This window comes from Prochlorococcus sp. G5PB11 (genome assembly GCF_059772425.1).
In genome coordinates, this window is record NZ_CM186287.1 from 1,226,305 (window position 1) to 1,283,975 (window position 57,671).

The window sequence follows — 57,671 nt, forward strand, 5'->3', positions numbered from 1 at the left end:
TAAAAAGAGGTTGTAATGTCTCATGCAAATAAAGTGATTGATCATATTTACCTTCAAAGAAACTCTCTATCATTTTCTTCAAATTAAGACCAACAAGGTGACTTGCCACACTAACCACACCTACTGCACCTACTGCAAGCATTGGTAAAACCAAAGCATCATCACCGCTATAAATAGCTAAATTTGATCCGCAATAGTTTCTTAATTGAGTCACTTCGTCTGTTGTTCCACTTGCTGCTTTGAAACTGACTACATTACTGCAATCCATAAGCTTACTTACAATACTAGGCGATATCGAACAACCTGTCCGTCCAGGAATGTTATACAGCATTAAAGGTAACTCCGGTGCAGCGTTGGCGATAGAGCGAAAATGAATTTCTAATCCTTCTTGAGGTGGTTTATTGTAATAAGGAACAACAACTAATGCCCCATCAGCGCCTGAATTGGCTGCTTCTTTGGTAGCTTCAATTGCCTCAGAGGTAGAATTGCTTCCCGTACCAGCCAAAACTTTAGCTTTAGAGCCTAAAGAATTTCTTACTGTTTCAAGCATTTTTTTTTGTTCTTGCCAAGTTAAAGTCGGCGATTCTCCTGTCGTTCCGCATACAACAATGCCATCTGAACCTTGATTTACTAGATAAAGTGCCAAATCAGCAGCTAGACCATAATCAACTTTCCCATTTTTATCAAAGGGGGTAACCATTGCGGTTAACATCCTTCCAAAAGGGGCTGGTGATAGTAAGGCAGACTGACTCATGATTTTGGCAATAAAAGTTCAGCAATTTGTATTGCATTAAGTGCAGCTCCTTTTCGTATCTGGTCTCCACATAACCATAGTTCCAAAGCATTGGGGTTACTAATGTCCTTCCTTATACGACCAACTGATATTGAATCTCTACCCGTTACATCTTCTGGCATTGGAAAACGATTTTTGTCAAAATCCTCAAGAATCTCAACTCCAGGAGCAAATTCCAAAATCTCATAAGCTTCTTTTACTGGGAACGGCTTTTCAAATTCAATATTGACTGCTTCAGAATGCGCCCGTAAAACAGGAACTCTTACACAAGTTGCTGTCAAAGCAAGTTCTGGGACTCCAAGAATCTTTCGAGTTTCATTAACCATTTTCATTTCTTCCTCGCAATAGTTATTTGATTGCAAGGGTGAGTTGTGCAAAAAAAGATTAAATGCCAAGGAATAAGGAAGAACTTTGCTTTTTGGTGTTCCTCCATTTAAAACTTCTTGACTTAATTTTTCCAATTCTTCCATTGCCATTGCACCTGCACCACTGGCCGATTGATAAGTTGAGACAACAATTCTCTTAATAGGAATATGTCTATGCAATGGAGCTAGAACCAATGCCAATAAAATAGTTGTGCAATTAGGATTAGCAATTAAACCTTTGTGCTTACTTGCAGCATTGGGATTGACTTCAGGCACAACCAAAGGGACATTTTCGTCCATTCGAAATGCACTTGAATTATCAATTATCAAGCCTCCATAACTTTTTATTGTATCTTTCCACTTACGGGATACTGAACCACCAGCCGAAGCTAAAACTAAATCTACATTTTGAAAGCTCTCTTGAGTTGTTTCTTGCACTCTTAATGTGTTTCCACAAAAGTTCTGAAGCTCACCAGCAGAGCGATGAGAAGCTAATAAAATTAATTTATGAATTGGGAAAGACCTTTCTTCAAGCAAAGCCAATAATTCCTTACCTACAGCCCCACTCGATCCCAGGATGGCAACTGTAAGAGGTCTATTTGGGAGAAGAGACTGTGGGTTCAAACTTGATAAAGAGAATAAAAAGGTTTAACAAAAAATTTTTTCTTATTGGAAAAATCAACAAATAACAAATTTTTAGATACTTTTTAGGCCACAATAGCTTTGGAAGTGAATTAACGCTTTCTTACGCTAACCAAATTTGAGAATTCCGTTTCAATGAGTGCTGCCAAATTAAAAGTATCAACCAGTTCAAAACCCAATAGCAGAATTGCTGTTGAGGTTGAGGTGCCCGCAGACCGATGCAAAAATAGTTACAACGAAGCTTTAAGTAAACTCAGCAGGTCTATTTCAATCCCAGGGTTTCGCAAAGGTAAAGTTCCAAAAGCAGTAGTCATCCAGCAGCTTGGAGTAAAAAGAATACAAGCCTCTGCTCTAGAATCACTTTTGCAAAAAGTATGGACAGAAGCAATAGATCAAGAAGGTATTGAACCTTTATGTGAGCCAGAGTTGGAAGATGGTTTTGAAACAATTTTAGAAAATTTTAACCCTGAAAAAATTCTTAAATTAAAACTTGAAACTGATATCGCCCCAATACCAACTTTAAAAAAATCTTCAGGTCTAACTGCTGAAGTAGAAACTTTAATCTTTGATCCAAAAAAAGTAGATGAACTGATTGAGCAATCTAGAGTGCAACTTGCAACCAAGGTCCCAATCAGTGGTCGAGCCGCGAAAAAAGGAGATATTGCTCTAGTAAGTTTTAAAGGGAATTTCACAGATGATGGGAGCGAAATTCAAGGAGGAAGCGCGGATTCAATAGAAATAGAACTTGAAGAAGGCCGAATGATTCCTGGGTTCATTGAAGGGGTAATAGGAATGAATATTGATGATGAAAAAACATTAAAGTGTGAATTTCCCAAGGATTATCATCAAGAAGATGCCAAAGGCAGAAAAGCTGAATTCAAAGTCAATCTAGAAGATTTAAAAATCAAAGAATTACCTGAACTAAATGACGATTTTGCCAAGCAAGCGAGTGATAAAGAGAATATGACTGACTTACGCGCAGATCTTGAAAAGAGACTCAAAGAGGATACTGGTAGAAAACAAACAAAAAATCGTCAAGACTCACTGCTTGATGCTTTAGTTAAAGAACTTGAAGTGGAGTTACCAAAAAGTCTTATTGATCAAGAGGTTCGTGTAATTGTTGAACAAACAGCTCAAAATTTCGCTCAACAAGGAATTGATGTCAAATCAATGTTTACTCCAGAACTTGTGAAATCGTTAATGGAGTCTTCAAAAGGGGAAGCAGAAAAAAAACTTCGTCAAAAACTCGCTTTAAATGCTTTAGCCAAGTCGGAAAAAATTGAGGTCTCACAAAAAGAAATCAATACAAAGCTGAAAGAAGTACAAGCTGATATAAAACTATCAAATGAAAAAAATATCGACGAGAAACGTCTTAAAGATGCTATTACTGATGATTTGTTGCAAGAAAAGTTATTTGCTTGGCTTGAGGAGAATAATACTATTTTAGAAAAAGCGCCTGGAAAGGCAAAGGATCAAAGCGAGGAGAAAAGTTCTAAAAAGAAAACAACAAAAACCAATAAAGAAAAGAAAAGTTCTAAAACCCCCAAAACCTAGTTTCTACGCATAGATTAACAGTGTTGACTACTAAAGTTCTAAGTTGATTGAAGCAAGACAAAATCATCCCATTAATAATTTCTGGAATAACTCTTGTCTATTCTCAGGACCAGGGGTTCTACCTACAGTAATTGAACAATCAGGTCAAGGTGATCGGGCATTTGATATTTATTCTCGATTACTGCGTGAAAGAATCATCTTTCTAGGGACCGATGTTAATGATCAAGTTGCTGATGCGTTAGTGGCTCAAATGCTTTTTTTAGAAGCTGATGATCCAGAAAAAGATATTCAATTGTATATAAACTCTCCAGGAGGGTCCGTAACTGCGGGACTAGCCATCTATGACACCATGCAGCAAGTAAGTCCTGATGTCATAACAATTTGTTATGGCCTTGCAGCAAGCATGGGAGCTTTTCTTCTCTCTGGAGGGACTAAAGGTAAAAGACTTGCATTACCCAATTCCAGAATAATGATTCATCAACCTCTTGGTGGAGCTCAAGGTCAAGCTGTTGAAATTGAAATTCAAGCCAAAGAAATTCTCTACTTAAAAGAAACTCTCAATTCACTTTTAGCCGAGCATACTGGGCAAAATATTGAAAAGATTTCAGAAGACACTGATCGAGACCACTTTCTTTCTCCTCAAGAAGCGGTTGAATATGGCCTGATCGACAAAGTGGTTTCAAATCTCAACTCCATATGAATCATTAAGGAAAGCTGACAAGGCATCAATCCTCAATGATCCTATTAACTGAGACTGAATTAAATTAATGATCGGTCCATCCAACCTGTTTTTTTTAGAGCTCGATGGCAAAGTTTGAGGCCCATCTTAAATGCTCCTTTTGTGGCAAAGCCCAAGATCAAGTGAGGAAACTCATTGCTGGTCCAGGAGTTTACATATGCGACGAATGTATCGACTTATGTAACGAAATTTTAGATGAAGAACTGATTGATAGTCCAAATCATCAAAGAAGTGGACATGAACAAAGCCGTAAAGCAAAAGCTGCGACAACAACCACAACCAAGCCTGCTCCAACTTTGGCTTCCATACCAAAGCCAATTGAAATTAAAAAATTTTTAGATGATCAGGTGGTTGGGCAAGAACCAGCAAAAAAAATCCTGTCAGTTGCTGTCTACAATCACTACAAAAGACTTGCATGGAAAGGAGACGGTTCCGGCGAGACTGATCTAACAGCAACGAAATTACAAAAATCCAATATTTTATTAATCGGACCAACTGGATGCGGCAAAACATTACTTGCTCAAACCCTAGCTGAAATGCTTGATGTTCCATTTGCTGTCGCTGATGCAACAACTCTTACTGAGGCTGGATATGTTGGTGAAGATGTAGAGAACATTCTCTTACGACTCTTGCAAAAAGCAGACATGGATGTGGATTTAGCACAAAGAGGAATTATTTATATCGATGAAATTGACAAAATTGCTAGAAAAAGTGAAAACCCTTCGATTACCAGAGATGTCTCGGGAGAGGGCGTCCAGCAAGCCCTGTTAAAAATGCTCGAGGGCACCACCGCTAATGTCCCACCGCAAGGAGGAAGAAAGCATCCCTATGGTGATTCTATTCAAATCGATACAAGCCAAATACTTTTTATCTGTGGCGGAGCATTTGTTGGTTTAGAAGATGTAGTGCAAAAAAGACTTGGAAGAAATTCAATTGGTTTCATACCAAACGAAAGTCGGGCTAGAAGCAAAACCAATCGAGAACGAATTGGTGCAGACTTCATTAATGACCTTGAGCCTGACGATTTAGTGAAATATGGTCTAATTCCCGAATTTATTGGGAGAATGCCTGTCACTGCAATATTGGAACCATTAAATGCTAAAGCTCTTAAATCTATATTGACAGAACCTAGAGATGCCTTAATAAAACAATTTAGAACCTTATTAAGTATGGATAATGTAGAACTTTCATTTGATGAAGAGGCTGTTGAGGCAATTGCTCAAGAAGCTTACAAAAGAAAAACTGGAGCTAGAGCTTTACGAGGAATTGTTGAAGAAATTATGCTAGAACTAATGTATAGTCTTCCATCTCAAACTAAGATCAAAAACTTTAATGTAACAAAAAAAATGGTCGATGAAATGACAGGCGGAAAAGTAGTGCCTCTTTTATCAAACGAAAAAAGAATTGTTAAGGAATCTGCCTAGAGAAATAAGCTTTTCAAATAACTTTATTAAATTTAATTAGAGCAATTAGAAAATTTTTAAAAATAAAGTTAGTCAAATATTTCAGCAATAATTATCAACTTAGAATATGATCAAAAAAACGAATATCAAATTCATATTTATCTGTAAGTACAAATGATAAATATTTATGAACCACTACACCATAAATATAGACCCACAAGCTTTGACGAGCTTGTGGGTCAGGATCCCATCACAGCCACACTAAAACAAGCATTAATCACCAACCGTATAGCCCCTGCCTATATATTTTCTGGACCTAGAGGAACAGGAAAAACATCCAGTGCAAGAATTTTCGCTAAATCTTTGAATTGCTTAAAAAGTGAAAAAGCTACAACCGAGCCATGCGGAAAATGTGACTTATGCAAAGGAATTAATGCTGGGAATGCTTTGGATGTAATTGAAATTGATGCAGCCTCTAATACGGGTGTTGAAAATATTCGTGAACTAATAGAAAGGTCTAGATTTGCTCCTGCAAAAGCTCGCTGGAAAGTCTATGTAATAGATGAATGTCATATGCTTTCAACTGCGGCTTTTAATGCACTTCTAAAAACATTAGAGGAACCTCCTCGACAAGTAGTCTTTATTCTTGCGACAACAGATCCCCAACGCGTTTTACCTACAATTCTTAGTAGATGTATGCGCTTTGATTTTCGAAGAATAGGTCTGGGTGATTTAGAAAGTCATCTAACCAGTATTGCTAAAAAAGAAAAAATAGTAATCAACGAAGAAGCGATCTCATTAATTGCGAAGCATTCCCAAGGGGGATTAAGAGATGCAGAAAGCTTACTTGATCAAGTCAGCTTACTTTCTCCGCCAATAACTCAATCAAATATCATTAATCTTATAGGGGCTGTACCAGAAGAAGAATTGCTAATATTGGCTAAATCGTTAATAAAGAAAGATCCTAATTCTATTTTAAATATTTGCAATCGCCTAATTAATACAGGGAAAGAGCCAATTGCAATTTTACAAGGAATAGCATCTATATTAAGAGACTTAGTTGTCACAAAAGTCACAAATCAACCAACTGATTTATGTGAAATTTCTCAAGAGAATAGAGAAGGTTTAAATGACTTAGCAAAGTCTATTAATCTTGATCAAATACTAAGCCTACAGTCTAAATTAAAAGGCTCAGAAAACCATATTAGAAATAGTAATCAACCTAGATTGTGGTTAGAAATTCATTTACTTGGAATGCTTTCAGAAGAAGATTTCAAAGATTTTCAAAGGATCAAAGAATCCATTAGAGGAGAAACTATCTCAAATAATTCTGATCCTGGAAAAAATACATCAGAGCATATAGCTTCAATTAACAAAAAAGAAAAAATTGAGGAAAACTACCTTCAAAAAGAATCGAAACCCATTAAAGAAATAAATCTTGATCAAATCTGGGAAAAAGTTATAGCTATGCTTGAGCTTCCTTCAACAAAAATGCTACTTTCACAACAAGCTAAATTAATAAATTTTAACTCAGATTCTGCTGAAATAGCAATCTCAGAAAAATGGATAAATATGATTCAAAGTCGTAAAAATCTTATTGAAGATGCTTTTTATAAAGCAACAGGGTCATCAACCAAAGTTCTTTTAATACAACAAAATGATAGTCTTTCTAATAATAAAAAAGAAAAAAAAATTTCACAAAAATTAGAACCAAGCAATCAATTTAAAATTGATAAAAATCTAGATAAAAGTAATTTAAAAGAAGAGAGAGTAGAGTCAAAAAATAATTTAGAGACAAATTCTATTGATCAAAAAGCGAAGCAATTTGCAGATTTTTTTAATGGCGAAATTATCAATCTTGAATGATTAAAATAATTCAATCAAGATCCAATGTGATCGGTTTTTTCCCAAATTAATGTCTTACGAAATAATGACATCTTAATGACTATAAATGGTATGACAATAAACCAATGTGCAAGGTAAATTGTTGCTCCAAGTATATTAATAAAATTAGGAGATGGTAAGTTTGGACCTTCACTATTTTGAGAACATCCTTTCCAATAAGCTATACTAGAAATACCAAATGCAACAATAGATAAAGGCCAATATAGTGGCATTTCAAATAAGATAATTGATACAAGACAATCTATAAATGATACAACTGGTAAGACATATTGTAATAAGAAAAAACAAGATAAATCTATTTTTTTAAAGTTGGATAGTCGTTTGGAGAACAATAAGGGCCAATAATCAAAAAACCTTTGTAAGCCACCTTCAGCCCACCTTTTTCTTTGTCGAAACAAAGCCGACAAGGATTCCACTGCTTCCTCTTGAATAGGTGGATCCCACATGATTACGATTGGTGATCGAGTTAATAAAAACCGGAAACTTAGATCTAAATCATCAGTGATAGTTTGTTCATTAAATCCTCCACATGATTCAAGAACTTTTCTATTGATTAATTGACCATTACCTCTTAACTCCGAAACCCCACCACAAGCAAGTCTGCCTCGTTGAATAACAGCATCCATGGCCATCTCCATTGCTTGATACACAGCAATTTGATTTAACTCACAATTCACGACTGATTTCCTTAACTGCACACCAGACCATCCACCATTCAAAGCAAGGGCTACTGCCCTAAGTAATACATTGCTGTGTAATTGTGCATCAGCATCAAGAATAAATAACCATTCTCCATCAGTTTTAGTCAATACAGAATTCAAGGCACCTGATTTACCGCCACCACTCATTAATGGACGACTTAACACATTAATCCTAGAGAAAGTTGTACGTAATTTTTGTAATAAATAAGGGGTACGATCTTGACTCCCATCATCAATGATCCATAGAGAAAGCTTGTCCTCTGGATATTCAATTGATAAAAGTCTTGAAACTAATCGCTCTATTACATTTTCTTCATCGCGGGCTGCCACCAACACATCAACTTTAGGAAGAGTTTCAAAAAAAGTTTCATTATTGATTAGATACTCTTTTTGTAATTGATAACTTTGCCTACTCTCTCGTAAAACGACCCTTAAACCATAGCCACCCAGCAAGACAGCCAAAGTAATGGACGGGAATAAATTATTGCTAGGCTCTAGCAAATGAGGGAAAATTCCTACCAAAGCGCAGCAAATCAAAAACAATATTGATTTAGTGCGTCGGTTTTCTCCACTGATTTTGGCTAAAGCCATGGAGTAGTCCTTTTATCAACTAATGACTCTAAGAGTCTTTCATCACTAAGGCAAAAATCCATATTTAGTATTTGGATAATAATGAGAAAGAATTTGTTTGGTAGTCCATCCATTTTTTGCTAAATCTATAGCCCCAGACTGAGACATTCCTGCTCCATGGCCAAAACCTCCACCAGAAAAAAGCCATTTACCTTCTTTAATTTCTTTAACAACAAATAACGTGCTTGGTAATTGTCTTAAGACACCACGAATGTCATCAAGTTTAAGAAAGATTTCTGTGCCAGTATGTCCGTCAATTTTTAACGAAGTCACTCGACCACTACTTCCTCGACTGACAACCTTAATTTTTCTTGGGTAAAAAGTGGTTCTAACTTTTTGAGCTTGATTTAGCTGTTTAGCTATTTTAGAGGCGTCTAGCGTTCTCTCCCATCTAAAAAGTGGATGATCAGAACCAAAAGCCTCAGACTTTGAAAACAAAAAAGATCTCAGGTATTTCTCATTTGATAGAGGTAAATTAACCGTCCGCGTCCAATGCTTTGGTCCATCCAAGCGCATTTTCAAGTATGGAACTTGATTAATTGACCATGCTTCCTCGACAGAAGCCATTACCCCTCCATTTGTTGCGTGATAAACAGTATTTATTGGCTTTTGATTCCAAGTAAGAATTTTACCAGTAGTTTTTTTAATGGCTGTTTTAATTTTTTGATCGGCCTTAGATGGATTCTTATAAACCTGACATTGCGTATCGCTACAGAGATTGTATCCATCAACTTTGAATCTATGACTATTAGCGAAGGCCCATGTTCTAGCTAATATTGCCTGCGCTGCAAGTGCTTCTTCAGGAGAGCTGGCGCCTATTTCGTGAGGAACTACTCCATTTAAATATCTCTCGATAGGTACATGTTCAACTAATGTCCAAGTTCCATAAGCATCTGACTGGATTGAAAACGGACCGAAATATATCCCCTTCCCCCAGCGCAACCCATCAGGTGCTTGCAAAGAGATAGGACCCTTGAGGGCAATCTTCCCACTACTTCCATCTAAATAAGGAAAAACAATCTTTGAAACTTTTATTTTCTGATAAGTCGATTTAATAGATCGTGGAATCTTGATCTCACCTGAGACCCAAACTTCCCAATCCAACGGATGAGCAATCACTGATTCAATACCTTTATCTTTTAAATCATTTGCCAGCCTTTCAGCAGACTCGAAACTTGAGAAGGGGCCAATTTTATTTCGAGCAAACACTTGTGGATTTATTAATTGTTTTGCTCCCCAACCAATGTTAATTTCTTTAGCTTTTCGAACTACTCCATTCGCATCTCTCAAAATCAAGTTTCTACCATTACTTAAAAGGTTCAAAACTGGCGAAAAATTGTCATTCATGATTTCCTTTCCCATGTATGGCTTAATCCCAACAAGAAGTACATTTTTTTCTAAACTTATTGAAGGTGTATCTGGTGGCGACTGATGAGTTGCAAAAAACTTAACTTTGCGAGAATTCGCAATAGAGACTTGATAGTAAGGATGAAACCCAATCAAGAGAAAAAAACCTAAAACAAAAAAACGCTTTTTTGCGCGTAAATAGCTTTTAATCACAACAAAAGTCTCCTTCCAGCAAGAATTTAATAATTTTGGGTTGGCTTAAGTGAGCTCAAGGACGTATTCTTATAGACTAACCACGCTTTATCAATGCCAAAGCTCAAGACCCGCAAAGCTGCTGCAAAGCGGTTCAAAGCAACAGGCACTGGCAAGTTCATGAGACGTCGTGCGTTTCACAATCACTTACTCGACCATAAGAGTCCTAAATTAAAAAGGCACCTTAAAACAAAAGCAGTCGTAGACGAACGTGATGCAGACAACGTAAGCCTTATGCTTCCCTATGCTTAAGACTTCTTCGGAACGTTTATTAGTTCAATTTTTTGATTTCTAATTTTTAATTATGGCACGAGTTAAAAGAGGTAATGTTGCTCGAAAACGTAGAAACAAAATCCTTCGTCTAGCCAGAGGTTTTAGAGGAGGGAATGGAACTCTGTTCCGAACTGCAAATCAAAGAGTAATGAAAGCTCTTTGTAACGCTTATAGAGACAGAAGAAGAAGAAAGCGTGATTTCAGAAGACTTTGGATTGCAAGGATCAATGCAGCTGCAAGATTAAATGGGCTAAGTTACAGTAAATTTATGGGTGGATTAAAGAAAGCAGATGTAAGAATCAACAGAAAAATGTTGGCTCAATTAGCAGTAACAGATCCTCAAACATTCACAAATATTGCAGCTAATTCAAAATGATAAATGTGCTTGAGTATTGTTTTTACTTTTTTAAACTCTGTAGAAATGATTAATTAAGATAAAAGAATACAGAAGAAATTCCAAAAATTAAGAATATGCTAATCATAAATAATTACTATAAAATTAACAAACTAGTACTTGAGTTTTAGATTATGATTATTGATCTTCCTCAAACTTATTTAATAGGACTTTGTTTGCTATTAGTAATTATTGCTATTTTAGTAGGGAGGCAACTATTTAAAGTACGAAAGGATGAATTGAAGCTAATAAAATTAGAAAAAGAAGATTCAAATACAAAAGAAGATTCAGCTAAAATGTATGAGTTAGCATCTGTTCAATTAAAGAAAAGATTGTATCCTCAAGCCACATCAACTTTAAAACAAGCCCTAAAGAAACTTGATGGCGAACCAAAAGAAGCTAAAGCACTTATAGAGAATGCATTAGGATTTGCACTTGCAGCTCAAAATGACTTTAAATCAGCAGTAATTCACTACAAAAAAGCATTAACAGCAAAATCTGAATATCCTGTTGCACTAAATAATCTCGGTTTTGCATATCAACGTTTACTAAAAGAAGATGAAGCTTATAAAAATTATCAAGAGGTCTTAAAACTAGATCCAAAAAACAAAACTGCAATCTCTCAAATTAAAAGACTTGAACGTATAATTGGAAAAGATAAAGATCAATTATTGAATAAAAAAGGTTTCTGAGTAAATCTTAACTCTTCATATATTACCCATGCATAAAACAAATCAATTGCTCAAAATAGGAAATAAAGAATTCAACAGTCGATTGCTTATAGGAACTGGTAAGTACTCATCCTTAGAGGTAATGCAAAAAAGCATAGTAAATACAAAATGTGAAATAGTTACTGTCGCAGTCAGAAGAATTCAAGGACTAGAAAATGGACATAAAGGATTAATGGAATCAATAGACTGGCAAAGTATATGGATGCTCCCAAACACTGCAGGATGCACAAATGCTGAAGAAGCTATTCGAGTGGCAAGAATGGGCCGAGAATTAGCAAAGTTATCAGGTCAGGAGAATAATAATTTTGTCAAATTAGAGGTTATTCCTAACAAAAAATATTTATTACCAGACCCGATTGGAACTTTAAAAGCAGCAGAAAAATTAGTTAAAGAAGGATTTACTGTTCTTCCATATATCAATTCTGATCCATTAATTGCCAAGCAACTTGAAGAAATTGGATGTGCAACTGTTATGCCTCTTGGTTCCCCTATTGGATCGGCTCAAGGCATAAAAAATGCAGCAAACATTGCCATGATTATCGAAGAATCTCATATTCCAATTATTGTTGATGCAGGTATTGGAGTTCCAAGTGAAGCAGCTCAAGCATTGGAAATGGGTGCTGATGGGGTTCTAATCAATAGTGCTATTGCTTTAGCAAAAGACCCAGAATTAATGGCTCAAGCCTTCTCAAAGGCAACTGAAGCTGGCAGAGAAGCTTTTTTATCTGGAAGGCTCCAAGAGAGCCAACTTGCTTATCCAAGTTCTCCGTCAGATGGAGTTATTTCAAAAAATTAGAGTAATTCGTTAAAAATTAGTAACGTTATAGGCTAATAAACAAAAAAACATGGCAGTCACTAAGGAAAGTCAAGGCAGGCTTAACGTTTTTGCGGATGAACCAAGAATTGAAATCCTTACAAAAAAAAGCAGTGGCAACAAAGGTTCTTGGCTTTTTACCCTTGCTGGAGTTATCCTTGTAATTGGGCTTATCGCATATTCTTTAACAATCAAGTGAAACCCTTGTAGTAGCTTGAATAAAATGAGCATTTGCTCTTTCTTTAGGAGTTTAGAGTGAAAGTTTTCGTTCTTGGTGGTGACGGCTTCTGCGGATGGCCTTGTGCAGTCAATCTTGCTGACAAGGGTCATGATGTATTCATCGTGGATAATCTCAGTCGTCGCAAAATCGATATAGACCTTGAAGTTGAATCCTTAACTCCAATAACAAGTATTGGTGAAAGGATTAAAGCTTGGTCTGAGATAGGTGGAAGGCCTATTAAATTTATTCATTTAGACCTTGCCTCTGAATATCAAAAGCTTTTAGATCTTTTGATCGAGGAAAAGCCTAATTCAATAATTCATTTTGCTGAACAGCGAGCTGCTCCATATTCCATGAAAAGCAGCGCAACAAAGAGATATACGGTTGATAACAATGTCAATGGTACTCATAATCTCTTGGCGGCAATTGTTGAATCTCAATTAGATATTCACATTGTTCATCTTGGTACAATGGGGGTATATGGCTATGGCTCCCATAGAGGCGCAACCATTCCTGAAGGTTACTTAAAAGTGGAAGTACCCCAACCAGATGGTAGTCGATTTGAAGAGGAGATCTTACATCCAGCCAGTCCTGGAAGCGTTTATCACATGACAAAAACGCTTGATCAATTGCTTTTTCTTTACTACAACAAAAACGATCAGATCAGAATCACTGATTTGCATCAGGGAATTGTATGGGGAACAAATACTGATGTCACAAGCCGTGACCCAAGACTGACTAATCGATTCGACTATGACGGTGATTACGGGACAGTATTAAATCGATTTTTAATGCAGGCTGCCATTGGATATCCATTAACAGTCCATGGTACGGGTGGACAAACAAGAGCTTTTATTCATATTCAAGATTCAGTAAAATGTGTTCAGCTTGCACTGGAGAACCCTCCAGAAAAAGGTGAAAGGGTGAAAATTTTCAACCAAATGACTGAAAGTCACCAAGTTGGGGAATTAGCAAAAAAAGTAGCATCTCTTACTGGAGCGAAAATTGATTATCTTCCAAATCCAAGAAACGAAGCAGTAGAAAATGATTTAATAGTTGATAATCGATGTTTTATTGAGCTGGGATTAGACCCCACCACTCTCGATAATGGACTTTTAGAGGAAGTTGTTAATGTCGCGAAAAAATTCTCTAATAGATGTGATTTAAAACGAATACCTTGTGTATCTGCATGGACATCAACCCAAGCAAAAGCAATCAATAAATCCTAAACCTAATTAAAACAAAATCTTGAACCGACACGCTCAGTGAAAATAGCTTTCTTTACAGAAACTTTCCTACCAAAAGTTGATGGGATAGTAACGCGTCTAACTAAAACAATTCAAAATTTAGTTGAGTCAGGTGATGAGGTTACCATTTTTTGTCCAGAGGGCTGTCCATCCAGCTACATGGGTGCAAAAGTTATAGGTGTTCCCGCGATGCCATTACCCCTCTATCCAGAACTCAAATTAGGGTTGCCTGGTCCAGGTGTTTCAGATGAATTAGACAATTTTAAACCAGACCTCATTCATGTCGTTAATCCTGCTGTGCTTGGATTGGGAGGTATTTGGTTAGCCAAAACAAACAATATTCCACTTGTAGCCAGTTACCATACTCATTTACCTAAGTACTTAGAGCACTATGGAATGGGGATGTTAGAGCCACTTTTATGGGAATTGTTAAAAGCCGCTCATAATCAAGCAACCCTAAATCTGTGTACTTCCACTGCAATGGTGCAAGAGCTCTCAGAAAAAGGAATTCAAAATACTGCTTTATGGCAACGGGGAGTTGATACAGACATTTTTAAACCAGAACTAAGAGACGAACAAATGAGAAAGCGTCTTTTAGGAAACTTTAGTGATGAAGGATCTTTATTGATATACGTCGGTAGACTCTCAGCCGAAAAGCAAATTGAAAGAATAAGACCTGTACTTGAGGCATTGCCAAGCACTCGACTAGCTCTTGTTGGAGACGGTCCACACAGACAACAATTGGAAAAATTTTTCCAGGGAACCTCTACTACATTTGTGGGATATCTAAGTGGGAATGAATTAGCAAGTGCTTATGCATCTGGAGATGCTTTCTTATTTCCTTCAAGTACAGAAACTTTGGGATTAGTTCTTTTAGAAGCAATGGCTGCTGGATGCCCAGTAGTAGGAGCAAATAAAGGTGGAATCCCAGATATCATTTCAGATGGAAAAAATGGATGTTTATACAATCCCGATGGAGATGATGATGGGGCTTTAAGTTTAATTGAGGCTACAAAGAAGTTATTAGGGAACGAGGTAGAACGTACTGCAATGAGAAAAGCAGCTCGTTCAGAAGCGGAACGATGGGGTTGGGCAGGAGCTACAAAACAATTAAGACGTTATTACGAAGGCGTATTAGATCAAAAACAATCAAAATCCAAGCTTGCTGCCTAGTTTTCAAGCAGCATGAGGAGGTGGTGTTGGAGAATCAAATGATTGCAAAGGTAATACCAAAGTTGCCCATGTAGAAAGCTTGGCGGGCCTTTGTTTCTTCGGCTGACGAACCCCAAATGGGACTCGAACTACATTTGTTCCAGCAACTTGTAAAAGTTCTCCTTTATTTAAAACAGACTCAAAGCAATTAGAAAAAGAGGGCAAGGACAAGTCATCCTTTTTATTCTTTTGATCTGGAAGATCAAAAGATGTCTTGTTGTTCATTTGGTCCCCATGTAATTTAAAGCTGCGGCAAAATTAATAAAAAAATTGCAAAACAGCCTAATAAAACCCATAATTTGGTTTTCGCTTGAAATTTAACTAATAAAACAAGTTTTAACCAGTCTTCACAGAGAATTAATATTTTCTAAATCCTCAACAGAAGGACAACTACATATTAAATTCCTGTCTCCATAAGCATTATTTATACGTGAAACTGATGGCCAAAACTTATATTTTTCTTGATCTGGCAATGGGTAAGCTGCTTCTTTACGAGAATACGGTCTATCCCAATCATCAGATGTGACTGTTTTTAAAGTATGGGGAGATTGTTTTAAAGGATTATTAATAGGATCAAGCTTTCCTAATTTTATTTGTTCGATTTCTTCTCTTATTCCTATCATCGCTTCACAAAAACGATCTAGTTCAGTCAAACTTTCACTTTCTGTTGGTTCAACCATCAAAGTTCCAGCAACAGGCCAACTTATGGTTGGAGCATGAAATCCATAATCCATCAATCTCTTAGCAACATCTTCAACTTCGATTCCTAACTGACTCTTTAAAGGTCTCAAATCTAGTATGCATTCATGAGCTACTAAACCATTCGGATCCTTAAACAGGACTGGATAATGAGGATCAAGTCGTTTTGCCAAATAATTAGCAGAGAGAATTGCGATTGAACTTGCTTTGCGTAACCCATCTCTACCCATCATCCGAATGTACATCCAACTGATGGGTAATATTCCGGCACTGCCAAATGGAGCGGCTGAGACTGCTGAAATAGCCTTTTCGCCTCCACACTTAACAATTGAATGTCCAGGGAGATAAGGGACCAAATGACTTGCCACAGCTATGGGACCCACTCCTGGGCCTCCTCCTCCATGAGGAATAGAAAAAGTTTTATGAAGATTTAAATGGCACACATCTATGCCGTAAGATCCAGGCCTGCAAATACCTACTTGAGCATTCAGATTGGCACCATCTAAATAGACTTGACCTCCCTCTTGATGAATGATTTGGCACATTTCACGAATATTTGGTTCAAATACTCCATGAGTTGAAGGATATGTAACCATCAAAGCAGCTAAATTATTTGAATGAATCTTTGCTTTACTTCTTAGATCTTCTAGATCAACATTACCGTAGTCGTCACATTTAACAGAAACAACTTTAAAGCCAGACATGACTGCGCTAGCTGGATTGGTGCCATGTGCACTTGTTGGGATCAAGCAAATATTTCTATGCACCTCTCCAAGAGACTGATGCCATGAACGTATTACAAGCAAACCAGCAAATTCTCCTTGTGAACCTGCATTGGGCTGAAGCGAAACTCCCTGAAAGCCAGTTAAAGCAGCTAGCCAATCTTCAAGATCATTAATTATCTCCTGGAAACCCATTAATTGACCTTGAGGAGCAAAAGGATGAAGAGAAGCGAACTCGTTCCATTCAATGGGTAAAAGTTCAGCCGCTGCATTCAATTTCATTGTGCAACTTCCAAGAGGAATCATTCCTTGAACTAAAGAAAAATCTTTCGACACTAAAAAATGTATATATCTCATTAAATCAGTCTCGCTTTGGTATTTATTAAATACCGGTTGTTGAAGCCAAGGTTTTTCGCGCAGTGGAATATCTATTAAAAGTTCATTTTCATCAATTAATATAGATAAATCATTGATATTTTTACCTTTAGCCTTTGCAAGTATTTGATGTAATTTATAAATTTCTTCATCACAAGTTAATTCATCAAAAGTCACACCAAAGCCTTTGGCATTTATAATATCTGATCCGATAGGAAGCACTCTAAGATTATATCCTTCTTTGGAAGCTAACTGAACAACTTTTGATGCTTCTGGACAGTAAATATCTATACTATCAAACCTGGAATATCTATCTAAAGGATATTCAAGATTACTTATGATAGATTCAAAATATGATCTATGTTTAACAATCTTTTTTGCTATTTGTTCAAGACCATTTGGACCATGATGTACTGCATAAAAAGAAGAAAGAACAGCCAATAGGACTTGAGCAGTACAAATGTTACTAGTTGCTTTATCTCTTCGAATATGTTGCTCTCTAGTTTGAAGGGCAAGCCTCAAAGCTTGATTGCCTTCTAAGTCAACTGACTGGCCAACTATTCTTCCTGGTATTTGCCTTTTATATATTTCTTTTGTTGCAAAAAAAGCTGCATGTGGTCCACCAAATGCAATAGGAACTCCGAATCTTTGCGCACTTCCAACGACAATGTCAGCACCGAACTCTCCCATGGGTTTAATCAAAACTTGAGCCAATGGATCGATTGCAATAGTTGCAATTGCATCGCATTCATGTACCTGATTAATTATTGAAGTTGGATCCCAAATCCGACCATTTTTGCCAGGTAATTGAATAAGTATTCCGAAGACATTATTGTCTATCTCAAAGTTGTTGTTATCAAATACCTCCAATCGAATTCCTAGTGGTTCACAACGAGTTTTTAATACATCAAAAGTTTGAGGCAAAACTTCTTGATCTACTAAAAATTTATTAGCTTTTTTGTTTTTCCTAACAGCCAAACTCAAACTTATTGCCTCAGCTGCTGCAGTTGATTCATCAAGCAAAGAAGCGTTTGATATGGGGAGACCTGTTAATTCACTTATTAAAGTCTGAAAATTAAATAAAGCCTCTAATCTGCCTTGCGATATTTCTGCTTGATATGGTGTATAAGCCGTATACCAATTTGGATTTTCCAGAACATTTCTTTGTACAACTGGAGGTATGACTGTTGAATGATAACCAAGGCCAATTAACGAGCGATATTCAACATTTTTCTTTGCAATTATATTAATTTCTTTTAACGCTTCATTTTGATCACAGCCATCTGGAATAGCAGCACAATTAATCTCTGAATCAAAGATTTCATTAGGGATTACAGAAGATATGAATTCTTCCGAATTTTGAAAACCAAGTTTTTGAAGCATTAAAGCTTCATCTTCAATAGTGGGACCTATATGGCGAGACTTAAAAGTTGGATCCTTTAATTCTGCTTTTGACATGAGCTTGTTCTCAAGCACAAGCAAGTTAAGTTATTGTAAAGAAGGCTAGTGTAGAGAAAAATTTCCCAATTTGTTGTAAGAAAAAATTATTCAGTAAAATTTTACTCACCAATTTTCTTAGCATAACTTTCTGAATCCATAAGCTCTTTTAATTGATCAGGGTTATCAGGACGAATTATTAATAACCACCCCTCGCCATGAGGATCATTCTGAAGTTCCTCTGGACTTGCCAAAACAGAATTGTTTCTATGAACAATTTCCCCACTTATTGGAGCATACATATCTTCAACAGCCTTTACAGATTCAACTGAGCCAAAGCTTTCTCCTTTGGCTATTGCAGTGCCTTCTTCTGGTAGATCAACAAAAACAATATCTCCTAACTGATCTACAGCAAATTCACTGATACCAATTCGAACTAAAGCATCATCAGCAAAAGCATATTCATGACTGTCAGCAAAACGAAAATGATTTGGAAAGGAAAAAGCCATTTGCGTCAAAACGTAAAACGCTTAATCATTCTGGGGCAATTTGATCAATCCTGCCTGAAATAAATTGGATAGTGCATGAATCAAAGCAATTTTGACATGTGAGCGATGAGATCCTCCTTGAATAAAAAGATCAAATGGAGGTTTCATAGGAGCATCAGCAGAAAATTCACTAGTACTACCATCTATAAAAGTTCCTCCAGCCATGACTAAGTTATTTTCATATCCTGGCATTGGGGCAGGTATAGGGTCGAGAAAAGATCCAATAGGTGACTTTTCCTGAAAAGACCTACAAATAATTTTTAATATTTTTGGGTCGCCTATTCTGACTATTTGAATCAAATCAGTTCGAATAGAGACTGGTTTTGGCAACACTTGAAAGCCTAATTCGCTAAATGTAGTTGCAATAATTTCAGCACCAATTAAAGCCTCTGCAACCATTTGAGGTGCGAGAAAAAGTCCTTGTAAAATAGTTCTATTTAAGTCAAAAGTAACACCACCCTCAGATCCAATACCTGGAGCAGTCAAGCGGCAACATGCTTTATCAACCAAATCAGTTTTCCCCGCAATATATCCACCAGTAGGAACAATAGTTCCCCCTAAATTTTTTATTAAAGAACCTGCAATCAAATCTGCCCCTACTGACGTTGGTTCTTTATTTTCAACGAATTCTCCATAGCAATTATCAACAAAGCAAATACAATTAGGTTGCATCTTATGACATAAATAACAAATCTCCTTGATCACTTCAATACTCAAAGATGGACGCCATGTATAACCACAACTACGTTGTATAAAAATTAATTTTCTAGGTTTCTTTAAAGCTTTTTCTAAAGCTAGAAAATCTATATTTCCATCGTTTTTTAAAGATATTTCTTCATAGTTAATACCAAAATCAATCAAAGATCCTTGCCCATTTCCCCTTAATCCAATTACTTCTTCAAGTGATTCATAAGGCCTCCCGGTAACAGATAATAAATCATCTCCTGGTCTTAAAACACCAAACAAAGATGACGTAATAGCATGTGTTCCGCTTACGAACTGAAGTCTTACTGCTGCTTTTTCACAATCTAAAATATCTGCAAAAATTTTATCAATGGTATCTCTCCCTAAATCTCCATGCCCATATCCTGTTATAGAGGCAAAATGTTGTACATTTAAATGAGAATCAGAAAAAGCCTTTAATACTTTTTCTAATTTAAATGTTATACTATCAGTCTTTTCATTAATAGATAAATATAATTTTTTTTCTATATTTTCAATAAAATTTTTAGCAGAATTTTTGAACATATTGTCTTTTGAAATAGCTTAAAAAGTTTTCGGAAGTTAATCTGAAAAAATAATTTCTAATTTTTCTTGATCCTTAAGAAGTAAACCTCTTTGGCGTAGATTTTCCAAAAAGTCATCAGCACCTTGCAAATTATTTGTATTTAACAATTTATTCGTTTCATGTAAATCTAACAATTCACCATCAAGTTCTTCAGCGGTGTAATCTTTTAAACCAGCCATAACTGCTTCAAATCTTTCTCTTCGTTGTTTTTTACTTACTGGATATGCAGACATAACTTGTTGTCTACACATTCTCCAAGATCTACCTTTACACAAATAATCAGCCAAAGCAGCACTAAGCACAGGAGCCTCAGCTTCCTCAATAAACCAATCAAAAGAGGAAGGTAGAGAAGCTAAACCAACAAAAATCTCAAAAAAGTCCCCGGCAGAAAGTGGGTGACCATTATTGCCCTCAACAGCAATAGCCGACTCTTGAAGTGATTTATACAGCTCAGGATGAACGCTTGATATTTGATTTTCTATGTTTTCTAACCCACGAAAAAGTACTTGATTTACTTTACCCAATGCAAAAAATACTTCAGGACTTGGAGATACAAGTTTTCCATTTCTTAAATTTGAAATCTGAGAACTATGAACCCTCCCTAAATCCAAGCATTCAGCCAAAACAGGCAAAACTTTATGAGACCAGCCATTACGCTCATGCCAGACATGCACAAGATGAGCCATCGCCCTTCTACCTGCATTCAATTGCTCCCGGAAACTAGAAGAGGTCACAAATCACATTCAAGATTAACCACAAGACCTGATTAGGATCCTTATCGTATATTATATACACTAAGTAGACGGATCACTAATGGTTTCAAGTTTAATCGAGGCTTCGGCTCCATTAAAAAAACCAGTTGCTGCTGAAAAAGCAATGGCTGCATCCAAAAAACTCCAAGGGCATGTACCTAGAAGAATTCAGAACCAAAGATCCAGGAGGAGATGGGGAACAGTCATATTTATGTTGACAATCCACGTTCTAACAATATTTACTTTACAACCTCAATTTTGGAGCTGGCTAGCATTTTCTGGATTTATTTTCTTGTATTGGGTAACTGCTTGCTTGGGAGTAACCACAGGATATCATCGCCTTCTATCACATCGTTCTTTTCAAGTTCCAAAATGGCTTGAAAGATTTTTTGCAACTTGTGGAGCATTAAGTTGCCAACATGGACCAATTGATTGGGTTGGTCTTCATAGGCATCATCACACTTTTTCCGATACTGAAGCTGATCATCATGACAGCAACAAAGGATTTTGGTGGAGTCATATGGGATGGATGTTTGAAGATGTTCCTGCCATGAAAGCCGTTCCGAGACTTTCTGGAGATTTAATCAAAGATCCTTACTACCGTTTCTTAAATAAAAATTTTTTACTTTTGCAAATACCTTTAGGGGCAACGCTTTATTTAATTGGCCAATCAGCTGGTGTTGGTGGATGGTCAATGGTCCTATGGGGGATTCCTCTAAGACTTGTTTTTGTTTATCACATAACTTGGCTCGTTAACTCAGCCACTCATTGCTGGGGTACTACTGCATATGAGAGTGGAGACAATTCAAAAAACAATAAATGGGTAGCCGCGCTGACATTTGGTGAAGGTTGGCATAATAATCATCATGCTTTTCCTAATTCTGCAAAGCACGGCCTTCAAAGAAAGCAAATAGATCTAACTTGGCAACACATACGGTTTTTGAAAGCAATTGGGTTAGCTAAAAAAATAAGACTACCTATCGCATCGTAATATTATCAACATGATTCAAAGTATTAATTCATTTTCAATCCATGGCTAAGAGAGTTCAAGTTGTTCTGAATGAAGACATAAAAAGTCTTGGCAAAGATGGTGACCTAGTTGAGGTCGCTCCTGGTTTTGCAAGAAACTTTTTATTACCTAACAAGAAAGCTTTACCAGTAACGCCCACTGTTCTTAAACAAGTTGAACATAGAAGAGCAAAACAAGCCGAAAAAGAAGCTGCTAAAAAGCAAGAAGCAATTGATTTTCAAACAGCTCTTACAACAATTGGAAGATTTACTGTGAAAAAACAAGTAGGAGAGGATGGAGTCTTATTTGGAACGGTAACAAATGGTGATGTAGCAGAGGCTGTAAAAGAAGCAACTAAAAAGGAAATAGATCGCAGAGACATATCCGTCCCAGAGATACATGGTGTTGGCAAGTATAAAGTACAAATCAAGCTTCACAACGAAGTGAATGCTGAAATAAACCTTGAAGTTACTAGTTACTAATAGTTGCATCTTTGGCTGAACAGGCCAAAGTAGGTGTCCTTGTCCAACAAGCAATAAATGATAAGCACCCCCTCTTCAAACAACGGGGATTTTTCAAAACAAAATAGAGATTTTGGAGCTTTTAATAATTCCAAGATTGATAAGCCTCGTTTTGAAGCTCAACCTGATCAGATACCACCACAAAATTTGGAAGCAGAAGAATCTGTTCTTGGTGGAATTTTATTGGATCCTGATGCAATAGGACGAATAGCTGATTTGCTACAAGCTGAAGCTTTTTACATATCTGCTCATCGAGAAATATATAGAACCGCACTAATGCTTCATAGCCAAGGAAAGCCAACAGATTTAACAGCGATGAGTGCTTGGCTAGCCGATACAAATGCTTTAGAGAAAGTTGGAGGAAATAATCGATTAGTTGAACTAGTTGAAAGGGTTACATCTACAGCCTCAATCGAACAAGTTGCTAAATTAATTAGCGATAAATTTCTGCGCAGACAACTCATCAAATCTGGGAATGATGTGATCAAATTAGGTTTTGATCAAAGCCTCCCAATGGAAGAGGCCATTGATCAAGCTGAGCAGAAAATCTTTGCTATTAGCCAAGAACAACCATCAAAAGGTTTAACACCTACTGCAGAAATACTGACAAGTACTTTCAATGAAATAGAAAGTAGATCACTTGGCACATCAGTAGCAGGAATACCAGTTAATTTTTACGATCTGGATGCAATGACCCAAGGACTTCAAAGGAGCGATCTAATAATTGTTGCAGGACGACCAGCGATGGGAAAAACTTCAATTGTTTTGAATTTGGCTAAAAACGTAGCTCAACTTCATGATCTACCTGTTTGTGTATTCAGTCTTGAGATGAGTAAAGAGCAACTGACTTACAGACTGCTTTCAAGCGAGGTAGGTATTGAAAGCAGTAGATTAAGAACAGGGCGCTTGCAACAAGATGAATGGCCATTACTTGGTCAAGGTATTAACACCCTTGGTCAATTACCAATATTCATTGACGATAAACCAAATTCAAGTGTTCTTGAAATGAGGTCATTATGTCGTCGCCTAATCGCTGAGCAAGGCAAAGAGCTAGGACTAATTGTGATTGATTATCTACAACTAATGGAAGGCACCTCGCCAGATAATCGAGTTCAAGAAATCTCAAGGATTACTCGAGGTCTTAAAGGCATGGCAAGAGAACTGAAAGTTCCTGTTATCGCTTTATCTCAATTAAGTAGAGGAGTTGAATCAAGAACAAATAAAAGACCAATGCTTAGTGATCTTCGTGAATCAGGTTCTATTGAACAAGATGCGGACTTGGTCCTAATGATTTATAGGGATGAGTATTACAATCCAGAAACTACTGATAAAGGAATTACAGAAGTTATCGTCACAAAACATCGAAATGGGCCTGTTGGAACAGTTAAATTACTTTTTGAACCCCAATTTACTAGATTTAGAAACCTTGCCGCTTAATTTTTCGAAAATTAAATTCCTAAATGCTTAATTGATGGTTACTAAACAATCCTCAAATGAAAGTTTTGATGTAATTGTTGTTGGAGGTGGTCATGCAGGCTGCGAAGCTGCCCTGACTACTTCCAGATTAGGATTGAATACAGCTTTATTTACACTAAATTTAGATCGAATCGCATGGCAACCATGTAATCCTGCCGTAGGGGGACCAGCTAAAAGTCAATTAGTTCATGAAGTTGATGCGCTAGGAGGAATAATCGGAAAATTAGCCGATTTAACAGCTCTTCAAAAAAGAGTCCTGAACGCAAGCAGAGGTCCAGCAGTTAGAGCATTAAGAGCACAAACAGACAAGAGATTATATGCACATGAAATGTTGAAAATTCTTCAAAACGCCCCAAACCTTAAGATTAGAGAAGCAATGGTGACTGGGCTAGAAATTGAACATTATCCCAAGAAGATTGAAGACCATAAACCAGAAATTCAAGAGAGAATTGGATTTATAAAGGGAGTTAAAACCTATTTTGGAAGCGTTTTTCATGCAAAAGCCGTTGTACTTACAACAGGAACATTTCTAGGAGGCAGAATTTGGATTGGCAATCAATCCATGAGTGCAGGTCGATCAGGAGAGCAAGCCTCTGAGGGGTTGACTGAAGAATTACGAAAGTTAGGCTTTACTACTGATCGTTTAAAAACAGGAACACCTGCTCGAATCGACAGAAGAAGTATTGATCTGGATTCTCTTGATGAGCAATTAAGCGATGCTTCAGACAAATTCTTTTCTTTTGATCCTCTTTCCTGGAAAAGTGGAGAGCAAATGAGTTGCCATATAACTCGAACAACAAAAGAAACTCACCAACTTATTAAAAATAATCTTCATTTAACACCTATTTATGGAGGTTTTATTGATAGTAAAGGCCCAAGATATTGCCCTTCCATTGAAGACAAGATTGTACGTTTTTCTGACAAAGATTCGCACCAAATTTTCCTAGAGCCAGAAGGTCGAGATACTCCAGAAATATATGTACAAGGTTTCTCAACTGGACTGCCAGAAAACTTGCAATTAGAGCTTTTAAGGACTCTGCCAGGCTTGCAAAAATGTGTAATGCTTAGACCTGCTTACGCAGTAGAATATGACTATATTCCAGCCACACAATTAGAAGGAACATTAGAAACAAAAAGAGTACGTGGTTTATTCAGTGCAGGTCAACTAAATGGAACAACAGGGTATGAAGAAGCTGCTGCACAAGGTTTAGTTGCAGGTTTAAATGCTGCAAGATTAGTAAATAATCAAGAAGGAATTATTTTTGAAAGAGAAAGTAGTTATATAGGAACTATGATTGATGATTTAGTTACAAAAGATTTAAAAGAACCATATAGGGTATTAACTAGTAGAAGTGAATATCGATTAATCCTAAGGGGTGATAATGCTGATAGACGCTTAACGCCCTTAGGTTACAAATTAGGATTAATTGATGAAAGAAGATGGAAAATATTTAATGCTAAGCAGAAGTTGATCGATCAAGAGAAAGAAAGATTAGAAAAAGAACGAATTAAAGAAAGCGATACATGTGCAAAGGAAATATATTCCTCAACTGGAACACCTATCAAAGGTTCAATAACGCTAGCAAATTTCCTTAGAAGAACAAATATTCACTATAAAGACTTAATTAATTATCATTTAGCCTCCGAAAGTATTCCTTTAGATGTTCAAGAAGGAGTTGAAATAGATATCAAGTATACCGGTTATTTAGAACGACAAAAAGCTCAAATAAACCAATTAAAACAACAAAGTAAAAAATTATTACCAAAAAATTTAAACTATAATAATATAAAAACACTTTCGAAAGAAGCTAGAGAAAAATTAACAATTTCTCAGCCGAAAAGCCTTGGGCATGCAGCTCAACTCCCTGGCGTGAGCAAAGCTGACCTTACTGCACTTCTTGTATGGTTAAAAATAGAGCAAATGAAAAAAGCTGAGAGAAAAGATCAACTTAAAATAACAAGCTGATAAAAGTGAATTCACACCAATCTCAATTACCTTCCCCTGAAGTAATTTGGAAAGCCTCGAAAGAAAGTGTTCTTTCAGGAAAAGGTAACTACAAACTATCTGGAGCATGGCAGTTAATGCTACTTGGTGATGGCAGCCCAACCAGGCATCTAAAGCTTTTAACAGGACATGAGGTTGCCATAAAGGTCATATCTATGGCTATGGAAAATAATAATCAAAATGGAGTTCCAGAAGAAGTTAACGAGCTTGAGCCACCTTTAATAAGAAGACAAGTTTGGCTTACATGTGGAGATTTAACCCTGGCATGGGCTGAAAGCTGGTGGAATTATCAAGAGGCAGAAAAACATCTACAAAATAAGGATCAACCAATCTGGAAAAGCTTGACCCAAGGACGCTCAGAACTTTTTAGAGAAGTGGATGGATTAGGATTAGTTAATGCGAAGTGGCTGAAAGTGGAATTTAATGAAGATGGTCCTTTTTGGAGCCGACATTATCGATTTTTTCGTCAACAAAAAGAATTAACTGTAATCAGAGAAGTGTTCAGCCCAAAGCTAGAAAAGTGGTTAGGACCAGTACCAAGAAAGGCTTTTTAAAAACAACTAATATTTTTTTCTATTAGATCTTGGTATGTTTTTTCTTCTTTGAGGAGTTCGTTCGTTTAGAGAAAAATCTTCTATGTCAGGTTCATTTTGCTTAATTAAATTATCTTTTCTTTCCCACTTATTTAATTTAAAAGATTGATCATCTGGCCATTCATCCAGTTCGTCTAGATTTTTTCTCCTTCCTTCAATCTGAGGCGGTAAAGCTTTAGGAGCTCTTAAGGAAATAGCACTTAAGGGTCTTTTTATATCGTTTGTATTTTCTTGAAAAGATTCATCATCCAAGTCTTCAACATCGAACCAATCATCATCTTCTTCAAAAAACCAATCAATTTTCTCTTCCATCCAACGACCAACTTTTTCAAAATTTGCTGAGGTCTCTTTATCCTGCCATCCTCTCCTTCTTTGACCAGGGCGATTGCCTGCTACTCCATCTACCACCTGTTTCCCTGTTTGTATCCATTTATCCATTCTGCGATCGAGGGGTACCCGAGATCGCTGGCGAATTTGATGATGATTTTTATATGATTTCATTTTCTAAATTTAACGCTTTTAAACCAACTAGTGAAACAACGTAATGATGAAATTTTTCCAAAATTCCCAAAAAGCCAATTAAATGATTTATGTACTTCTAGAAAAAGGTTGAAATTCAAGTACACATTTTTGATCCCATCGACCTTCAAAATAATTATTGCAACAGCTCCGACAGGCAGCCCCTTTAACAATACGACGATAACTAAAACTTTTTTTACATGAAGGGCAAGTTGCAACCCATTTAGGGATTTTTTTTGAAACTGGGAAAGAATGACGAACTGTTACCTGGAAATCATTTTGAAGAGAATTAATCTCGGCCATACGTTGATGAAAATTTGGCCCATGTGCCTCTTCAACTTTTAGGACAAGATCTATCCATGCATGAATCATTTCATGGCATAAGGTACTCATCAATGCGTTCCTTGGGAGATTCTCTAATACAGGTCTAGATAAAATTATTTCACTAGCTTTCACTCCGAAAAAATTCGTTTGTCGTTTATACATCCCAGCCGTAGTACGCATACGGCCATCACTCCAACGCACAGAGACTCGAGGAACTCCTTTCTCAAACAGAGAGTTCTCAAAAAATTGTCTGTTTAATTTAAGAAACAATGGTAAAACAGGTATTAAAGACATTGATCCAGAGAACTCATTAGCTTTATTATTCCGATAACATTCTGTCTGACTATCAATAACAAACAAGCTAATCTCATGGCTAATAAGTCAGAATCTTTTACTAACAGGAATTAAAAAAATGGATGGTGCTCTTGTCAAAACAATTGGATTAAAAGCTCTCTTGGTTGGAGTTGGTGCGCTTCTCCTTTTTTGGACTTTTAACGCAATTAAACTCGTAATAAGTGCGAGAGGCATTAATCCTCTTGTAAAAAAGTTTTTTGATCAGATTGCAGCTGGCCGAATAGATGGAGCTTATAGACTTACGACAAAAGCTTATAAAACACATGTCAATAGACAAGACTTCATCAAATTTTTGGGTAGCTTGCAATTAAATCGTTACAGAAACTTGAAGTCAGGGCGCCCAAGGATCGAAGACAATCAAATAATGCTCACACTAAGCTTGAAATCAGAAGATAAAAAAAATGAAATGCCGCTGGACTTCACTTTTATTAAAATCAACGAAAATTGGCAAATAGATCGTATTGCCAAGGCCAATACATAATAACGCAAATGTGATAAGTGAATTCAAACTTGAATCAACATTATGAACGTGCCAAGGAGCTCAGAGCTTTACTCAACAAAGCAAATTACTCTTACTATGTATTAGATACACCAGAGATAGAAGATGCTGTTTATGATCAACTTTACCGAGAATTAATTGAAATTGAAAATATCCACCCATCATTAATTACTAATGATAGTCCTTCCCAGAGATTAGGGGGCGTTCCTTCTAAAGGTTTCAAAAATGTTGAGCATAATATTCCTCTTTTAAGCCTAGATAATGCTTTCAATATAAATGAATTAGAAGCATGGTACTCAAGAATCAAAAAATTAATAAATTCTCAAAATAAAAATACTAAAGAGTTTAATAATCCAGAACTAATATGTGAATTAAAAATTGATGGAAATGCTATTTCACTTAGATACGAAAATGGAATTTTAACTAAAGCAGCTACTCGTGGAGATGGAAAAAATGGAGAGGATGTCACTACTAATATCAGAACAATTTCTACAATACCATTAAGTTTACTATTAGAAAATCCACCTACTTGGATTGAAATTAGAGGCGAAGCTTTCATGCCTAATAATATATTTAAAAAACTCAATATTGAGAGAAAAAATACTGATCAAGCACTCTTCGCCAATCCTAGAAACTCTTGTGCAGGAACATTAAGACAATTAGATCCCAAAATAGTTGCATCTAGAAAACTTGACTTCTTCGCATATAGTCTTTATTTACCAGAAAATTGGGAACCAACTGATAGCAATTTAAAAAAACCAAAGTCTCAATCTGAATCACTTGAGTTTTTAAAAAATATTGGTTTTAAAATTAACCCTAAATATGAAGCAAAAAAAAACTTATTTGACGCAAACAGCTATTACAAGTATTGGGAAATTGAAAAAGATTCTTTAGCATATGCAACTGATGGAATAGTAGTAAAAATAGATAATTTTGAAATACAAAATGTCTTAGGTGCAACAAATAAAGCTCCAAGATGGGCCATTGCTGTGAAATATCCAGCAGAAGAGAAAGCGACTAAATTAAAAAAACTAATTTTCCAAGTAGGTCGCTCTGGTGCTATTACTCCCGTAGCAGAGTTTGAATCGATAGAGCTTGCAGGAACATCTGTGAATCGTGCAACTCTTCATAATTCAAAAAGACTTTCCTCTTTAGATCTTCATTACAAAGACACAATTATTGTTCGAAAAGCTGGAGAAATTATCCCTGAGGTTATTAGAGTTATCAAAGAATTTAGAACAGTTGATTCAAAATTAGTAGAATTTCCTAAAAACTGCCCAGCATGTAATTCCAAGTTAATTCAAGAAGAAAACGAAGCAATAACGAAATGTATTAATTCAAAATGCCCAGCAAAATTAAAAGGTCTTTTACGTCATTGGGTCAGTAAAGGATCCATGAACATAGATGGATTAGGTGAAAAAATTATTAATCAATTAGTAAATGAAGGATATGTGAAGTCAATCGCAGATTTATACAAACTTGAAATTGATTCCCTTTTAGAACTTGAAAGATTCGGTGAAAAATCTGCAAATAATTTACTAATAGAAATTAACGAGTCTAAAAACAAAAGTTGGCACAAACAGCTCTACGGTTTAGGGATACCTCACATAGGAGAAGCAAATGCTAAATCTCTTTCAAAAAACTTTCATAGCATTGAAGAACTTAATAGTGTTGCGAAGGAGGCACCTAAAAATATATCCAATATTTATGGATTTGGGAATGAAATGAAAGATGCAATAGTTAAATGGTTTGATGATTCTAATAATCAAACCTTAATTAAAGAATTAAAAGCAATCGGATTCTCCCTAAAAGAGAGTTTAGATTCAAACTACAACTCAAATAAATCGAATATTTTTGATGGTAAAGTTTTTGTCTTAACAGGAACTTTGGATTCGCTTACAAGAGATGAGGCAAAAGAATTGATAGAGAGTGCTGGAGGGAAAGTCAGCTCTTCAATTAGTAAAAAAACTGATTTTTTACTATCAGGAGAAAAAGCGGGTAGTAAATTAAAAAAAGCACAAGATCTCGGTGTAAAAATAATTAACGAAAATGAATTTAGGCTATTATTGTAAAAATAATTAGAATTTAACAATGAATAAAAATCAAATCTTTTCTTTAATTAAAACAGAATGTGGACGCGCAAAATATGAGATGCTGGCTTCTAAAAAAGGTATATTTAATCGGATAAGACTTTATTGGTTTATTGTATTTGCAGCGATTGAAGATTGGAATTTAAAAGCTGATGATTAATCTAGTTTTTGAGAATCCTGATTTAGTTTTCTTGTTGAACGTAAAACTAAAATAACAACCAAAATAGTCGATAAAATACTAATTAAGCTCCAAATAAATGAACTAGTATCAGATCTTCCTGAGAGTACTTCACCAAAACTTGAAACTTTGAGTGCTAAAGAACCTAAGCTACAATATAAAATTGTACCTGGTAATATACCAATCATTCCAAGAGTAAAATCACGAACTTTTACCTCACTCAAGCCATATGTAAAATTAAGTAAGCCAAATGGAAAAAGAGGAGAAAGTCTTGTGAGAAGAATAACTTTTAGACCCTCGCGTTTAACAGCTTTCTCCATTATTTGAACTTTTGGAAAATTGGAGACCTTTTTTTGAGCCCATTCTTTTAAAAAAGTTCTCCCTAAATAAAAAGTTAGATGAGCTCCAAAAAAAGCACCCACAAATACAACCGAACTTCCAAGCCAGGTTCCGTACAGAAAGCCAGACAACATGGAAAGCCATGAGCCTGGCAACAAAAAAGACACCCAAAAAACATACACCAAAGCAAAAAACAAAATTCCAAAAGGGCTACTTAAAAAAGGAATAAAATTATTAACAAGAGTCTCTAAGTTGTTAGACATAGTTTAAAGAGTTCAGTCCAATCCGATTAAACGCTCTTTGACAAGGCGAACTTGCGCTTCTGACTCCGTTAAATTTGCTCTGCATTCCTCAACAACCTCTTTAGGAGCTTTATCAACAAAATTCTTATTTGCTAAACGTCCAGAGAGACTTTCTATCTCCTTTTGTGCTTTATTTAAATCTTTTTCAAGCCTTGATCGTAAAGAAGCTATATCTATCAATCCTTCAATAGGAAGAACCACCTCTAACTCGCCACTTACGCCAGCTAAAGCTTTCATAGAAGGCAATGATTTTGCTTGCTCTGGAGATAATATTTGGACTTCCTTAGCCTTAGTCAAAGCAGCAATATCATTGGTTGATGTTTTTAGGGTGTTTTGCAAGACTTCCTTGCCAGAGACCAACATAACAGGAACTTTTTGAGAGGGTTTCAACCCAGCAACTGCTCGTAGATTGCGAATTAATCTGATAGATGCAAATAAATCAGTGAAAGAACTCTCTAAATCAATATTCAAGTCGTGTTCATTTGATTTTGGCCAAGGCTGCAAAGCTAAAAATTGATCTTCAGCTAAACCTGTTAATCCATGCCAAAGCTCCTCTGTTAAATGGGGCATTAAAGGATGAAGCATAATCAAAAGATCACTTAAAACTTTGTATAAAATACTTTTCGCTATTTTTTGATCTAATAATTCATCAGGAGACAAATTTTTTGAAGTATTCAATCGACGTTTAATTAATTCTAAATACCAATCACAAAAATCATTCCAAGCAAACTCATATAATCCCTTAGCCGCCTCTCCTAAAGCATAATTTTCATATCGATTAGCCGTCTCACGATTGACTCGAGCAAGCCTTGATAAAATCCACTTATCTGATAATTGCAACTGAAAAGAATCATATTTCTCCAAATTTTCAAAATCTTGATCCTCAAGATTGATAAGAGCAAATCTAGTTGCATTCCAAAGCTTGTTAGCAAAATTTCGAGAGGCCTCAACCGTTGCTGAAGTTTGATTTTTACGATCAAAATCAAGACGTATATCTTGTCCCGCTCCTGCAACTTCACGAACAAGAGCAAACCTCAAAGCATCTGTTCCATATCTTTCTATTAGTAATAAAGGATCAATACCATTTCCTGCACTTTTACTCATCTTTCGATTCTGCTCATCTCTAACAAGTCCATGAATATAGACGTCAGAAAATGGCATCTTCTCCGTAAAGACTCCAGCCATCATTGTCATTCTTGCTACCCAAAAGAAAATAATGTCAAAGCCAGTAACTAGAGTATTTGTGGGATACCAGCGTTGAAAATCAGGATGTGTTTCATCAGGCCAACCTAATGTAGAAAAAGGCCATAAACCGCTGGAAAACCATGTATCTAGAACATCTTCATCTTGCTCAATTTTGACTGAATCTCCATATTTTTCTCGTGCTAATTTCTTCGCTTCATCTTCTGTCCGAGCAACAATGTACGGTGTTTCATTAACAACTTTATTATCTGTTTGACTAATTACAAACCAAGCTGGAATGCGATGTCCCCACCACAATTGTCTACTAATACACCAATCTCTTATATCAGTTAACCAATCTCGATAAACTTTAGACCATCTATTAGGAATAAATTTAGGTTGCCCTTTATCAAAAAATTCAGAACAACTAGTAGCAAGAGTATCCATTTTGACAAACCACTGAGTGGAAAGAAGTGGCTCTACTGGTACTTTCCCCCTATCAGAGAAAGGAACACTATGTTTATAAGCTTCAATCTTTGTTAAAAGACCAATTTCCTTTAAAGAATTAATAACAGCTTCACGAGCCTCAAAACGATCAAGGCCTTCAAATTGACCTGCGTTATGATTCATAGTTCCTTTTTTAGTCATGACTGTTATTTGAGGTAAGTCATGTCTTTGGCCTATCTCAAAATCATTAGGATCATGAGCTGGAGTAACTTTGACACATCCAGTTCCAAAATCTTTATCTACATGAGGGTCTCCAATAACGGGAATAGTTCTACCAACAAGAGGCAAAGTAACTTTCTCCCCTATGAGATCTTTATATCTTTCATCTGATGGGTTCACCGCAACTGCGACATCACCAAGCATCGTCTCAGGACGTGTAGTCGCTACTTCTAAATAACTAATTTTTCTTGCACTTGATACAGATGGTGTGATTAACGGATATCGAAAATGCCATAGATGTCCATCTACTTCTTTCATTTCAACTTCTAAATCACTCACAGCCGAACCTGAGGCAGGGCACCAATTCACTAAATATTCTCCTCTATATATCAATCCCTTCTCATGTAAACGAACAAATGCTTCGGAAACAGCTTTACTCAAGCCCTGATCCAATGTAAATCTCTCCCTACTCCAGTCTACGGAATATCCCAAACGCTTTAATTGATCAACAATTCTTCCACCACTTTTTTCTTTCCACTCCCAAGCTTTTTCCAAAAAGGACGCTCTACCAAGATCACGACGATTTATACCTTTTTCCTTAAGTTGTCTCTCGAGAATAGTTTGAACTGCAATTGAAGCATGGTCTGTTCCTGGAAGACAAAGAACATTATTTCCTTTTAATCTCTTGTACCTGACAACTGTATCGATTAAAGCGGTATTAAATGCATGCCCCATATGCAGACTCCCTGTGACATTTGGAGGAGGGATAACTACGCAGAATGGATCTCCAGAGGCTTCTGGATCAGCTTTAAAAGCTCCTTTTTCTTCCCAAGCTTTCTGCCAGCGATTTTCAGTGCCAGCTGGATCATATGTTTTAGAAAGCCCTAAGGCTTCCGATAATTTTGTCGTTTTTGCCCGCTCGATCACAGAAAAAAAATGTGTTTAATTTAATTTACTCATTCCCGAGAAAAGTTTTACATCATTCTTGCTTTTCCTAAATTCAAATGTCACTTTTCACATTCCAAGGAATCGAAACAATTGAATCATGCTTTTCCCATTTAGTCGAAGATAGAGAAACTTTTTCACTTAAACCAATCGTTTTTAAGGCTTGAATTATATCAAAATCATTAATCTCCTTATCTACAGTTATAGGCATTATCAAAACTTGCGCTTCTGCAGGATCAGCCATCACATGTATTGATAAATCTTCTAAAGCTCGTTCAAAAAATATTTTTCTCATTCGACTTGTTAAAGGAGAACCCATGGCTTTCGCAAACAATTCCAGGCTTTCTTTGTCTCCAGAAAGCCCACAATTTAAACTTAACCAGATTAAAAATTTAACCCAACTATCAACGCTCCATAGCGGCTGAAAGCTATCTCGCTTACTATAAATTAATTCCATCAATGCAAACTCAAATGCTTTTGCTTGAATAGACGTGCGAGATATTTGTTCCATAGAAGACATTTTCTCCAACTACAGCCAAACTAGTGTTTATTGTTCATTATCTGTTTATTTGTCATGGATCTGAACGACCCTGAACTTGAGTTCTCCGATCTTGTCTACGCATATCAAAGCTGGGTAATTGCAGTAATCAACGATGAAAAATTAAATAGTAAAGAGAAGTTACTTACAGAAGAAATAACTGATGATGCTTTAAATGCTATGAGATTCTTACCTGGTGAAGTCACTAGCGCAATTGAGACAAGTTTAGCTCGCGTCTATGAAGTTGATTCTGATGAACTTTCTTCAATCTTGTTTCCAGAAGAATAGAGTCAATTCTCTAATTGTTTTAAAAAATTATTGAGCTTTTGCAAGTTTCCTAAAGCCTGATCCACATGGAGAAGCTTCTGCCCCTTTTGGCGTGCTAATCAGAAATCCACCTCCACTTAAATCACCAAAATAATTCAGCTTTAGACCTTGAAAAAATTGGACTTGATCTTGGCGAGCATACAAAGTAATCCCGTCAGCTCTAGCGAGGGGAACACCATCATTTTTTCCTGGCCTAATTCTTATAAATTTCCATCCCTCTCCACACTTATCATCAAGTAGATCAATATGCATAACTCCTGGTGTGCCAGTAAAAGCAGCTTGCCTATTTAACTCTGCTACTGCTGTTGCTGAAATTTTTAATCCAGGACCATTTTGCATAAATTGAAAAATAATCTAGATGGGCGATCCAGGGTTCGAACCAGGGACATCCTGCTTGTAAGGCAGGCGCTCTACCGCTGAGCTAATCGCCCATACATTTTTAGTCCAAGGACTAATTCATTTACTTTATACCTCAAGCTGCTCTGATGTTGAGAATTAATCATAATTAGATCAACGATTCAAAAAAAATCGTTTTAGAAGCTTCGTTACAGCTCTCTCAGGACAAATAAAAATGACAAACACAAACCAATTAAATTTAGAGAAAAAAATCAATAAACTCATTGAAGTAGTTTCAGACCTAAGAGATCCAATCAATGGTTGTCCTTGGGATCTGAAACAAACTCATCTTTCGTTGATCCCATATGTTTTAGAGGAAGCCTATGAAGTTGCTCACGCAATAAGAGAAGGCAATCCTGACGAATTAAAGGAGGAGCTTGGAGATCTCTTATTACAAATAATTTTGCATGCTCAAATAGCAAAAGAAAAAAAATTATTTGATATGGGAGATATCATTGACATAATCACTGAAAAGCTAATTCGCAGGCATCCACATGTATTTCAAGAAAAAGCAACAGTAAGTATCAAAGAAGTGGAATACTCGTGGGAAAAAATCAAAAATAAAGAGAGACCATCAAATAACTCAAAAACTCCAATTAGTGACCGATTAAAATTAAAGATACGACCTCAACCTTCAACAATAGCTGCACTAATCATCTCTAACAAAGCCTCAAAAAACGGATTCGAATGGGAAAAAAGTAATCAGATTTGGGATAAATTATATGAAGAATTAGAAGAATTAAAAGATGCCTTAAAAAACGAAAATACTTCCGAAGCTGAATCAGAAATAGGAGACGTATTATTTACATTGATCAATATTGCAAGATGGCATAAGTTATCTATAGAAGAAGGATTAGCAAAAACTAATAAAAGGTTTCTTGAACGATTAACATATATAGAAGAAAATATAGATGGGGAATTACATTCGCAATCAAAAAAGAAATTAGAAAAATACTGGGAACTAGCGAAGATCAATCTCAAGCATTAATATAGTAATTATGAACGACAAACTAAAAAAAAGTTCAGAGTGGCTTGACGAATATCATCAAGGCGTTAGATATGGGCTACAGGGAAAAGTAATACTAGAAGAGTCAAGTCCTTTTCAAAAGATTACCATATATGAAAGTAAAAGATATGGGACAGCATTATTACTTGATGATTGTTGGATGACCGCAGAAAAGTCTGAAAAGTATTATCACGAATGTCTTATTCATCCTGCCTTGTGTTGTTCTAAGCAAATAGATAATATTTTAATTATCGGAGGGGGTGATGGGGGTAGTGCAAGAGAATGTTTAAAATATAAAGATGTTAAATCTATCGATTTAATTGAAATCGATATAAGAGTTATTGAATTAAGTCAAAAGTATTTGCCAACTATTGGAAGCAATGCATGGTCTGATTCAAGATTGAATTTACAAATCAAGAATGGTATTGATTGGGTAAAACATAAAAAAGAGAATTCATATGATGTGATTATTATTGATGGAGCAGATCCTATTGGACCATCCAAAGAATTATTCAGCAATTCTTTTCTAAAAAATTGCAAACGAATACTTAAACCGGGAGGGGTTTTGGCAACACAAAGTGAATCCCCCGAATCTTTTCAGCAAATTCATATAAATATTGTCAAAGTTCTTCGTGAAATTTTTGACTACGCAGATCCAATGTATGGATCTGTATCTATATATCCAAGCGGTTTATGGAGCTGGACATTTGCATCTATGGAGAAGCCAAAATATATGCATCCAAGAAAAAATCGAGTAGAAGAAATCTCCGAAACTTGTCAGATTTGGAGTGAGAGATGGCAACAAGGAGCATTCAAGACTATCCCTGCATTCATAGAAAGGGAGCTAGCAAAAATATGAACAAATCCAACCTCAAAGATCTATCACTATTTAATAATGATGGTGCAATATTTATGGGTGCACAAAGAGGCATCGATCAATGCAGAGTGTCGCTTTTAGGAGTTCCTTATGATGGGACTTGTTGCTTTAGGCCTGGTGCAAGATTTGGTCCTTCTGCTGTCAGGGAAGATAGTTATGGAATTGAAACATATTGTCCACAATTAAATTTAGATTTAGAGGATATAAACTTTGCTGACGTAGGTTCATTAGATGTTCCAATTGGAGATGCAAAGTTAACACTGGATTATATAAGAGATGCTACAGACATATTACTTAAAAATAATTTAAAGCCGCTTATTATTGGTGGAGAACATTCAATAACAAGTGGGGTTATTAAATCAATAATTACTAATTATCCTGAATTAATTATTATTCAATTAGATGCTCATGCAGACCTTAGAAATGAATGGTTAGGTAGTAAATTTAGTCATGCATGTACTATGAAAAGATGTTTAGAAATACTACCTAGCAAAAAGATTTTTCAAATAGGAATAAGAAGTGGAACAAAATCAGAATTTATTGAGATGAATAATACTAAAAGATTAATTCCTCATACTTTAGGAGGGAATGGAAAATCTTTAGAAGAGGCTCTAAAAAGTTTTAAAGGAACCCCAATCTATTTAACTTTTGATTTAGATTGGTTTGATCCATCTATAATGCCAGGAACAGGAACTCCTGAGCCAGGAGGCTATTTCTGGGGAGATTTTGCAGCAATAATAGATGTGATTAAGTCTCATAACTTAATTGGTGCTGATGTAGTCGAATTATCTCCCAAATTAGATAACACTGGTATTAGTAGTATCCTTGCTGCAAAAGTTATACGTTCATTAATTATGTTATTGGACAAATCATCCTACAAAATTTGAATTCTCATTCAACTAATACCTTTTCAAAATCGAGTTGTTGATCAACAGATCTTTCAGAAATCTTTGGGAAATAAGGTTCTTTTTTTATCCAATGACCACAAGAAACAAATGAAGATATCTCAGAATGTATTTTTATCTTTCTCAGTTTGCACCATGAGAATGAATCAAAATGACTTGAAACACACTGATTGCAGCTCATACAAGATCTTTTTAGAGTCATCAAGTCTTAACCCAAGACTCATAGAGTAGTAAAACTTTCCGGATCGAGCCACAAAGCATTAAATTTGTTCTAGAAATTCTTATTGGTTCACGTTTTTACTAGTGAATTTCTTTCAACGTTCAACAAAAAATGAAATTACTGCAAACTCCTCTTTACGAAGAATGCCAAAAATTAGGGGCTAGAATGGTGCCTTTTGCAAATTGGGAAATGCCTGTCAGTTTTTCTGGGTTAATAGAAGAACACAATGCAGTAAGAAAAAGTGTTGGAATGTTCGACATATCTCATATGGGTGTTGTGCAAATAAAAGGTAAAAATATCAAGAGCTCATTACAAAATTTAGTTCCTTCAGACGTGTTTCGAATAGGACCTGGTGAAGCGTGTTATACAGTTTTTTTAAAAGAAAATGGAGGAATTCAAGACGATCTAATCATTTATGATCAAGGTATTTTAGACACAAATGAAGAAAGCATACTTTTAGTTATTAATGCCGCAAGAAAAGAATCAGACATTGAATGGTTAAATTTAAATCTTTCAACCAAAGAAATCACAATATCCGAATTCATGCCTGAGGGTGCATTAATTGCCATCCAAGGTCCACAATCAATCCGTACATTTGAGGAAATTCTTAAAGAGTGTTTATCCGATTTACCACGCTTTGGGCACAAAACTATTACTTCTAATTCCAATTTAATTAACGGAGAAGACTCAATTTTTATTGCACGCACTGGATATACAGGAGAGGAAGGTTTGGAATTTTTGTCATCGCCAGAAACAGCACAGTCCATCTGGAAGAATCTCATCGCATCTGGAGTTACTCCATGCGGGCTTGGAGCAAGAGACACACTTCGATTAGAAGCTTCTATGCATCTATATGGCAACGATATCAACTTAGACACCACTCCCTTTGAAGCTGGTTTGGGTTGGTTAGTACATTTAGAAATGCCTCATGATTTTATAGGCAGAAAAGCTCTAGAAAAACAAGCCGAAAATGGAACAGAAAAAAAACTTGTTGGTATTAAGGTACAGGATAAAGGAATCGCAAGAAAAGGATATCCAGTTTTATACAACAACGAAACTGTTGGGCAAATTACTAGCGGAACTTGGTCTCCAACATTGAAAGAACCTATAGCTCTTGCTTATGTGCCTAGCGAAATTGCAAAAACAAATAGTAAATTAGAAGTAGAAATCAGAGGAAAGAAACATCCTGCAATAATCGTAAAAAGACCTTTCTACAGAAAAGGTTTTTGAGCAAGTAGAAACTGTGTTGTGCATAAAAGCCGTTCTTTGTGGGAAACTCATTATTCATGATGATTAAGAATTTCATGCGCAATAAGACTTGTGGAGAACTACGAGCTTCCGCAATTGGCGCAAATGTTCAACTATGTGGTTGGGTTGATCGCAGAAGGGATCATGGCGGGGTAATTTTTATTGATCTAAGAGACCGCTCTGGAACACTTCAAATAACAGTAGATCCAGATCAAGGCCAAAATCTTTTTAGCATCGCTGAAAGTCTAAGAAATGAGACTGTTCTTCAAATCAATGGATTAGTTAGAGCAAGACCTGAAGAAGCTATTAATACAAAAATACCAACCGGTGAAGTAGAAGTCTTAGCTGACACTATAAAAATTCTGAATACTGTTACTAAGACACTCCCCTTCTCAGTTTCAATTCATGATGAAGAGAGTATTAAAGAAGAAATCAGGCTGAGGCATAGATATTTGGATCTCAGAAGAGAGAGAATGAATACAAATCTTCGATTAAGACACAACACAGTCAAAGCGGCTAGAAATTTTCTTGAAAACGAAGGATTTATAGAAGTTGAAACACCTATTCTGACTCGATCAACTCCTGAAGGAGCAAGAGATTACTTAGTCCCCTCAAGAGTATGCGGTGGCGAATTTTTTGCATTGCCGCAATCACCACAATTATTCAAACAATTATTGATGGTTGGTGGCATTGAACGTTATTACCAAATCGCACGCTGTTTTCGTGATGAAGATTTACGCGCAGACAGGCAACCAGAATTTACGCAATTAGATATTGAAATGAGTTTTATGGAGGAAACAGAAATAATTGATTTAAATGAGAGGTTAATTGTAAACATCTGGAAAAAAATCAAAGGAATTGATCTCCCAACTCCATTTCCAAGGATGACTTGGCAAGAGGCTATGGATCGGTTTGGAACTGACAGGCCTGATACTCGATATGGAATGGAACTTGTTAACACAAGTGATTTATTTTCTAAAAGTGGATTTAAAGTTTTTTCAAATGCTATTTCTTCTGGTGGATGCGTCAAATGCATCACCATTGAGGAAGGAAATAATTTAATTAGTAATGTAAGAATAAAACCAGGTGGAGATATTTTTAGCGAAGCCCAAAAGGCTGGCGCTGGAGGGTTAGCCTTTATTAGAGTTAGAGATAATGAAGAAGTCGATACTATTGGAGCCATAAAAGAAAATTTAACTACTTCACAGATAAAAGAACTCCTATCAAAAACCCAAGCGAAAGCTGGTGATTTAATCCTTTTTGGTGCAGGACCCACAAATATTGTTAATAGAACCTTAGATAGAGTTCGTCAATTTATAGCTCAAGATCTAAAAATCATTTCCGACAACGGGTTGAAAACACAATGGAATTTTCTTTGGGTCACTGATTTTCCTATGTTTGAATTCAATTCTGATGAAAATCGTCTGGAAGCCATTCATCATCCTTTCTGCGCTCCGAAACCTGAGGATATTGGTGCATCAAAAAACTTATGGAAAGACAAATTACCCAGATCAAATGCACAAGCGTACGATCTAGTTCTCAATGGACTAGAGATTGGTGGAGGATCTTTAAGAATTCACAACTCGGAACTTCAAAAAACTGTACTTGAAGTAATTGGTCTATCTAGCGATGAAGCAGAAGAGCAATTTGGTTTTTTAATTGATGCACTTTCAATGGGTGCTCCTCCACATGGTGGAATTGCATTTGGACTTGACAGAATAGTTATGCTTTTAGCCAATGAAGATTCAATTAGAGATACTATTGCTTTCCCAAAAACACAACAAGCTCGTTGTTCCATGGCTAAAGCCCCTGCAACGGTAGAAAACAAACAATTAGAAGACCTCCATGTATCCTCGACTTGGATCGAACCTGAATAAATTGATAGAAATTAGCAGCAAAAACATTATCCTAAAGAGAAAATATGTAAATTACTTGGCGTTTAGCTGGATCAAGGTAGCTTAAAGAATGATTGAAAAGTAAATGGCAAAATTTGTTTTCGTCACTGGTGGTGTAGTTTCAAGCATTGGCAAAGGAATTGTTGCCGCAAGTCTTGGCAGACTACTGAAGTCTAAAGGGTACAGTGTTTCGATTTTGAAGCTTGACCCCTATCTAAACGTTGATCCTGGGACGATGAGCCCATTTCAACATGGAGAAGTTTTTGTAACTGAAGACGGTGCTGAAACTGATTTAGACCTTGGGCATTATGAGCGCTTTACAGATACTGCAATGTCAAGACTAAACAGTGTAACGACAGGTTCCATTTATCAAGCTGTTATTAATAAAGAAAGACGAGGTGACTATGAGGGAAGAACAGTTCAAGTTATCCCCCACATCACTCGTGAAATTCGCGAAAGAATTAAACGTGTAGCAGATAATAGTGGTGCAGATGTAGTAATTTCAGAAATTGGAGGAACTGTTGGAGATATCGAATCTCTACCTTTTCTTGAGGCAATAAGAGAATTTAAAGGGGATGTAAAAAGAAACGATGTTGTTTATGTTCACGTCACATTATTGCCTTACATTGGTACCTCTGGAGAAATTAAAACCAAGCCAACACAGCACTCTGTCAAAGAATTACGTTCTATAGGTATTCAGCCAGATATTTTAGTTTGTCGCAGTGATAGGCCTATTAATGATGATTTAAAAAATAAAATAGGGGGTTTCTGCGGAGTTAACTCTGATGCGGTTATAGCATCTCTTGATGCTGACAGTATTTACTCAGTACCATTAGCTCTCAAAGATGAAGGACTTTGTAAAGAAGTATTAGATTGCTTGGATCTGAATGATCATGAAAGTGATTTAAAAAACTGGGAACAATTAGTTCATAAATTGCGCAATCCAGGTCCTTCTGTCAAAGTCGCATTAGTTGGTAAATATGTGCAATTAAATGATGCCTACTTATCAGTAGTTGAAGCATTACGTCATGCGTGTATCTCTCAAGATGCATCTTTAGATCTTCACTGGATCAATGCGGAGAACATCGAATCAGAGGGAGCAGAAAAACTACTTCATGGAATGGACGCAATTGTCGTTCCTGGAGGTTTTGGTAACCGAGGCGTAAATGGGAAAATAGCTGCTATCAGATGGGCAAGGGAGCAAAGAGTCCCTTTTCTAGGGCTTTGCTTAGGTATGCAATGTGCTGTCATTGAGTGGGCTCGCAATTTAGCTGGTTTAGAGGATGCATCTAGTGCCGAACTAAATCCAAATTCAAAACACCCTGTAATTCACTTACTGCCAGAACAACAAGACGTAGTTGATCTAGGAGGAACAATGAGATTAGGAGTATATCCTTGTAGACTTCAAACCAACACAACAGGGCAAAGCTTATATAACGAAGAAGTTGTTTACGAAAGGCATAGACATCGTTATGAGTTCAATAATTCATATAGGACTCTCCTAATGGAATCTGGTTATGTAATTAGTGGTACTTCACCTGATGGTCGGTTGGTAGAACTAATAGAATTAAAAAATCATCCTTTTTTTATTGCATGTCAATATCATCCAGAATTTCTCTCAAGGCCAGGGAAACCACACCCTTTATTTAGTGGCTTGATTCAAGCTGCACAATTACGCGTACCATCCTCACCAAATGAGGCATTCAATCCACAATCAAAAATTATTGGGAAAAAATCTCTAGAACAGCAATAAATGGAACAATCTCTACCAGTAGTGGAATGTTTTCATTCTCTACAAGGAGAAGGAGAACATGCTGGTAGAAGCGCTTACTTCATTAGATTAGCTAGTTGTAAAGTTGGATGTCCTTGGTGTGATACGAAATATTCATGGAATTCCGAACTTCATCCACAAAAAAGTTTGATGGATTTATCAATTAACACAGCTAAAGCTCAAAAAGAAGGTGCAGCTTTTGTTGTAATCACTGGAGGTGAGCCATTACATCATAATTTAGATCATCTATGCAGAGAAATTAGAAAGTCTACACTCAACCAAGAAAAAAAATCTATTCCCATTCATCTCGAAACCAGTGGCGTAGATAGATTAAGTGGCAACCCAGATTGGATAACATTATCTCCTAAACGGCATTCTCCTCCACGCCTTGATAATCTCTTATCTTGCCAAGAATTAAAAGTTGTTATACATAACGCTGATGATTTACTTTTTGCTAAAACAATGAATAATTTAATAAAAAACAATGGAAACATTAAACCTCAATTATTTTTGCAGGCTGGATGGGAAAATGAAGAGGGTCAAAAACTCGCAATCAAATTTGTAAAAAATAATCCTGATTGGAGATTAAGTATGCAAACTCACAAATGGCTAGGTGTACTCTAACAATCTAGATAAATGAGATTTTGCTTCATTAGATTTAAAAAAAATAATGATTGAACAAACTACAATTGCATTACTTTCCGGAGGAATTGATTCGGCTACAGCTGCTTGTATCGCTATGGAAGCTGGGCAAAAAGTAATTGGTTTATCATTTGATTATGGCCAAAGACATTTGAAAGAATTACAAGCAGCAGCAGATCTAGCAAAAGATTTAAATCTTGAAGATCATATAACAATCAAGATTGATTTATCTTCTTGGGGTGGGTCCTCCTTAACCGACACGTCACAAAAAATACCTACTAAAGGCATACAAAAAAATACCATTCCTAACACTTACGTTCCAGGTAGAAACACAATCTTTGTTGCTATTGGGTTGAGTCTTGCAGAGGCTCGTGGTGCAAATAGAATAGCATTAGGCATCAATGCAATGGATTATTCTGGATATCCAGATTGTAGACCGGATTATTTAGAGGCATATCAAGAATTAGCTAACTTATCCAGCAGAGTAGGGCGAGAGGGAAAAGGTATAAAACTGTGGGCTCCACTACTAAATTGGGAAAAAACAACAATCTTTAAAGAGGCATTACGCCTACAAATTCCTATAAAAAAAACATGGAGTTGCTATCAAGGTGAAAGTAAAGCATGTGGTATATGTGATAGTTGTCGTATTAGAGATAAAGCATTAAAAGAAATAGGCCGAGAAGATCTATGTAGTCAATATGTCTTGTGAATAAGATTAAACGACAACTATGTCAGTGGGAATTACCTGAGGTAGTAGCTCAAAAATTAATTCAAGAATGGGGAGAGGCTGGATTTATATGGCTTGATGGTGATGGGAGTGATTTAGGTCGATGGGTTACCTTAGGAATTAATCCTTTAAAGCAATTTTGTTCTAGAGAATTAGAAATTTCAAAAACGAATTCAAATCCTTTTAAAATTTTACGCGCATTACCGCCAGGGCATTGGACTGGTTGGCTGAGTTATGAAGCTGCATCTTGGACAGAGCCACAAAATCCATGGCAAACAAGTTCTATGGCAACTTTATGGATAGCCTCACATGACCCAATATTAAAATTTGATCTTCAAAAGAAAGAGCTATGGCTCGAGGGCAAAGATGATAAACGCATCTCAGTTATGGAAAATTTTTTAAACAGTACTTTTCATCAAAAGCTTTCCAAAAAAGACACTGAAACTACAAAAAAAATAGAAAACAGCCAACGTATCCCACTAGGGTCCTGGAAATGGAAATTAACAAGTCAAGAATATTCTGAACGAGTTGATCAGATCAAAAAATGGATTGCTAACGGTGATATTTTTCAAGCCAATCTAACTACCTCTTGCCAAGCCCCATTACCAAAATCCATGCGTCCAATAGACGTATATTCTAAACTAAAAGAATGCTCTACAGCTCCATTTGCTGGAGTAATTATCGGAGATGAATTAGCAAAAGGAGAAGCTATTATATCAACTTCGCCAGAACGATTTCTAAAAGCTTTGCCTAGTGGTGAGGTAGAAACAAGACCAATCAAAGGGACTAGACCGAGAGATAAAGATCCAGAAAAAGATGCAGATTGGGCAGCAGAGCTTATTTGTAGCACAAAAGATCATGCTGAGAATGTAATGATTGTAGATCTACTAAGAAATGATCTTGGAAGAGTATGCCAACCTGGCTCAATCAAGGTCCCTCATCTACTTGTTTTAGAGAGCTATTCTCAAGTTCATCATCTAACTTCAGTTGTGAAAGGTAAGCTCATGACAAATAAAACTTGGGTAGACTTACTGGAAGCCTGCTGGCCAGGTGGCTCAATAACAGGAGCACCCAAACTTAGAGCATGTAAAAGATTGTATGAACTTGAGCCAACAGCAAGAGGTCCTTATTGTGGGTCAATATTAAATATCAATTGGGATGGAGTCTTTGACAGCAATATTCTTATTCGATCTTTAATGGTTAAAGAATCCTCTATCTCTGCTCATGCTGGATGTGGAATCGTTGCAGATTCAGATAGCAAAAAAGAAGCTGAAGAAATGAATTGGAAATTAATGCCACTTTTAAAAGCATTAACATGATTAACAATAAAAGCAAAAAATTAGGCTGGATTAATGGTCACTGGGGAATCTTCGATGATTTAAAAGTCCCAATTAATGATCGAGGACTGAACTTTGCGGATGGTATCTTTGAAACGATTTTAATTTTGAATGGAGAGCCACAGCTTCTAGATCAGCATTTAAATAGATGGGAAAAAAGTGCAAGTATCTTAGAAATGAATTCACCACCATCAAAAGAATGGTTGAATTCACTCATTGAAGATGGCATTAATCGAGCACAATTAAATAATATAAATGGAGTCATTCGTATTAATTGGACTAGAGGAGTATCTAAACAACGTGGAATTGATATCAGTCAAACAAGCCAGCATAGTTTTTGGTTGGAGATAGATTCTTATCAACCAAGTTTTGAATCTATATCCACAATGATTAGTCAAACTGAAAGAAGGAATTCTTTTAGCCGTTTAAGTTATTGTAAAACATTTTCTTATAGCCAAGGAATTCAAGCACGCTTAGAAGCGAAAAATGCAGGCTTTAATGATGCAATATTATTAAATAGTCAAGGTGAAATATGTTGCGCCACCACAGCCAATATATTAGTAAAAAGAGAAAATAGTTGGTTGACTCCAGCATCTAATAGTGGTTGTCTACCTGGCATAATGCGTCAACGAGGAATTGATTTAAATATCATCAAAGAAACATTTATTGAAGCCATACCTGAAGAGAATGATGAATGGTTTTTAATCAATAGCTTAAGTTGTCGTCCAATTCAAAAAGTCAACCAAAAAGAATTAAAAATATCAACTAACCCCAAAGACTTTTGGCTAAGTTTATTAAAATCTAAAAAATAATATCTTGAACATAATCTATATAGGAATTGGAAATGTTACTTCAGCCGGTGGAGGAGAACAAGCCTCTACTTGGAAATTAACAACAGACCCTATTACAACGATAGAGGGAGAGATGAAATTTTCGGCTTCTACTCGATCAAAAAGAGTCTCTAATGATGACCTTATAAAGCGTTGTCCAACAACAGTTCCCTGCTGAATCACTGCTGCAGGTGTGGCTGGATTCATTCCCCCAGCAATTAACTCTGTAGAGATAAACTTTAAATTATAAACACCCATATATATGACTAATCCATCACTGGATTGAGCTAGAGAGCGCCAATCAACTGCTGGACGCTTTTTATCAATTCCTTCATGTCCAGTCACAAAAGTTACTGAAGATCCAGCAAGCCTATGAGTAATAGGTATACCTAAATAAGCTGGAGCAGCGATGCCAGATGTAACTCCGGGTACAACTTGAACTGGCACACCTTTTTTAGCAAGATGGGCAGCTTCTTCCGCACCTCTACCGAATAAGAATGGATCACCTCCTTTTAATCGGACTATGCAAGAACAACTCTTAGCTAAATCAAAAAGAATATCATTCGTTTTTCTTTGAGGGACTGAATGGTGACCACGTCTCTTACCAACTGAGTGAAGTTGGCACTTTGCAGATACTAAGTTAAGCAACTCAACTGGAACTAAAGAGTCGTATACAAGAGCATCACATTGCCTAATTAATCTTTGTGCTTTAACTGTTAACAAATCAGGGTCGCCAGGCCCTGCTCCCACTAGATAAACAGTACCAAGCTGCTCTGTGGTCATGGCAAGTTCCCTAAGATATTTATAAGACCTCGATGAATCATTTCAATTTCAAGCAAAGATTTGAGCTTTTTCCCTTTACTATCAATTTCGACATTTTTATTTGGGGTTAAAAAATAAGGAATAGGAAAATAGTTCTTTTTACCATACAAAATATCTTGGTTCCATCTGGTCCATGAATATAATGGTATGTCTAAGACATTTTCCAATGATTTTACGAAAACACTAGAGGTCTCTGAAGAAACAGGATGATGAATCAATGCAGGTTTATCATAAGAACTATGATTATTTATCCAATCACCTATTAATGATAGCCATGGGTGAAAAGAACCTAAAAAAGGAAACAATTTAATATTTTTACCATCGTCCTGAAAACGTTTAAATATTTTTGGAACATCATTACAGACATGAGTGCCAGGTAACAAAAACAGAGGAACCAATAACATTGATTTTTTACCAATCTCAACTTGAGGTGGAGCTTCTTGAGTCAAAGCCTCTATAGAGACAGATCTATTTTTGTATTTTTTTAATTGTTCTATTGTGGAAATGAGAGATGAATGAATTTCCCCACCTTTAGATCCATGCACAAGTAAATGTAAATGATGATGAGTCTTCAGATCAGTTCTGTTCTGTAACAAAGACAACCCTTCACTAATACCTGTAGATGTATTACTAATTCCAGTTAAATCATCAAAAGCTAAATCATGACAAACCTCAGACGCTTCATAACTAATAGTTTCATTTGAGGAGAGAGTCCTTGTTGGAATACTATCAAGAACCAAAGAAGAAAAAGATTTAAAAGTACTTTTCATCGAGACCTATTTGCAGTGCAAGAAGTATGGAAAATGCTCAAAAATCAAACAATTAGGAGCATTGAAGAAAAACGGAAGATAATACTAAAAAAAATTGAGACCAATTGAGACCGAACAATCAAAGCGATAATCTTGTTTTAGATTTAGATAAAATTAAAAAAATACTCAACGCAACGAACTTGCATACAAAACTAAACTTTCAAAACAAACACACGAATGACATATAAATACGAAGAATTTAAAACTTATTTAAGAAAAATAGGGAGTGGGCAATTTACAGGAAAAAGTCTAACTCGTGGAGAAACTAAAGCAGCTATCAAACTGATGCTGAAAGAAGAAGCAAGTGCAGCACAAATTGGTAGTTTCATGATTGCACATAGAATTAGACGTCCTATCCCGGAAGAATTAGCCGGGATGATTGATGCCTACATAGAACTAGGACCAAAAATTCAATCACCCAGTAATCAACGTCAACCTATATTTTTTGGGATGCCCTTTGATGGTCGAAAAAAAACTGCACCTCTATATCCTCTTACAACCCTACTATTACTAACGCAACAACAGCCTGTTATTTTGCATGGTGGTTCTCGTATGCCTGTGAAATACGGCGTTACTCATAACGAACTCTTTCAAGCCTTAGGATTAAATTTAACTGGCCTATCAATTTCTCAAGTACAAAGTTTTTTCAACTATAACGAACTTGCTTTAATCCATCAGCCAGATCATTTTCCACTAGCTGAAAGTTTAATACCTTATAGAGATCAAATAGGTAAACGACCACCGCTATCCAGTATGGAATTAATCTGGACATGTCATCAAGGAAAGCATCTACATATAAGTGGCTATGTTCATTCTCCAACTGAAGAAAGGCACTGGAAAACACTTGAACTTATGGATGAAGAAAACATAATTACTGTTAAAGGACTTGAAGGTGGGATCGATCTTTCAATAAGTCGTTCATCAACAATTGGTCATTATAAAAATCAAAATGGAACTAGAGCGGTTTATCATCCCAAAGACTTTGAATATTCAGGACAAGATCTTGAATGGACCAACATCGAAGACTGGCAGAGATTTGCTTTCCAAGCTCTTAATGGAGAAGGCCCGTTAATTAAAGCACTAGAATGGAATGCTGGCATTTACTTTTTTTATGCTGGCTTAAGTTCTGATATTAAAGTTGGAATCAAAAAAGCAAAGGAAGTAATCAATTCAGGATTTGCTTTAGAGCACTTAGAAAAATTAATCAAGTGGAGACAAGCAAATATTGATTCATAAGAAGACTTTTTTCAAAGGCATTCAATACAAAGTTTTTGCCATTAAATAGCGTAAAAAATGAACACCTCCTATTTGAATTTCCTCCGGAGCAGTAATTGTCCATCCATGACGTAAAAGCAATTTATAGCTACATAAACTTGCCTCTGTTTTTAAATTAATAGGTCTATCTTTGAGAGTATCTTCTTCAATTTGATGTAATAAAGCTGTAGCGTGACCCTGTCGTGACGAACGCCCTCGGCAATAAAGTAATGCTAAGCGATCAGTTGGATATCTCAAAGCAAATGCTTCAATCGTCTTATTAACACAACTCACCCAACCAACTCCTTCCTTAAGAGGTTTATCTAAAATCCCAGGGAGATAAGCCAAGGAAGACCAAGCATCAATCTGTTTTTGGCTGTATGAGGATTTATCACAAGTTCGAATAGCATCTTCATAAACTTCTCTCAAAGCCATTTCATCGGAACTCTCACAAGGTCGCAAATATCGATTTAGACTGTGTCTACTTAAAGATGTCAAATTCACTGACAATATGAGAGGGTGAATAAATTATGAGCTATTTGCTTTGAGAAGGCTAAAAATTCCCACACTTTTAGGAGCTTTCATAACACTTCTAGATGATCGATTAGGTGAAACTATTGTTTTACCTCTCTTACCTTTTTTATTAGAACAATTCACCACAAGCGCAACAACTCTTGGTTTTCTAACAGGAACTTATGCAATATCTCAGTTTTCTGCAGCCCCGTTAATTGGTGCCTTGAGTGATCGTTTTGGACGTAAGCCTATCATGATCACATGTGTATCAGGTTCTGTAATTGGCATATGTTTATTTGCAATAACCGTGAGTCTAGATTGGGATAATTATTTACCTTTATGGGCCTCCACTTTACCTTTATCTTTACTATTTTTGGCAAGAATAATTGATGGCATAAGTGGAGGTACTGCATCTACTGCAACTACCATACTTGCAGATATATCAACTCCCGAAAATCGAGCAAAAACCTTTGGTTTAATTGGAGTAGCCTTTGGTTTGGGTTTTATTCTTGGGCCAGGATTAGGAACAGCCCTTGCTAAATTTAGTGTTACTTTACCGGTATGGGTCGCAAGCGGATTTGCAATATTTAATTTGATTTTTGTAATTTTATTTTTACCAGAAACACTGCCTAAAAATAAAAGAAATCTATTACCAAGAAAAAGAGATTTGAACCCAATTAGTCAGCTACTAATTGTATTTAAAAACCCCTTAGCTAGAAGACTTTGCTTATCATTTTTTGTCTTCTTTATGGCATTTAATGGTTTTACAGCTGTTTTAGTCCTCTATTTAAAAGAAAAATTTGGATGGAGTCCTGAATTATGTAGTGCTGCTTTTATTGTCGTTGGAGTTATCGCGATGATTGTCCAAGGAGGACTCATCGGTCCTCTTGTTAAAAGATTTGGGGAATCGAGATTAACTTTTACTGGTATTGGATTTGTAATGGCAGGATGTATTCTTTTAACTCTCGCAAATACAGATACATCAATTCCTCTTGTATTCAGTGGCGTCGCAATACTTGCAATGGGAACTGGATTAGTTACTCCTAGTCTAAGAGCACTAATCTCGAGAAGACTAAGTTCTATTGGTCAAGGTGCAGTATTAGGAAATCTGCAGGGTTTACAAAGTCTGGGAACTTTTCTTGGAGCAATCGCAGCAGGACGCTCATATGATCTTTTTGGACCTAGAAGTCCATTCTTTGGCACTATTTTGCTTCTATTAATTGTCATGTTTTTAATCTCAGGAAGAAGTCTTACCAAGCAAAAAGCAATCTCCTAGACTAATAGATGATCAAAATATTAAAGTAGAAATTAGAAATTGAATACATTGGATAGATATGACTAGTCCAAAAATCAATGGTGAAAATTATATAAATCGTGAACTGAGTTGGATAGATTTTAATAAACGTGTTTTAGAACTTGCTATAGAAGAAGAAACGCCTTTATTAGAAAAAATTAAATTCAGTTCAATCTTTAGCAATAATTTAGATGAGTTTTTTATGGTTAGAGTTGCTTCATTAAAATCACAAGTTGAAGGAGGGATCTCAAAAAAAAGCCAAGATGGAAAATCACCTGAAGAACAACTTATTGAAATTCGAAATTATTTAGATCCAATTTTAAAGAAACAGCAATATAAAACTAAACAATATATAAAAGAAGATTTTAAAGAAAATAATTTATTCATACTCGAATATAAAGAATTAAATCAAAAACAAAAGGTTTGGATAGACAATTATTTTACAACTGCCATTTTTCCAATACTTACACCTTTAGCAGTTGACCCTGCTCATCCTTTCCCTTTTATAAGTAATCTAAGTTTAAACTTAGCTGCAATTATAGTAGATAGTGAATCAGATAAAGAACAATTTACACGTATAAAAATTCCAAAGGAGAGTATTTCTAGATTTATAAGTATTCCAATTGAACTCCATGAAAATGAATCAACAAAATATACAGGAATTGCCATTGAGCAAATTATTGCAAATAATCTATCTATGCTTTTCCCTGGAATGGATGTTAAAGAATATTCTTTCTTTCGCGTAACAAGAGATGCTGATTTAGAACTCCGGGATATTGAAGCTGATGATTTAATGAGTGCTCTTCAAGAAGGTTTACGCAAGAGGCGCAAAGGAGGGGAGGTAGTAAGATTAGAAGTTTCTATAAATACACCAAAAATTATTCTTGATCTTTTACAAGAAGGAATGAACATTGACAAAGAAAATTTATATCAAATTGAGGGGCTACTGGCATTAGATGAATTAATAGAATTAACAAGCTTTAATCTTCCTAAATTAAAATTTAAAGACCATCAAGGCGTTACTCATAATTTACTCAAAAATAGTCAATTAAGAGAACAAGAAGAATTAGATAATATAAATAAAAGTAATTTTAAAAGTATATTTTCAATTGTTCGACGTAATGATTTACTAGTCCATCATCCTTATAATCTTTTTTCAACGTCAGTTGAAGAGTTTATTAATCAAGCCGCGGAAGATAAACAAGTCATGGGTATCAAAATGACCTTATATAGAATTTCCAAAGACTCATTAATTATAGATGCACTAATCAGAGCTGCTGAAAAGGGAAAGCAAGTAATGGCTCTAGTTGAATTAAAAGCAAGGTTCGATGAAGATAATAATATCCAATGGGCAAAACAATTAGAACAATCAGGTGTACATGTTGTCTATGGAGTAATTGGACTAAAAACTCATACAAAAATCGCTTTAATCATAAGAAAAGAAAAAAATAGATTAAGAACATACTTTCATATCGGAACTGGAAATTACAATTCAAAAACCTCTAAAACTTATACAGATTTTGGCTTACTATCTTGCCAACCAGAGCTTGGTCAAGATCTTATTGAATTATTTAATTACCTTACTGGATTTGCTAAACAACAATCTTATAGAAAATTATTAGTTGCACCAGTAACTCTTAGAAGTGGAATCGAAAAATTAATCGAAAGAGAGATCCATTATGCAAAAAATGGCTTACCAGCCAAGATAATAGCCAAAATGAATTCCTTGGTAGATCCAGAAATTATAAAATTACTTTATATAGCCTCACAGGAAGGAGTAAAAATTAAACTTATTATTAGAGGTATGTGTTGCCTATATCCTCAGAAAAAAGGCTTAAGCGAAAACATTACAGTCACAAGCATTATTGGTAGATTTTTAGAGCATTCAAGAATCTTCTGGTTTAATAATAATGGAGATGCAGAAGTATTTATTGGTAGTGCAGATTGGATGAGACGTAATTTAGATAGAAGAGTTGAAGCAGTTACGCCTATTGAAGACAATAAAATTAAAAGAGAAATTAAACATTTATTAGATTCTTATTTAGAAGTAAATAAAGACTCTTGGAATATGCAAAGTGATGGTAGCTACATCAAAAATCAAATTTTGAATGATAAGAAAAAATATATTCAAGAAAAAATTATTAAGCTATACACAAAAGGAGAAAATTAAAAATTTCAAAGCTTTTCGAAAAACATTTAATCTATTTTTTCGATGCGCTTTATACCTAATTAGGCAAAAAGTCATAAATTTTTCGTTTCAATTAGTCAACTTCTCCTTATAAGTGCTAACTTCTTAATAAATCTAATTTCAAGAGGCCAGGGTGATGGGGATCCCGCTGGAATCTGCCAAAGAAGTTTCTGACGTTTCATCAGAGAATTCTAATTCGGCAAGCAAAAATCAAAAACTATCTACATCAACTGTTAGTAGTCAAAAATCTCGAAGTTCTAGAAGGCAAAGTAATCGTCTAGCAACTGATGCAATAGGTTTCTATCTCACAAGTATTGGAAGAGTCCCACTTCTGACTCCTGCAGAAGAAATTGAACTTGCTCATCATGTTCAACAAATGAAAGATTTGTTGAACCTTCCCCTTGAACAACGCACTACCCGTCAAAAGCACAAAATAAAAATGGGTAAGCGGGCAAGAGATCGCATGATGGCTGCAAACCTGAGACTCGTTGTAAGTGTTGCAAAAAAATATCAAAATCAAGGTTTAGAGTTACTTGATTTAGTTCAAGAAGGTGCAATTGGATTAGAAAGAGCTGTTGATAAATTTGATCCTGCAATGGGTTATAAATTCTCAACCTATGCATACTGGTGGATAAGACAAGGTATGACTCGTGCAATTGATAACAGTGCTAGAACTATTCGACTACCAATTCATATCAGCGAAAAACTCTCAAAAATGCGCCGTATATCGCGTGAATTATCTCATCGATTTGGTAGGCAGCCAAATCGACTAGAGCTAGCAAACGCAATGGGAATCGAACCTCAAGACTTAGAAGATCTTGTGTCGCAAAGCGCGCCATGTGCGTCTCTTGATGCTCATGCTAGAGGCGAAGAGGATCGTAGTACTCTAGGAGAATTAATTCCCGACCCAAATTCTGATGAGCCCATGGAGGGGATGGATAGAAGTATTCAAAAAGAACACCTTGGAGGATGGTTATCTCAATTAAATGAAAGAGAGCAAAAAATAATGAGACTTCGCTTTGGCCTTGATGGAGAAGAGCCCCTTACTCTTGCTGAAATTGGAAGACAAATCAATGTGTCGAGAGAGCGTGTAAGACAACTAGAAGCAAAAGCTATTTTGAAATTAAGAGTAATGACTACTCGTCAAAACGCTGCCTAACCATTGCCTATTCAAGTAGCTATTTTTGTTATTGCATTATGGATAATTATACTTTTATTGATTGCATATTTATGTAAAAGATTTTTTCCTAAAAAAGAAGAATTAAGTAGAAAAATTATTCATATTGGAACTGGGCCAGTAATTCTTTTAGCCTGGTTATTTGATATTCCAAAAAATATAGCTTTCCTAACTGCATTATTGATCACAATAGCCTTAGGTGTTAATTACCAATATCGTTTATTACCAGCTATTGAGGATATCGACAGAAAGAGTTTTGGAACAGTTGCATATGGTATCAGCATTACACTATTACTGTTATTGTTCTGGCCTCGCTATGCATCTTCTATTTCCATTGGGGTACTATCAATGGCTTTTGGCGATGGATTAGCAGGTTTAATCGGTAGATCTATTAACTCTCCAAAATGGTCAATACTTGGTCAAACAAAATCGATTATTGGAACATTAACCATGGGAACAGTAGTAGCTATAACGACATCAATTATTTCTTCACTGAATAATTTAGGCATACAGCCTCTAGAAATAGTAGTCATTTCGCTAATAGCAACTTTTTTAGAACAAATAAGTCCTTGGGGTATTGATAATTTAACTGTTCCTATTGGAGTAACTTGTATAGGGATATGGTTCATAGGAATATAAAAAACATCAAATTTATTTGACTGATTCAGCTAATTCCTCTAATAAAACCTCAGTTGTAGAAAAGTTTATGCATGCATCAGTAACACTTTGTCCATAAGTAAGTTTTGACAAATCTGGATTTAATTTCTGATTGCCCTCAACGAGATGACTTTCAATCATTACGCCCATTACACTCTTTGATCCAGCTTTTAACTGTGATGCAACATCACGTAAAACCTCTGATTGCCTACGAAAATCTTTATTTGAGTTGCCATGACTACAATCAACCATCACTCTTCCAGGCATCTTAGATTGTGCCAATTCCTCTACAATTAAATTAATTGCCTCAAGATGATAATTAGTTCCATTTTTACCACCTCTTAGAACAAGATGACCATCTGGATTGCCTGTTGTGCTCACGATCGAAGCGTGACCATCATTATTAATTCCTAAAAAATGATGAGGTTTTGAAGCCGCTTGCATTGCATTAATCGCTATTGTTGCTGTCCCATCGGTACCATTCTTATAACCAACTGGCATTGATAATCCAGATGCCATTTCACGATGAGTCTGACTCTCTGTCGTTCTTGCTCCGATAGCAGTCCAACTAATTAAATCAGCAATATATTGAGGAACAACTGGATCAAGTAATTCTGTTGCTGCAGGCATTCCTTTTTTGGCTAAATCAAGCAATAAACCTCTTGCTTTTCTTAAGCCAGTATTAATATCATAAGAATCATCAAGATGAGGATCATTAATAAGTCCTTTCCAACCAACAGTTGTTCGAGGTTTCTCAAAATAAACACGCATAACAATTTCTAACTTCTGCTTATATTTATCCCTCAATGGAGCTAAACGATTTGCGTATTCAATAGCCGCATCAACATCATGAACGGAACATGGTCCAACAATCACCAAAATTCTTTGATCAATACCATTAAGAATTGATTGAATCTTTTTACGAGTAGTAGAAACTATTTCAGAGGCTGCCTTATCCAAAGGCAAATCTCTATGCAGTAATGCTGGTGACATTAATGGACGAGTCTCGACCACATTAAGGTCAGAGGTGCTATCCACCATTGATAAATATGATGAGGTGGACATTTAAAGCGTGATCATAGATATAAGATTAGAGAAGTATCAGTCATAGGGGGGTAATAAGTTGCATTATCTGAATGATTGTTCAAGAAACATGGAGTTGTAAACAATGAAAACAAGAGGCTATCACTCAAATACATTCTTTATTGAGATTTAACAATGCTAAAAAGTTATTTATCACATGTTGCAGAAAGAGAAGCATTAGGGATCCCTCCACTTCCTTTAGATGCAAAACAGACTCAGGCTTTAACAGAGTTATTAGAAAAGCCAGACAAAGAAATCGATCACAACTTCTTACTTGATCTTCTTACCAATCGAATTCCCCCGGGAGTTGATCAAGCCTCTTATGTCAAAGCCACTTGGCTTAGTTCAATTGCTCAAGAAGAATCCAAAAGTCCATTAGTTAGTCCTTTAAAAGCAACTGAACTTTTGGGTACGATGATTGGTGGATATAATGTAGCTGCATTAATTGAAATACTCAAATCTAATAATAAAGAATTAGCAGCTTCAGCATGTGATGGATTAAGTAATACTCTTTTGGTTTATGATGCTTTAAACGACATTTATGAATTAGCAAAAAAAAATATTTATGCAGAAAAAATTATAAATAGCTGGTCCAATGGTGAATGGTTCACTAACAAACAACCTTTAGCTGAAGAAATAACTGTCACAGTATTTAAAGTTGAAGGAGAAACGAACACAGACGACCTCTCTCCGGCAACTCATGCCACGACCAGACCGGATATTCCTTTACATGCCCTAGCAATGCTAGAAACTCGTGATCCAAATGGTTTAAACACTATTAAAAAATTAAAAAAGAAAGGGCATGCTATTGCATATGTTGGCGATGTGGTTGGAACAGGAAGCTCACGAAAATCAGCAATAAACTCAGTCCTTTGGCATACAGGACAAAACATACCCTTCGTACCAAATAAACGAGGGGGTGGAGTTGTAATAGGAGGCAAAATTGCTCCTATTTTTTTCAATACTGCTGAAGATTCAGGTGCACTTCCAATTGAATGTGATGTAAGCAAACTCAATACAGGAGATGTCATCACTATTTTTCCTTACAAAGGCGAAGTTAGAAAAAATCAGGATGAAAGTAATGGAGGGGAACTTTTATCAAAATTTGAT

56 protein-coding genes and 1 tRNA gene (2 of these 57 only partly in view) are annotated in these 57,671 nt (G+C 35.9%); 36 read left to right on the forward strand and 21 right to left on the reverse strand.

All coding sequences use genetic code 11. From position 1 onward, the window contains the following. Together dapA and AC6EI0_RS07245 are read right to left on the reverse strand one after the other, a co-directional pair. On the reverse strand, positions 1 to 754 hold the 5' portion of the coding sequence (dapA, locus tag AC6EI0_RS07240; RefSeq protein ID WP_498521916.1) for a 4-hydroxy-tetrahydrodipicolinate synthase. Its footprint begins 155 nt before the window's first position; the window shows 754 of its 909 coding nt (coding positions 1-754); its start codon is at positions 752 to 754; its stop codon lies beyond the left edge, outside the window. Beyond that, positions 751 to 1,782, reverse strand: coding sequence for an aspartate-semialdehyde dehydrogenase (locus AC6EI0_RS07245; protein WP_498521917.1), 1,032 nt, complete (start codon positions 1,780 to 1,782; stop codon positions 751 to 753). The genes dapA and AC6EI0_RS07245 overlap by 4 nt, the downstream gene beginning before the upstream one ends. A gap of 153 nt (positions 1,783 to 1,935) precedes the next feature. On the opposite strand from AC6EI0_RS07245, the gene tig reads away from it, so the two are divergent. The 4 genes from tig (at position 1,936) to AC6EI0_RS07265 (ending at position 7,362) form a co-directional block, all read left to right on the forward strand. Further along, entirely contained in the window at positions 1,936 to 3,354 is a 1,419-nt protein-coding gene (gene tig / locus AC6EI0_RS07250; RefSeq protein ID WP_498521918.1) for a trigger factor, read from the forward strand. A gap of 43 nt (positions 3,355 to 3,397) precedes the next feature. Further along, positions 3,398 to 4,054 (forward strand): ATP-dependent Clp endopeptidase proteolytic subunit ClpP, encoded by a 657-nt coding sequence (gene clpP / locus AC6EI0_RS07255; protein ID WP_498506270.1) that lies wholly within the window; start codon positions 3,398 to 3,400, stop codon positions 4,052 to 4,054. Positions 4,055 to 4,158: 104 nt separating this feature from the next. Continuing rightward, positions 4,159 to 5,517, forward strand: a complete 1,359-nt coding sequence (gene clpX, locus AC6EI0_RS07260) for an ATP-dependent Clp protease ATP-binding subunit ClpX (RefSeq protein WP_498521919.1) — start codon at positions 4,159 to 4,161, stop codon at positions 5,515 to 5,517. Positions 5,518 to 5,670: 153 nt separating this feature from the next. Further along, positions 5,671 to 7,362: a DNA polymerase III subunit gamma/tau gene (locus AC6EI0_RS07265; protein ID WP_498521920.1), complete on the forward strand. Its 1,692-nt coding sequence runs from the start codon at positions 5,671 to 5,673 to the stop codon at positions 7,360 to 7,362. Between the two features lie 14 nt (positions 7,363 to 7,376). Here the strand turns inward: AC6EI0_RS07265 and AC6EI0_RS07270 are convergent, their stop codons facing one another. Next, the gene (locus AC6EI0_RS07270) at positions 7,377 to 8,693 is read right to left on the reverse strand and encodes a glycosyltransferase family 2 protein (protein WP_498521921.1); all 1,317 of its coding nucleotides are present in this window, start codon (positions 8,691 to 8,693) and stop codon (positions 7,377 to 7,379) included. A 45-nt stretch (positions 8,694 to 8,738) separates the two neighbouring features. After that, the gene (locus AC6EI0_RS07275; protein ID WP_498521922.1) at positions 8,739 to 10,235 is read right to left on the reverse strand and encodes a SpoIID/LytB domain-containing protein; all 1,497 of its coding nucleotides are present in this window, start codon (positions 10,233 to 10,235) and stop codon (positions 8,739 to 8,741) included. Positions 10,236 to 10,385: 150 nt separating this feature from the next. On the opposite strand from AC6EI0_RS07275, the gene rpmI reads away from it, so the two are divergent. The 7 genes from rpmI to AC6EI0_RS07310 all read left to right on the forward strand — a co-directional run bounded on the left by rpmI (position 10,386) and on the right by AC6EI0_RS07310 (position 15,183). After that, positions 10,386 to 10,583 (forward strand): 50S ribosomal protein L35, encoded by a 198-nt coding sequence (gene rpmI / locus AC6EI0_RS07280; RefSeq protein WP_498461692.1) that lies wholly within the window; start codon positions 10,386 to 10,388, stop codon positions 10,581 to 10,583. 52 nt (positions 10,584 to 10,635) lie between these two features. Further along, positions 10,636 to 10,980, forward strand: coding sequence for a 50S ribosomal protein L20 (rplT, locus tag AC6EI0_RS07285; RefSeq protein ID WP_498521923.1), 345 nt, complete (start codon positions 10,636 to 10,638; stop codon positions 10,978 to 10,980). 152 nt (positions 10,981 to 11,132) lie between these two features. Next, positions 11,133 to 11,690, forward strand: coding sequence for a tetratricopeptide repeat protein (locus AC6EI0_RS07290; protein WP_498521924.1), 558 nt, complete (start codon positions 11,133 to 11,135; stop codon positions 11,688 to 11,690). A gap of 28 nt (positions 11,691 to 11,718) precedes the next feature. After that, positions 11,719 to 12,525: a thiazole synthase gene (locus AC6EI0_RS07295; RefSeq protein WP_498521925.1), complete on the forward strand. Its 807-nt coding sequence runs from the start codon at positions 11,719 to 11,721 to the stop codon at positions 12,523 to 12,525. Positions 12,526 to 12,574: 49 nt separating this feature from the next. Next, positions 12,575 to 12,742 (forward strand): high light inducible protein, encoded by a 168-nt coding sequence (locus AC6EI0_RS07300; protein ID WP_498521926.1) that lies wholly within the window; start codon positions 12,575 to 12,577, stop codon positions 12,740 to 12,742. A gap of 56 nt (positions 12,743 to 12,798) precedes the next feature. Then, positions 12,799 to 13,992, forward strand: a complete 1,194-nt coding sequence (locus AC6EI0_RS07305; RefSeq protein WP_498521927.1) for an NAD-dependent epimerase/dehydratase family protein — start codon at positions 12,799 to 12,801, stop codon at positions 13,990 to 13,992. A gap of 36 nt (positions 13,993 to 14,028) precedes the next feature. Then, complete coding sequence (locus tag AC6EI0_RS07310) at positions 14,029 to 15,183, forward strand: glycosyltransferase family 4 protein (RefSeq protein WP_498521928.1); 1,155 nt, start codon at positions 14,029 to 14,031, stop codon at positions 15,181 to 15,183. 3 nt (positions 15,184 to 15,186) lie between these two features. Here AC6EI0_RS07310 and AC6EI0_RS07315 read toward each other — a convergent pair whose 3' ends face one another. The 5 genes from AC6EI0_RS07315 to AC6EI0_RS07335 all read right to left on the reverse strand — a co-directional run bounded on the left by AC6EI0_RS07315 (position 15,187) and on the right by AC6EI0_RS07335 (position 20,977). Continuing rightward, complete coding sequence (locus tag AC6EI0_RS07315; RefSeq protein WP_498521929.1) at positions 15,187 to 15,447, reverse strand: hypothetical protein; 261 nt, start codon at positions 15,445 to 15,447, stop codon at positions 15,187 to 15,189. Positions 15,448 to 15,569: 122 nt separating this feature from the next. After that, positions 15,570 to 18,476 carry an aminomethyl-transferring glycine dehydrogenase gene (gene gcvP, locus AC6EI0_RS07320; RefSeq protein WP_498521930.1) on the reverse strand — a complete coding sequence of 969 codons (2,907 nt, stop codon included), beginning with the start codon at positions 18,474 to 18,476 and terminating at the stop codon, positions 15,570 to 15,572. Positions 18,477 to 18,577: 101 nt separating this feature from the next. Continuing rightward, positions 18,578 to 18,964 (reverse strand): glycine cleavage system protein GcvH, encoded by a 387-nt coding sequence (gene gcvH / locus AC6EI0_RS07325; RefSeq protein WP_498520035.1) that lies wholly within the window; start codon positions 18,962 to 18,964, stop codon positions 18,578 to 18,580. Positions 18,965 to 18,985: 21 nt separating this feature from the next. Further along, positions 18,986 to 20,251: a methionine gamma-lyase family protein gene (locus tag AC6EI0_RS07330; protein WP_498521931.1), complete on the reverse strand. Its 1,266-nt coding sequence runs from the start codon at positions 20,249 to 20,251 to the stop codon at positions 18,986 to 18,988. Between the two features lie 36 nt (positions 20,252 to 20,287). Beyond that, complete coding sequence (locus AC6EI0_RS07335) at positions 20,288 to 20,977, reverse strand: DUF8644 domain-containing protein (protein ID WP_498523518.1); 690 nt, start codon at positions 20,975 to 20,977, stop codon at positions 20,288 to 20,290. Between the two features lie 127 nt (positions 20,978 to 21,104). Between AC6EI0_RS07335 and AC6EI0_RS07340 the strand changes: the two genes are divergently transcribed. The 5 genes from AC6EI0_RS07340 to AC6EI0_RS07360 are packed head-to-tail and all read left to right on the forward strand — an operon-like array spanning position 21,105 to position 26,608. Then, on the forward strand, positions 21,105 to 22,034 hold the full coding sequence (locus AC6EI0_RS07340) for an acyl-CoA desaturase (protein ID WP_498521932.1): 930 nt from the start codon (positions 21,105 to 21,107) through the stop codon (positions 22,032 to 22,034). Positions 22,035 to 22,075: 41 nt separating this feature from the next. Further along, on the forward strand, positions 22,076 to 22,534 hold the full coding sequence (gene rplI, locus AC6EI0_RS07345; RefSeq protein WP_498461703.1) for a 50S ribosomal protein L9: 459 nt from the start codon (positions 22,076 to 22,078) through the stop codon (positions 22,532 to 22,534). 57 nt (positions 22,535 to 22,591) lie between these two features. Further along, positions 22,592 to 24,010: a replicative DNA helicase gene (dnaB, locus tag AC6EI0_RS07350; RefSeq protein ID WP_498521933.1), complete on the forward strand. Its 1,419-nt coding sequence runs from the start codon at positions 22,592 to 22,594 to the stop codon at positions 24,008 to 24,010. A gap of 34 nt (positions 24,011 to 24,044) precedes the next feature. After that, a complete protein-coding gene (gene mnmG / locus AC6EI0_RS07355) occupies positions 24,045 to 26,015 on the forward strand; it encodes a tRNA uridine-5-carboxymethylaminomethyl(34) synthesis enzyme MnmG (RefSeq protein ID WP_498521934.1) in 1,971 nt (656 codons plus the stop codon). A 5-nt stretch (positions 26,016 to 26,020) separates the two neighbouring features. Then, entirely contained in the window at positions 26,021 to 26,608 is a 588-nt protein-coding gene (locus AC6EI0_RS07360) for a chorismate lyase (protein ID WP_498521935.1), read from the forward strand. 6 nt (positions 26,609 to 26,614) lie between these two features. Here the strand turns inward: AC6EI0_RS07360 and AC6EI0_RS07365 are convergent, their stop codons facing one another. Further along, positions 26,615 to 27,148 (reverse strand): RNA helicase, encoded by a 534-nt coding sequence (locus tag AC6EI0_RS07365; protein ID WP_498521936.1) that lies wholly within the window; start codon positions 27,146 to 27,148, stop codon positions 26,615 to 26,617. A gap of 87 nt (positions 27,149 to 27,235) precedes the next feature. Then, positions 27,236 to 27,784, reverse strand: coding sequence for a SprT family zinc-dependent metalloprotease (locus tag AC6EI0_RS07370; RefSeq protein WP_498521937.1), 549 nt, complete (start codon positions 27,782 to 27,784; stop codon positions 27,236 to 27,238). A 118-nt stretch (positions 27,785 to 27,902) separates the two neighbouring features. Between AC6EI0_RS07370 and AC6EI0_RS07375 the strand changes: the two genes are divergently transcribed. The 3 genes from AC6EI0_RS07375 to AC6EI0_RS07385 are packed head-to-tail and all read left to right on the forward strand — an operon-like array spanning position 27,903 to position 30,593. After that, positions 27,903 to 28,325, forward strand: a complete 423-nt coding sequence (locus AC6EI0_RS07375) for a hypothetical protein (RefSeq protein ID WP_498521938.1) — start codon at positions 27,903 to 27,905, stop codon at positions 28,323 to 28,325. 17 nt (positions 28,326 to 28,342) lie between these two features. Beyond that, a complete protein-coding gene (gene ligA / locus AC6EI0_RS07380; RefSeq protein ID WP_498521939.1) occupies positions 28,343 to 30,415 on the forward strand; it encodes an NAD-dependent DNA ligase LigA in 2,073 nt (690 codons plus the stop codon). 19 nt (positions 30,416 to 30,434) lie between these two features. Beyond that, entirely contained in the window at positions 30,435 to 30,593 is a 159-nt protein-coding gene (locus tag AC6EI0_RS07385) for a hypothetical protein (protein ID WP_498521940.1), read from the forward strand. Here the strand turns inward: AC6EI0_RS07385 and AC6EI0_RS07390 are convergent. The 3 genes from AC6EI0_RS07390 to AC6EI0_RS07400 all read right to left on the reverse strand — a co-directional run bounded on the left by AC6EI0_RS07390 (position 30,590) and on the right by AC6EI0_RS07400 (position 34,556). Continuing rightward, entirely contained in the window at positions 30,590 to 31,213 is a 624-nt protein-coding gene (locus AC6EI0_RS07390) for a TVP38/TMEM64 family protein (RefSeq protein WP_498521941.1), read from the reverse strand. The genes AC6EI0_RS07385 and AC6EI0_RS07390 overlap by 4 nt on opposite strands. 12 nt (positions 31,214 to 31,225) lie before the next feature. Beyond that, on the reverse strand, positions 31,226 to 34,027 hold the full coding sequence (locus AC6EI0_RS07395) for a valine--tRNA ligase (protein ID WP_498521942.1): 2,802 nt from the start codon (positions 34,025 to 34,027) through the stop codon (positions 31,226 to 31,228). Between the two features lie 73 nt (positions 34,028 to 34,100). Further along, positions 34,101 to 34,556 (reverse strand): protein phosphatase, encoded by a 456-nt coding sequence (locus tag AC6EI0_RS07400; protein WP_498521943.1) that lies wholly within the window; start codon positions 34,554 to 34,556, stop codon positions 34,101 to 34,103. 63 nt (positions 34,557 to 34,619) lie between these two features. On the opposite strand from AC6EI0_RS07400, the gene AC6EI0_RS07405 reads away from it, so the two are divergent. Continuing rightward, positions 34,620 to 34,871 carry a hypothetical protein gene (locus AC6EI0_RS07405; protein ID WP_498521944.1) on the forward strand — a complete coding sequence of 84 codons (252 nt, stop codon included), beginning with the start codon at positions 34,620 to 34,622 and terminating at the stop codon, positions 34,869 to 34,871. 27 nt (positions 34,872 to 34,898) lie between these two features. On the opposite strand, the gene AC6EI0_RS07410 is transcribed toward AC6EI0_RS07405, so the two are convergent. Both AC6EI0_RS07410 and AC6EI0_RS07415 read right to left on the reverse strand, forming a co-directional pair. After that, entirely contained in the window at positions 34,899 to 35,249 is a 351-nt protein-coding gene (locus tag AC6EI0_RS07410; RefSeq protein ID WP_498521945.1) for an AIR synthase, read from the reverse strand. A gap of 20 nt (positions 35,250 to 35,269) precedes the next feature. Beyond that, positions 35,270 to 35,341 (reverse strand) — tRNA-Val (locus tag AC6EI0_RS07415). A gap of 140 nt (positions 35,342 to 35,481) precedes the next feature. On the opposite strand from AC6EI0_RS07415, the gene mazG reads away from it, so the two are divergent. Genes mazG through speB form a run of 3 tightly spaced genes read left to right on the forward strand, consistent with a single transcriptional unit; the run spans position 35,482 to position 38,076 of the window. Beyond that, complete coding sequence (gene mazG, locus AC6EI0_RS07420) at positions 35,482 to 36,294, forward strand: nucleoside triphosphate pyrophosphohydrolase (protein WP_498521946.1); 813 nt, start codon at positions 35,482 to 35,484, stop codon at positions 36,292 to 36,294. Positions 36,295 to 36,304: 10 nt separating this feature from the next. Beyond that, positions 36,305 to 37,171 carry a polyamine aminopropyltransferase gene (speE, locus tag AC6EI0_RS07425; RefSeq protein ID WP_498521947.1) on the forward strand — a complete coding sequence of 289 codons (867 nt, stop codon included), beginning with the start codon at positions 36,305 to 36,307 and terminating at the stop codon, positions 37,169 to 37,171. Further along, a complete protein-coding gene (gene speB / locus AC6EI0_RS07430) occupies positions 37,168 to 38,076 on the forward strand; it encodes an agmatinase (protein ID WP_498521948.1) in 909 nt (302 codons plus the stop codon). The genes speE and speB overlap by 4 nt, the downstream gene beginning before the upstream one ends. 4 nt (positions 38,077 to 38,080) lie before the next feature. Here the strand turns inward: speB and AC6EI0_RS07435 are convergent, their stop codons facing one another. Continuing rightward, the gene (locus tag AC6EI0_RS07435) at positions 38,081 to 38,275 is read right to left on the reverse strand and encodes a metal-binding protein (protein WP_498521949.1); all 195 of its coding nucleotides are present in this window, start codon (positions 38,273 to 38,275) and stop codon (positions 38,081 to 38,083) included. A gap of 150 nt (positions 38,276 to 38,425) precedes the next feature. Here AC6EI0_RS07435 and gcvT point away from each other — a divergent pair, with 150 nt between their 5' ends. The 7 genes from gcvT (at position 38,426) to AC6EI0_RS07470 (ending at position 46,746) form a co-directional block, all read left to right on the forward strand. Then, the gene (gene gcvT, locus AC6EI0_RS07440) at positions 38,426 to 39,544 is read left to right on the forward strand and encodes a glycine cleavage system aminomethyltransferase GcvT (RefSeq protein ID WP_498521950.1); all 1,119 of its coding nucleotides are present in this window, start codon (positions 38,426 to 38,428) and stop codon (positions 39,542 to 39,544) included. Positions 39,545 to 39,618: 74 nt separating this feature from the next. Continuing rightward, positions 39,619 to 41,439 carry an aspartate--tRNA ligase gene (gene aspS / locus AC6EI0_RS07445; RefSeq protein WP_498523519.1) on the forward strand — a complete coding sequence of 607 codons (1,821 nt, stop codon included), beginning with the start codon at positions 39,619 to 39,621 and terminating at the stop codon, positions 41,437 to 41,439. 103 nt (positions 41,440 to 41,542) lie between these two features. Next, positions 41,543 to 43,210 (forward strand): CTP synthase, encoded by a 1,668-nt coding sequence (gene pyrG, locus AC6EI0_RS07450; protein ID WP_498521951.1) that lies wholly within the window; start codon positions 41,543 to 41,545, stop codon positions 43,208 to 43,210. Further along, positions 43,211 to 43,852, forward strand: a complete 642-nt coding sequence (locus AC6EI0_RS07455; RefSeq protein ID WP_498521952.1) for a 7-carboxy-7-deazaguanine synthase QueE — start codon at positions 43,211 to 43,213, stop codon at positions 43,850 to 43,852. Between the two features lie 46 nt (positions 43,853 to 43,898). Then, positions 43,899 to 44,579, forward strand: coding sequence for a 7-cyano-7-deazaguanine synthase QueC (gene queC, locus AC6EI0_RS07460; RefSeq protein WP_498521953.1), 681 nt, complete (start codon positions 43,899 to 43,901; stop codon positions 44,577 to 44,579). After that, a complete protein-coding gene (locus tag AC6EI0_RS07465) occupies positions 44,576 to 45,916 on the forward strand; it encodes an anthranilate synthase component I family protein (protein WP_498521954.1) in 1,341 nt (446 codons plus the stop codon). The genes queC and AC6EI0_RS07465 overlap by 4 nt, the downstream gene beginning before the upstream one ends. Further along, on the forward strand, positions 45,913 to 46,746 hold the full coding sequence (locus tag AC6EI0_RS07470; protein WP_498521955.1) for an aminotransferase class IV: 834 nt from the start codon (positions 45,913 to 45,915) through the stop codon (positions 46,744 to 46,746). Before AC6EI0_RS07465 ends, AC6EI0_RS07470 begins: the two co-directional genes overlap by 4 nt. 15 nt (positions 46,747 to 46,761) lie before the next feature. Here AC6EI0_RS07470 and cobA read toward each other — a convergent pair whose 3' ends face one another. Together cobA and AC6EI0_RS07480 are read right to left on the reverse strand one after the other, a co-directional pair. Continuing rightward, on the reverse strand, positions 46,762 to 47,547 hold the full coding sequence (gene cobA / locus AC6EI0_RS07475) for a uroporphyrinogen-III C-methyltransferase (protein ID WP_498521956.1): 786 nt from the start codon (positions 47,545 to 47,547) through the stop codon (positions 46,762 to 46,764). Beyond that, a complete protein-coding gene (locus AC6EI0_RS07480) occupies positions 47,544 to 48,356 on the reverse strand; it encodes a CbiX/SirB N-terminal domain-containing protein (RefSeq protein ID WP_498521957.1) in 813 nt (270 codons plus the stop codon). The genes cobA and AC6EI0_RS07480 overlap by 4 nt, the downstream gene beginning before the upstream one ends. Positions 48,357 to 48,572: 216 nt before the next feature. Between AC6EI0_RS07480 and AC6EI0_RS07485 the strand changes: the two genes are divergently transcribed. Next, the gene (locus AC6EI0_RS07485; protein WP_498521958.1) at positions 48,573 to 49,631 is read left to right on the forward strand and encodes an anthranilate phosphoribosyltransferase family protein; all 1,059 of its coding nucleotides are present in this window, start codon (positions 48,573 to 48,575) and stop codon (positions 49,629 to 49,631) included. Between the two features lie 21 nt (positions 49,632 to 49,652). Here the strand turns inward: AC6EI0_RS07485 and AC6EI0_RS07490 are convergent, their stop codons facing one another. Continuing rightward, a complete protein-coding gene (locus tag AC6EI0_RS07490) occupies positions 49,653 to 50,084 on the reverse strand; it encodes a GNAT family N-acetyltransferase (RefSeq protein WP_498523520.1) in 432 nt (143 codons plus the stop codon). 109 nt (positions 50,085 to 50,193) lie between these two features. Between AC6EI0_RS07490 and AC6EI0_RS07495 the strand changes: the two genes are divergently transcribed. The 4 genes from AC6EI0_RS07495 (at position 50,194) to AC6EI0_RS07510 (ending at position 55,460) form a co-directional block, all read left to right on the forward strand. Next, positions 50,194 to 51,438: an MFS transporter gene (locus tag AC6EI0_RS07495; protein ID WP_498521959.1), complete on the forward strand. Its 1,245-nt coding sequence runs from the start codon at positions 50,194 to 50,196 to the stop codon at positions 51,436 to 51,438. Positions 51,439 to 51,496: 58 nt separating this feature from the next. Then, positions 51,497 to 53,626 carry a polyphosphate kinase 1 gene (gene ppk1, locus AC6EI0_RS07500; protein ID WP_498521960.1) on the forward strand — a complete coding sequence of 710 codons (2,130 nt, stop codon included), beginning with the start codon at positions 51,497 to 51,499 and terminating at the stop codon, positions 53,624 to 53,626. Between the two features lie 154 nt (positions 53,627 to 53,780). Further along, positions 53,781 to 54,803, forward strand: coding sequence for an RpoD/SigA family RNA polymerase sigma factor (locus AC6EI0_RS07505; RefSeq protein WP_498521961.1), 1,023 nt, complete (start codon positions 53,781 to 53,783; stop codon positions 54,801 to 54,803). Between the two features lie 3 nt (positions 54,804 to 54,806). Then, positions 54,807 to 55,460, forward strand: a complete 654-nt coding sequence (locus AC6EI0_RS07510) for a diacylglycerol/polyprenol kinase family protein (protein WP_498521962.1) — start codon at positions 54,807 to 54,809, stop codon at positions 55,458 to 55,460. Between the two features lie 12 nt (positions 55,461 to 55,472). On the opposite strand, the gene AC6EI0_RS07515 is transcribed toward AC6EI0_RS07510, so the two are convergent. Next, positions 55,473 to 56,543, reverse strand: coding sequence for a 3-deoxy-7-phosphoheptulonate synthase (locus AC6EI0_RS07515; RefSeq protein WP_498521963.1), 1,071 nt, complete (start codon positions 56,541 to 56,543; stop codon positions 55,473 to 55,475). A gap of 153 nt (positions 56,544 to 56,696) precedes the next feature. On the opposite strand from AC6EI0_RS07515, the gene acnB reads away from it, so the two are divergent. After that, a protein-coding gene (acnB, locus tag AC6EI0_RS07520; protein WP_498521964.1) for a bifunctional aconitate hydratase 2/2-methylisocitrate dehydratase crosses the window boundary here: on the forward strand, positions 56,697 to 57,671 show its 5' portion. The gene runs 1,626 nt beyond the window's last position; only the first 975 of its 2,601 coding nucleotides appear in the window; its start codon is at positions 56,697 to 56,699; the stop codon falls past the right edge of the window.

What these genes read in the sequence shown, in the direction of transcription:
- AC6EI0_RS07405 (WP_498521944.1), top strand. Translation starts at nt 34,620, where the DNA reads ATGGATCTGAACGACCCTGAACTTGAGTTCTCCGATCTTGTCTACGCA.
- gcvP (WP_498521930.1), bottom strand. Translation starts at nt 18,476, where the DNA reads ATGTCAAAAGCAGAATTAAAGGATCCAACTTTTAAGTCTCGCCATATA.
- AC6EI0_RS07390 (WP_498521941.1), bottom strand. Translation starts at nt 31,213, where the DNA reads ATGTCTAACAACTTAGAGACTCTTGTTAATAATTTTATTCCTTTTTTA.
- AC6EI0_RS07270 (WP_498521921.1), bottom strand. Translation starts at nt 8,693, where the DNA reads ATGGCTTTAGCCAAAATCAGTGGAGAAAACCGACGCACTAAATCAATA.
- rplI (WP_498461703.1), top strand. Translation starts at nt 22,076, where the DNA reads ATGGCTAAGAGAGTTCAAGTTGTTCTGAATGAAGACATAAAAAGTCTT.
- AC6EI0_RS07330 (WP_498521931.1), bottom strand. Translation starts at nt 20,251, where the DNA reads ATGTTCAAAAATTCTGCTAAAAATTTTATTGAAAATATAGAAAAAAAA.
- AC6EI0_RS07300 (WP_498521926.1), top strand. Translation starts at nt 12,575, where the DNA reads ATGGCAGTCACTAAGGAAAGTCAAGGCAGGCTTAACGTTTTTGCGGAT.
- clpX (WP_498521919.1), top strand. Translation starts at nt 4,159, where the DNA reads ATGGCAAAGTTTGAGGCCCATCTTAAATGCTCCTTTTGTGGCAAAGCC.
- AC6EI0_RS07290 (WP_498521924.1), top strand. Translation starts at nt 11,133, where the DNA reads ATGATTATTGATCTTCCTCAAACTTATTTAATAGGACTTTGTTTGCTA.
- AC6EI0_RS07485 (WP_498521958.1), top strand. Translation starts at nt 48,573, where the DNA reads ATGACATATAAATACGAAGAATTTAAAACTTATTTAAGAAAAATAGGG.
- gcvT (WP_498521950.1), top strand. Translation starts at nt 38,426, where the DNA reads ATGAAATTACTGCAAACTCCTCTTTACGAAGAATGCCAAAAATTAGGG.
- aspS (WP_498523519.1), top strand. Translation starts at nt 39,619, where the DNA reads ATGCGCAATAAGACTTGTGGAGAACTACGAGCTTCCGCAATTGGCGCA.
- rpmI (WP_498461692.1), top strand. Translation starts at nt 10,386, where the DNA reads ATGCCAAAGCTCAAGACCCGCAAAGCTGCTGCAAAGCGGTTCAAAGCA.
- ppk1 (WP_498521960.1), top strand. Translation starts at nt 51,497, where the DNA reads ATGACTAGTCCAAAAATCAATGGTGAAAATTATATAAATCGTGAACTG.
- dnaB (WP_498521933.1), top strand. Translation starts at nt 22,592, where the DNA reads ATGATAAGCACCCCCTCTTCAAACAACGGGGATTTTTCAAAACAAAAT.
- tig (WP_498521918.1), top strand. Translation starts at nt 1,936, where the DNA reads ATGAGTGCTGCCAAATTAAAAGTATCAACCAGTTCAAAACCCAATAGC.
- mazG (WP_498521946.1), top strand. Translation starts at nt 35,482, where the DNA reads ATGACAAACACAAACCAATTAAATTTAGAGAAAAAAATCAATAAACTC.
- gcvH (WP_498520035.1), bottom strand. Translation starts at nt 18,964, where the DNA reads ATGGCTTTTTCCTTTCCAAATCATTTTCGTTTTGCTGACAGTCATGAA.
- AC6EI0_RS07410 (WP_498521945.1), bottom strand. Translation starts at nt 35,249, where the DNA reads ATGCAAAATGGTCCTGGATTAAAAATTTCAGCAACAGCAGTAGCAGAG.
- cobA (WP_498521956.1), bottom strand. Translation starts at nt 47,547, where the DNA reads ATGACCACAGAGCAGCTTGGTACTGTTTATCTAGTGGGAGCAGGGCCT.
- AC6EI0_RS07435 (WP_498521949.1), bottom strand. Translation starts at nt 38,275, where the DNA reads ATGAGCTGCAATCAGTGTGTTTCAAGTCATTTTGATTCATTCTCATGG.
- AC6EI0_RS07295 (WP_498521925.1), top strand. Translation starts at nt 11,719, where the DNA reads ATGCATAAAACAAATCAATTGCTCAAAATAGGAAATAAAGAATTCAAC.
- AC6EI0_RS07470 (WP_498521955.1), top strand. Translation starts at nt 45,913, where the DNA reads ATGATTAACAATAAAAGCAAAAAATTAGGCTGGATTAATGGTCACTGG.
- pyrG (WP_498521951.1), top strand. Translation starts at nt 41,543, where the DNA reads ATGGCAAAATTTGTTTTCGTCACTGGTGGTGTAGTTTCAAGCATTGGC.
- AC6EI0_RS07400 (WP_498521943.1), bottom strand. Translation starts at nt 34,556, where the DNA reads ATGGAACAAATATCTCGCACGTCTATTCAAGCAAAAGCATTTGAGTTT.
- AC6EI0_RS07455 (WP_498521952.1), top strand. Translation starts at nt 43,211, where the DNA reads ATGGAACAATCTCTACCAGTAGTGGAATGTTTTCATTCTCTACAAGGA.
- AC6EI0_RS07375 (WP_498521938.1), top strand. Translation starts at nt 27,903, where the DNA reads ATGGATGGTGCTCTTGTCAAAACAATTGGATTAAAAGCTCTCTTGGTT.
- AC6EI0_RS07480 (WP_498521957.1), bottom strand. Translation starts at nt 48,356, where the DNA reads ATGAAAAGTACTTTTAAATCTTTTTCTTCTTTGGTTCTTGATAGTATT.
- AC6EI0_RS07315 (WP_498521929.1), bottom strand. Translation starts at nt 15,447, where the DNA reads ATGAACAACAAGACATCTTTTGATCTTCCAGATCAAAAGAATAAAAAG.
- AC6EI0_RS07335 (WP_498523518.1), bottom strand. Translation starts at nt 20,977, where the DNA reads ATGGCTCATCTTGTGCATGTCTGGCATGAGCGTAATGGCTGGTCTCAT.
- AC6EI0_RS07505 (WP_498521961.1), top strand. Translation starts at nt 53,781, where the DNA reads ATGGGGATCCCGCTGGAATCTGCCAAAGAAGTTTCTGACGTTTCATCA.
- AC6EI0_RS07385 (WP_498521940.1), top strand. Translation starts at nt 30,435, where the DNA reads ATGAATAAAAATCAAATCTTTTCTTTAATTAAAACAGAATGTGGACGC.
- rplT (WP_498521923.1), top strand. Translation starts at nt 10,636, where the DNA reads ATGGCACGAGTTAAAAGAGGTAATGTTGCTCGAAAACGTAGAAACAAA.
- AC6EI0_RS07365 (WP_498521936.1), bottom strand. Translation starts at nt 27,148, where the DNA reads ATGAAATCATATAAAAATCATCATCAAATTCGCCAGCGATCTCGGGTA.
- AC6EI0_RS07370 (WP_498521937.1), bottom strand. Translation starts at nt 27,784, where the DNA reads ATGTCTTTAATACCTGTTTTACCATTGTTTCTTAAATTAAACAGACAA.
- AC6EI0_RS07340 (WP_498521932.1), top strand. Translation starts at nt 21,105, where the DNA reads ATGGTTTCAAGTTTAATCGAGGCTTCGGCTCCATTAAAAAAACCAGTT.
- queC (WP_498521953.1), top strand. Translation starts at nt 43,899, where the DNA reads ATGATTGAACAAACTACAATTGCATTACTTTCCGGAGGAATTGATTCG.
- speB (WP_498521948.1), top strand. Translation starts at nt 37,168, where the DNA reads ATGAACAAATCCAACCTCAAAGATCTATCACTATTTAATAATGATGGT.
- speE (WP_498521947.1), top strand. Translation starts at nt 36,305, where the DNA reads ATGAACGACAAACTAAAAAAAAGTTCAGAGTGGCTTGACGAATATCAT.
- mnmG (WP_498521934.1), top strand. Translation starts at nt 24,045, where the DNA reads ATGGTTACTAAACAATCCTCAAATGAAAGTTTTGATGTAATTGTTGTT.
- AC6EI0_RS07515 (WP_498521963.1), bottom strand. Translation starts at nt 56,543, where the DNA reads ATGTCCACCTCATCATATTTATCAATGGTGGATAGCACCTCTGACCTT.
- AC6EI0_RS07265 (WP_498521920.1), top strand. Translation starts at nt 5,671, where the DNA reads ATGATAAATATTTATGAACCACTACACCATAAATATAGACCCACAAGC.
- AC6EI0_RS07490 (WP_498523520.1), bottom strand. Translation starts at nt 50,084, where the DNA reads ATGGCTTTGAGAGAAGTTTATGAAGATGCTATTCGAACTTGTGATAAA.